Source organism: Rhodococcus sp. C-2 (assembly GCF_027854095.1).
Taxonomy (GTDB): domain Bacteria; phylum Actinomycetota; class Actinomycetes; order Mycobacteriales; family Mycobacteriaceae; genus Rhodococcus_F; species Rhodococcus_F qingshengii.
Map to the genome: position 1 here is coordinate 115,343 of NZ_JAQGFI010000007.1, position 57,671 is coordinate 173,013.

The 57,671-nt window shown below is 63.3% G+C and carries 49 protein-coding genes (2 of these 49 running past the window's edge); 32 read left to right on the plus strand and 17 right to left on the minus strand.

Features of this window, described 5'->3' with window-relative positions; all coding sequences use genetic code 11:
• From PCS43_RS16660 to clpX, 3 genes are all read left to right on the plus strand, one after another.
• Positions 1–292: the end of an ATP-dependent Clp protease proteolytic subunit gene (locus tag PCS43_RS16660; RefSeq protein WP_007730960.1), read on the plus strand. Its footprint begins 296 nt before the window's first position; 292 of the gene's 588 nt are visible here — the last part of the coding sequence; the start codon falls outside the window, past its left edge; it ends in the stop codon at positions 290–292.
• Between the two features lie 48 nt (positions 293–340).
• A complete protein-coding gene (locus PCS43_RS16665) occupies positions 341–1,003 on the plus strand; it encodes an ATP-dependent Clp protease proteolytic subunit (protein WP_003944539.1) in 663 nt (220 codons plus the stop codon).
• A 332-nt stretch (positions 1,004–1,335) separates the two neighbouring features.
• Positions 1,336–2,616: an ATP-dependent Clp protease ATP-binding subunit ClpX gene (gene clpX, locus PCS43_RS16670; RefSeq protein ID WP_003944582.1), complete on the plus strand. Its 1,281-nt coding sequence runs from the start codon at positions 1,336–1,338 to the stop codon at positions 2,614–2,616.
• Between the two features lie 134 nt (positions 2,617–2,750).
• On the opposite strand, the gene PCS43_RS16675 is transcribed toward clpX, so the two are convergent.
• The 3 genes from PCS43_RS16675 to PCS43_RS16685 all read right to left on the minus strand — a co-directional run bounded on the left by PCS43_RS16675 (position 2,751) and on the right by PCS43_RS16685 (position 7,247).
• Positions 2,751–4,088 (minus strand): MFS transporter, encoded by a 1,338-nt coding sequence (locus PCS43_RS16675; protein WP_003944496.1) that lies wholly within the window; start codon positions 4,086–4,088, stop codon positions 2,751–2,753.
• Between the two features lie 190 nt (positions 4,089–4,278).
• Complete coding sequence (locus PCS43_RS16680) at positions 4,279–6,501, minus strand: glycoside hydrolase family 3 C-terminal domain-containing protein (RefSeq protein WP_030536645.1); 2,223 nt, start codon at positions 6,499–6,501, stop codon at positions 4,279–4,281.
• Positions 6,502–6,572: 71 nt separating this feature from the next.
• Positions 6,573–7,247 carry a TetR family transcriptional regulator gene (locus PCS43_RS16685; RefSeq protein WP_019749082.1) on the minus strand — a complete coding sequence of 225 codons (675 nt, stop codon included), beginning with the start codon at positions 7,245–7,247 and terminating at the stop codon, positions 6,573–6,575.
• 127 nt (positions 7,248–7,374) lie between these two features.
• Between PCS43_RS16685 and aroQ the strand changes: the two genes are divergently transcribed.
• The 3 genes from aroQ to PCS43_RS16700 are packed head-to-tail and all read left to right on the plus strand — an operon-like array spanning position 7,375 to position 10,612.
• Positions 7,375–7,824: a type II 3-dehydroquinate dehydratase gene (gene aroQ, locus PCS43_RS16690; RefSeq protein ID WP_030536644.1), complete on the plus strand. Its 450-nt coding sequence runs from the start codon at positions 7,375–7,377 to the stop codon at positions 7,822–7,824.
• Complete coding sequence (locus PCS43_RS16695) at positions 7,824–8,702, plus strand: shikimate dehydrogenase (protein WP_030536643.1); 879 nt, start codon at positions 7,824–7,826, stop codon at positions 8,700–8,702. Before aroQ ends, PCS43_RS16695 begins: the two co-directional genes overlap by 1 nt.
• Positions 8,699–10,612, plus strand: a complete 1,914-nt coding sequence (locus tag PCS43_RS16700) for a sugar phosphate isomerase/epimerase and 4-hydroxyphenylpyruvate domain-containing protein (protein WP_030536642.1) — start codon at positions 8,699–8,701, stop codon at positions 10,610–10,612. The genes PCS43_RS16695 and PCS43_RS16700 overlap by 4 nt, the downstream gene beginning before the upstream one ends.
• Here the strand turns inward: PCS43_RS16700 and fdhD are convergent.
• A complete protein-coding gene (fdhD, locus tag PCS43_RS16705; protein ID WP_030536641.1) occupies positions 10,563–11,432 on the minus strand; it encodes a formate dehydrogenase accessory sulfurtransferase FdhD in 870 nt (289 codons plus the stop codon). The genes PCS43_RS16700 and fdhD overlap by 50 nt on opposite strands.
• Position 11,433: 1 nt before the next feature.
• Complete coding sequence (locus PCS43_RS16710; protein WP_030536640.1) at positions 11,434–13,743, minus strand: FdhF/YdeP family oxidoreductase; 2,310 nt, start codon at positions 13,741–13,743, stop codon at positions 11,434–11,436.
• 120 nt (positions 13,744–13,863) lie between these two features.
• Here PCS43_RS16710 and PCS43_RS16715 point away from each other — a divergent pair, with 120 nt between their 5' ends.
• The 3 genes from PCS43_RS16715 (at position 13,864) to PCS43_RS16725 (ending at position 17,595) form a co-directional block, all read left to right on the plus strand.
• Positions 13,864–14,871, plus strand: a complete 1,008-nt coding sequence (locus tag PCS43_RS16715) for an iron-siderophore ABC transporter substrate-binding protein (RefSeq protein WP_209909144.1) — start codon at positions 13,864–13,866, stop codon at positions 14,869–14,871.
• A 63-nt stretch (positions 14,872–14,934) separates the two neighbouring features.
• A complete protein-coding gene (locus PCS43_RS16720; RefSeq protein ID WP_209909141.1) occupies positions 14,935–15,549 on the plus strand; it encodes a GNAT family N-acetyltransferase in 615 nt (204 codons plus the stop codon).
• 12 nt (positions 15,550–15,561) lie between these two features.
• Positions 15,562–17,595, plus strand: a complete 2,034-nt coding sequence (locus PCS43_RS16725) for a S9 family peptidase (RefSeq protein WP_030536637.1) — start codon at positions 15,562–15,564, stop codon at positions 17,593–17,595.
• Positions 17,596–17,666: 71 nt separating this feature from the next.
• Here PCS43_RS16725 and PCS43_RS16730 read toward each other — a convergent pair whose 3' ends face one another.
• Positions 17,667–18,368 carry a hypothetical protein gene (locus tag PCS43_RS16730; RefSeq protein WP_019749074.1) on the minus strand — a complete coding sequence of 234 codons (702 nt, stop codon included), beginning with the start codon at positions 18,366–18,368 and terminating at the stop codon, positions 17,667–17,669.
• Between the two features lie 172 nt (positions 18,369–18,540).
• Between PCS43_RS16730 and PCS43_RS16735 the strand changes: the two genes are divergently transcribed.
• From PCS43_RS16735 to proB, 9 genes are all read left to right on the plus strand, one after another.
• Positions 18,541–21,222 (plus strand): valine--tRNA ligase, encoded by a 2,682-nt coding sequence (locus PCS43_RS16735; protein ID WP_030536636.1) that lies wholly within the window; start codon positions 18,541–18,543, stop codon positions 21,220–21,222.
• Positions 21,219–22,658 (plus strand): bifunctional tetrahydrofolate synthase/dihydrofolate synthase, encoded by a 1,440-nt coding sequence (gene folC / locus PCS43_RS16740; RefSeq protein WP_030536635.1) that lies wholly within the window; start codon positions 21,219–21,221, stop codon positions 22,656–22,658. Before PCS43_RS16735 ends, folC begins: the two co-directional genes overlap by 4 nt.
• The gene (locus PCS43_RS16745) at positions 22,655–23,095 is read left to right on the plus strand and encodes a DUF4233 domain-containing protein (RefSeq protein ID WP_003944448.1); all 441 of its coding nucleotides are present in this window, start codon (positions 22,655–22,657) and stop codon (positions 23,093–23,095) included. The genes folC and PCS43_RS16745 overlap by 4 nt, the downstream gene beginning before the upstream one ends.
• An 18-nt stretch (positions 23,096–23,113) precedes the next feature.
• Positions 23,114–23,533 carry a nucleoside-diphosphate kinase gene (gene ndk / locus PCS43_RS16750; protein WP_003944527.1) on the plus strand — a complete coding sequence of 140 codons (420 nt, stop codon included), beginning with the start codon at positions 23,114–23,116 and terminating at the stop codon, positions 23,531–23,533.
• A gap of 448 nt (positions 23,534–23,981) precedes the next feature.
• On the plus strand, positions 23,982–27,230 hold the full coding sequence (locus tag PCS43_RS16755) for a translation initiation factor IF-2 N-terminal domain-containing protein (RefSeq protein ID WP_030536634.1): 3,249 nt from the start codon (positions 23,982–23,984) through the stop codon (positions 27,228–27,230).
• A 319-nt stretch (positions 27,231–27,549) separates the two neighbouring features.
• A complete protein-coding gene (gene rplU, locus PCS43_RS16760; RefSeq protein ID WP_003944533.1) occupies positions 27,550–27,861 on the plus strand; it encodes a 50S ribosomal protein L21 in 312 nt (103 codons plus the stop codon).
• 42 nt (positions 27,862–27,903) lie between these two features.
• Entirely contained in the window at positions 27,904–28,173 is a 270-nt protein-coding gene (rpmA, locus tag PCS43_RS16765) for a 50S ribosomal protein L27 (protein ID WP_003944532.1), read from the plus strand.
• Between the two features lie 231 nt (positions 28,174–28,404).
• Positions 28,405–29,856, plus strand: coding sequence for a GTPase ObgE (obgE, locus tag PCS43_RS16770; RefSeq protein WP_003944579.1), 1,452 nt, complete (start codon positions 28,405–28,407; stop codon positions 29,854–29,856).
• A 44-nt stretch (positions 29,857–29,900) separates the two neighbouring features.
• Complete coding sequence (gene proB / locus PCS43_RS16775) at positions 29,901–31,004, plus strand: glutamate 5-kinase (protein WP_125051445.1); 1,104 nt, start codon at positions 29,901–29,903, stop codon at positions 31,002–31,004.
• Here proB and PCS43_RS16780 read toward each other — a convergent pair.
• The gene (locus PCS43_RS16780; protein WP_270923070.1) at positions 30,977–31,834 is read right to left on the minus strand and encodes an NAD-dependent protein deacetylase; all 858 of its coding nucleotides are present in this window, start codon (positions 31,832–31,834) and stop codon (positions 30,977–30,979) included. The two genes, proB and PCS43_RS16780, sit on opposite strands and share 28 nt — an antisense overlap.
• A gap of 50 nt (positions 31,835–31,884) precedes the next feature.
• Here PCS43_RS16780 and PCS43_RS16785 point away from each other — a divergent pair, with 50 nt between their 5' ends.
• The gene (locus PCS43_RS16785) at positions 31,885–32,406 is read left to right on the plus strand and encodes a VOC family protein (protein ID WP_083059232.1); all 522 of its coding nucleotides are present in this window, start codon (positions 31,885–31,887) and stop codon (positions 32,404–32,406) included.
• 44 nt (positions 32,407–32,450) lie between these two features.
• Here PCS43_RS16785 and PCS43_RS16790 read toward each other — a convergent pair whose 3' ends face one another.
• The 9 genes from PCS43_RS16790 to PCS43_RS16830 form a co-directional block, all read right to left on the minus strand.
• On the minus strand, positions 32,451–33,383 hold the full coding sequence (locus PCS43_RS16790) for a D-isomer specific 2-hydroxyacid dehydrogenase family protein (RefSeq protein ID WP_030536631.1): 933 nt from the start codon (positions 33,381–33,383) through the stop codon (positions 32,451–32,453).
• Between the two features lie 9 nt (positions 33,384–33,392).
• The gene (locus PCS43_RS16795) at positions 33,393–33,791 is read right to left on the minus strand and encodes an ectoine synthase (protein WP_003944463.1); all 399 of its coding nucleotides are present in this window, start codon (positions 33,789–33,791) and stop codon (positions 33,393–33,395) included.
• Positions 33,792–33,806: 15 nt separating this feature from the next.
• On the minus strand, positions 33,807–35,069 hold the full coding sequence (ectB, locus tag PCS43_RS16800; RefSeq protein WP_007731008.1) for a diaminobutyrate--2-oxoglutarate transaminase: 1,263 nt from the start codon (positions 35,067–35,069) through the stop codon (positions 33,807–33,809).
• A 48-nt stretch (positions 35,070–35,117) separates the two neighbouring features.
• Positions 35,118–35,633 carry a diaminobutyrate acetyltransferase gene (gene ectA / locus PCS43_RS16805; protein ID WP_003944572.1) on the minus strand — a complete coding sequence of 172 codons (516 nt, stop codon included), beginning with the start codon at positions 35,631–35,633 and terminating at the stop codon, positions 35,118–35,120.
• A 160-nt stretch (positions 35,634–35,793) separates the two neighbouring features.
• Positions 35,794–37,893 carry a RecQ family ATP-dependent DNA helicase gene (locus PCS43_RS16810; RefSeq protein ID WP_030536630.1) on the minus strand — a complete coding sequence of 700 codons (2,100 nt, stop codon included), beginning with the start codon at positions 37,891–37,893 and terminating at the stop codon, positions 35,794–35,796.
• Between the two features lie 39 nt (positions 37,894–37,932).
• A complete protein-coding gene (locus tag PCS43_RS16815) occupies positions 37,933–38,754 on the minus strand; it encodes a MerR family transcriptional regulator (RefSeq protein WP_064113179.1) in 822 nt (273 codons plus the stop codon).
• A gap of 53 nt (positions 38,755–38,807) precedes the next feature.
• Complete coding sequence (locus tag PCS43_RS16820) at positions 38,808–39,689, minus strand: ribokinase (RefSeq protein ID WP_064689239.1); 882 nt, start codon at positions 39,687–39,689, stop codon at positions 38,808–38,810.
• Positions 39,686–41,128, minus strand: a complete 1,443-nt coding sequence (locus PCS43_RS16825) for an MFS transporter (protein WP_003944479.1) — start codon at positions 41,126–41,128, stop codon at positions 39,686–39,688. Before PCS43_RS16825 ends, PCS43_RS16820 begins: the two co-directional genes overlap by 4 nt.
• Before the next feature lie 243 nt (positions 41,129–41,371).
• Positions 41,372–42,475 (minus strand): NADH:flavin oxidoreductase/NADH oxidase, encoded by a 1,104-nt coding sequence (locus PCS43_RS16830; RefSeq protein ID WP_070161359.1) that lies wholly within the window; start codon positions 42,473–42,475, stop codon positions 41,372–41,374.
• A 195-nt stretch (positions 42,476–42,670) separates the two neighbouring features.
• Here PCS43_RS16830 and PCS43_RS16835 point away from each other — a divergent pair, with 195 nt between their 5' ends.
• From PCS43_RS16835 to holA, 11 genes are all read left to right on the plus strand, one after another.
• Positions 42,671–43,957: a glutamate-5-semialdehyde dehydrogenase gene (locus tag PCS43_RS16835; protein ID WP_209909106.1), complete on the plus strand. Its 1,287-nt coding sequence runs from the start codon at positions 42,671–42,673 to the stop codon at positions 43,955–43,957.
• Positions 43,958–43,997: 40 nt separating this feature from the next.
• Complete coding sequence (locus PCS43_RS16840; RefSeq protein ID WP_003944506.1) at positions 43,998–44,909, plus strand: AAA family ATPase; 912 nt, start codon at positions 43,998–44,000, stop codon at positions 44,907–44,909.
• Positions 44,910–44,917: 8 nt separating this feature from the next.
• Positions 44,918–46,381 carry a vWA domain-containing protein gene (locus PCS43_RS16845; RefSeq protein WP_007731020.1) on the plus strand — a complete coding sequence of 488 codons (1,464 nt, stop codon included), beginning with the start codon at positions 44,918–44,920 and terminating at the stop codon, positions 46,379–46,381.
• Between the two features lie 18 nt (positions 46,382–46,399).
• A complete protein-coding gene (gene nadD / locus PCS43_RS16850) occupies positions 46,400–47,116 on the plus strand; it encodes a nicotinate-nucleotide adenylyltransferase (RefSeq protein WP_003944462.1) in 717 nt (238 codons plus the stop codon).
• Positions 47,117–47,162: 46 nt separating this feature from the next.
• Entirely contained in the window at positions 47,163–47,609 is a 447-nt protein-coding gene (gene rsfS, locus PCS43_RS16855; RefSeq protein WP_003944502.1) for a ribosome silencing factor, read from the plus strand.
• On the plus strand, positions 47,606–48,280 hold the full coding sequence (locus PCS43_RS16860; protein ID WP_050654641.1) for a histidine phosphatase family protein: 675 nt from the start codon (positions 47,606–47,608) through the stop codon (positions 48,278–48,280). Before rsfS ends, PCS43_RS16860 begins: the two co-directional genes overlap by 4 nt.
• Positions 48,267–49,049, plus strand: coding sequence for a diglucosylglycerate octanoyltransferase (octT, locus tag PCS43_RS16865; protein ID WP_019749052.1), 783 nt, complete (start codon positions 48,267–48,269; stop codon positions 49,047–49,049). The genes PCS43_RS16860 and octT overlap by 14 nt, the downstream gene beginning before the upstream one ends.
• Positions 49,050–49,053: 4 nt before the next feature.
• On the plus strand, positions 49,054–49,896 hold the full coding sequence (locus PCS43_RS16870; protein WP_003944515.1) for a DegV family protein: 843 nt from the start codon (positions 49,054–49,056) through the stop codon (positions 49,894–49,896).
• A gap of 81 nt (positions 49,897–49,977) precedes the next feature.
• Positions 49,978–50,859 carry a helix-hairpin-helix domain-containing protein gene (locus tag PCS43_RS16875; protein ID WP_042450208.1) on the plus strand — a complete coding sequence of 294 codons (882 nt, stop codon included), beginning with the start codon at positions 49,978–49,980 and terminating at the stop codon, positions 50,857–50,859.
• Positions 50,856–53,216 (plus strand): ComEC/Rec2 family competence protein, encoded by a 2,361-nt coding sequence (locus tag PCS43_RS16880; RefSeq protein WP_209909103.1) that lies wholly within the window; start codon positions 50,856–50,858, stop codon positions 53,214–53,216. Before PCS43_RS16875 ends, PCS43_RS16880 begins: the two co-directional genes overlap by 4 nt.
• Positions 53,213–54,190, plus strand: coding sequence for a DNA polymerase III subunit delta (holA, locus tag PCS43_RS16885; protein ID WP_063316229.1), 978 nt, complete (start codon positions 53,213–53,215; stop codon positions 54,188–54,190). Before PCS43_RS16880 ends, holA begins: the two co-directional genes overlap by 4 nt.
• 672 nt (positions 54,191–54,862) lie before the next feature.
• On the opposite strand, the gene rpsT is transcribed toward holA, so the two are convergent.
• The gene (gene rpsT / locus PCS43_RS16890) at positions 54,863–55,123 is read right to left on the minus strand and encodes a 30S ribosomal protein S20 (protein ID WP_003944567.1); all 261 of its coding nucleotides are present in this window, start codon (positions 55,121–55,123) and stop codon (positions 54,863–54,865) included.
• A gap of 197 nt (positions 55,124–55,320) precedes the next feature.
• Here rpsT and PCS43_RS16895 point away from each other — a divergent pair, with 197 nt between their 5' ends.
• Positions 55,321–56,946, plus strand: coding sequence for a circularly permuted type 2 ATP-grasp protein (locus tag PCS43_RS16895; RefSeq protein WP_003944471.1), 1,626 nt, complete (start codon positions 55,321–55,323; stop codon positions 56,944–56,946).
• Between the two features lie 56 nt (positions 56,947–57,002).
• On the plus strand, positions 57,003–57,671 hold the 5' portion of the coding sequence (locus tag PCS43_RS16900) for an alpha-E domain-containing protein (protein ID WP_003944483.1). It continues 303 nt past the right edge of the window; the window shows 669 of its 972 coding nt (coding positions 1–669); its start codon is at positions 57,003–57,005; its stop codon lies beyond the right edge, outside the window.

Sequence of the window (57,671 nt, forward strand, 5' to 3'; positions counted from 1 at the left end):
GGCAGGCACCAAGGGCAAGCGCTACGCACTGCCTCACGCCCGCATCATGATGCACCAGCCGTCCGCCGGCATCGGTGGTTCCGCCAGTGACATCGCGATCATGGCCGAGCAGTTCAAGCACACCAAGCGCGAAATGGCCGAGCTGATTGCTCAGCACACCGGCCAGACGGTCGAGCAGATCACCGCGGACTCCGATCGTGACCGTTGGTTCACGGCGAAGGAAGCTCTCGAGTACGGCTTCGTCGACCACGTCGTCTCCCGTGCGAATCAGGCCGGCGGCACCGGCAACTGAGCCGGTTCGCCCGTCCTTTCGCTGCCCAATTCATACTTTGGAGAACTGATGACCAATCTTTTCGGAGCTAACTCGCTGGGCGGCCAGGCGCCGTCGGGCCCCCAATCGCGTTACATCCTGCCCCAGTTCACGGAGCAGACCAGCTACGGCGTCAAGACGTCCGACCCGTACAACAAGCTGTTCGAGGAGCGCATCATCTTCCTCGGCTCGCAGGTCGACGACGTGTCCGCCAACGACCTCATGGCGCAGTTGCTGGTTCTCGAATCGCAGGATCCGGACCGCGACATCACGATGTACATCAACTCGCCCGGTGGTTCTTTCACCGCGCTGATGGCGATCTACGACACGATGCAGTACGTCCGTGCCGACATTTCCACCGTCTGCCTCGGTCAGGCTGCTTCGGCAGCTGCCGTGCTTCTGGCCGGCGGTACGCCGGGCAAGCGCTTCGCGCTCCCCAACTCGCGCATTCTGATCCACCAGCCGGCTACGGGCGGCATCCAGGGTCAGGTTTCCGATCTGGAGATCCAGGCTGCGGAGATCGAGCGTATGCGTCGGCTCATGGAGAGCACGCTGTCGCTGCACACGGGTAAGGATCCGGAGACCATCCGCGTCGACACCGATCGCGACAAGATCCTCACGGCCGAGCAGGCCAAGGAGTACGGCATCATCGACGACGTGCTGGCTTACCGGAAGCTCAGCGCACAGAAGTAGTCGATTTCCGCCTCGTGTCGAGGATCTGTTACCCGATTCCCGACACGAGGCGGACACGTCGAGAAGTGCCTGGTGGAGCGCTTGCCAGGCTGAAATCTCGACTCTTTTCTTTTTTATCCGCAGACGAAACGCCGAGAACAGGTCGACCCCGTTCGGGATCTGCGGGTACCGTCACTTCACGGGCTGGTTCTCGACCGGCGTTCTGCGATTGTTCGACCAGATTTGTTCGATCAGTTTGTCTGATCTGACAACTACCGAAGTACTGCGGAGCGTCTCGACCGATCGAGTGGCGGCGAGTGCACGTACATGATGGAAAGTAGGGACCTCACGAGATGGCACGCATCGGCGACGGCGGGGATCTGCTCAAGTGCTCTTTCTGCGGTAAGAGTCAGAAGCAGGTCAAAAAGCTCATTGCAGGACCCGGGGTGTACATCTGCGACGAGTGCATCGACCTCTGCAACGAGATCATCGAAGAGGAATTGGCCGAATCGAGCGAGGTCAAGCTCGACGAGCTTCCCAAGCCTGCGGAGATCCGAGAATTCCTCGAGAACTACGTCATCGGTCAGGACTCCGCCAAGCGGACGTTGGCCGTGGCCGTCTACAACCACTACAAGCGCATTCAGGCCGGCGACAAGGGCCGTGACGCGCGGGGTGAGACGGTTGAGCTCGCGAAATCCAACATCTTGATGCTCGGCCCCACCGGCTGCGGCAAGACGTATCTCGCTCAGACTCTCGCGAAGATGCTCAACGTCCCGTTCGCCATCGCTGACGCGACGGCGTTGACCGAGGCCGGTTACGTCGGTGAGGACGTCGAGAACATTCTGCTCAAGCTGATTCAGGCTGCCGACTACGACGTCAAGCGCGCCGAGACCGGAATCATCTACATCGACGAGGTCGACAAGATCGCCCGTAAGAGCGAGAACCCGTCGATCACGCGTGACGTCTCCGGCGAAGGCGTTCAGCAGGCGTTGCTGAAGATCCTCGAAGGTACGCAGGCAAGCGTCCCGCCGCAGGGTGGCCGTAAGCATCCGCACCAGGAATTCATTCAGATCGACACCACGAACGTGCTGTTCATCGTCGCGGGCGCTTTCGCAGGTCTCGAGCGGATCGTCTCCGATCGTGTCGGCAAGCGCGGTATCGGATTCGGTGCCGAGGTTCGGTCGAAGGCCGAACTGGATACGGTCGATCGTTTCGCCGAGGTCATGCCGGAGGATTTGATCAAGTTCGGTCTGATTCCGGAGTTCATCGGCCGACTGCCGATGATCGCGTCGGTGACCAACCTCGACAAGGAATCGCTCGTTCAGATCCTGTCGGAGCCCAAGAACGCTCTCGTCAAGCAGTATCGTCGCCTGTTCGACATGGACGGCGTCGAACTCGAGTTCACCGAAGAAGCGCTCGACGCTATCGCCGATCAGGCGATCTTGCGTGGAACCGGTGCGCGTGGCCTGCGCGCCATCATGGAAGAGGTTCTTCTTCCCGTGATGTACGACATTCCCAGCCGTGACGACGTCGAAAAGGTGGTCGTCACCGCGGAGACCGTCAACGACAACGTACTTCCGACCATCGTTCCGCGTAAGCCGGAACGTGGCGAGCGTCGCGACAAGACGGCGTAGAACTTCAAAACGACTGTGGCCCGGTATCTCTCGCGAGATGCCGGGCCACAGTCGTTCGCGCAACACAGTGGTTCGCGCAACACAGTGGTTCGTGCAACACAGTGGTTCGTGCAGGGTGTCTGTGGGGTGGTCGGCTAGATCGGGTTGCCGAGCTCCTTGAGGGGGGTGCGGAACGTCTCCTTAGCGGTGAACGCCGAGATCGCGCAGATGACGCAGGCCACCGAAGTCAGAATGGCAACGGGCATCCAGTGTGTCTTGTCGCCGCCCATGAGGGCGTTGCCGATGGCGGGGGCAAAGCCTGCGAGGGCGAAGCCGACCTGGGTGCCGATCGCAATGCCCGAGTAGCGGACCTTGGTGTTGAACATCTCGGAGTAGAACGACGGCCAGATGGCATTCGGGGCAGCGTAGAAGACGGACATCAATCCGATTGCGGCGAGGAAGATCAGGGGAACGTTGCCGCTGGCGATTGCGCCGAAGTACACGTAGATGAACACCGCGCTACCGAGGGCGCCACCGATGAACAACGGCCTGCGACCGATCCGGTCGGAGAGCATCGCCCAGGCGGGCTGACTGAGCAGGGCTACGGCGTTGGCTGCGATGGCAACCCAGAGCATGGTCGACTTCGGAATCCCCACTTCTTCGGTGGTGGCGAAAGCGAGACCGAAGACGGAGAAGATGGTCGAGACGACGGCGATGAAAGCGCAGCAGATCACGCGAATCAGATTTGCGCTGTGGGTGCGAAGAAGATCGGCAACAGGCAATTTGGCGACGGTCTTGGATTCCTGCTGCTCGGTGAACTCTTCGGGCTCTTCGAGCTTGAGACGCATGATGTATGCCGCGACCAGAACGATCAGGCTGCCCCAGAACGGGATTCGCCAACCCCACGTGTAAAGGATGTCGTCGGGGAGCGCGGCGATGGGCAGGAATACGAGGCTGGCGAGGATGAAGCCGGCCTGGGTGCCGTTGAGGGTCCAACTGCAGAAGAACGCGCGTCGGCCTTCGGGGGCGTGTTCGAGCGTCAGTGAGCTGGCACCGCTCTGTTCACCCGCGGCGGAGATGCCCTGGGCGATTCTCATCAGGACAAGAAGGATCGGTGCAAGAACTCCGATCGAATCTGCGCTGGGAATACATCCGATGAGGAAGGTGGCTGCGCCCATCAGAATGAGCGTGAGCAGCATGATCTTCTTGCGGCCGACGCGGTCACCGAAATGGCCGAGGACTACAGCGCCGAGGGGACGCGCGACGTACGCGACACCGAAGGTGGCCAGCGAAAGTAGAGCCGCATGCCCGCTGTCCGGGAAGAACACCGTGGGGAAGATGAGCGCAGCGGCGGAGGCGTAGATGTAGAAGTCGTAGTACTCGAGCATGCTGCCGAGAAACGACGACGTTGCGGCGCGCTTGACCTTGGTCGTATCCGGCCTTGCCAAGGATCCCGCCTCGGGCCCGGACGGTGTAACCGTGCTAGCTGACATGCTCATCTCCTGGGTGGAAGCGTCGTGGAGGCTCTACATCCGCCGATTGTGTTCGTATCAAGAACGTCTGTGCGGAGAGCGATACAAGGAATGTAACCGACGCCACAGCAACTACACAAGATTATTAACCAAATAGTTCATAAAAATCTACTGGCGGTCACGCTGCTCGTCGAAACCGCAGTTCAGAGAGTTAGGAGGCCGGCTGTGCTGCGGCCGCCACCAACTGCTCCACCTGTTCCTCGGTGATCCCGAGGCCGAAGGTGGCGAGTTTTCCGAGCGGCATCGAGCCTGCGAGTGCCATCATCTCGGGGCTGACCGCCTGTGCACCGTCGCCCGCTGCGGCAGCCATGGCGGCGCCGAGAACTGCGCTGCCGACCGGATGGGCGAGCCATTCGCCGATGGTCGACATGGCGTCGAGCGTGCCGACGCCGACGTTCCCGGCCAGGGTGATCGTGTCGGTGGTTGCGATGTCCCGAGACGAGAAGCCGACGCGGATCTCGTAGTCGCCGGCCTCGATCGCCCAGTCCTTTTCCGTGACAGACCAATAGGCAAATGCCCTGCTGTCGAGCGTGATGGTCACAGTCGCGGATTCGTCGGGGTCGAGGTGGACCTTGGCAAAGCCTTTCAATTCCTGCGCGGGTCGATCGATGCTTGCCGAGGCGTCGTGGACGTAGACCTGAACGACGCTGCTGCCCGATCGGTCGCCGCTGTTGCGCACGGTGACGGTCACTTCGGCGGAGTTCTCACCGGCCTCGACGGAGGTATCGGTGATGTCGAAGGTGGTGTAGCTCAGCCCGAACCCGAACGGGTACGCCACTTCGCGCAGCGCGGAGTCGTAGTAGCGGTATCCCACGTACAGGCCTTCGCCGTAGCGGACGTGCTGCTGTGATCCCGGGAAATGCAGATACGACGGATTGTCTTGGAGGCGAAGCGGAATGGTCTCCGTCAGGCGGCCGGACGGACTCGTGATGCCGAACAGAAGATCGGCAATCGCCGAGCCGCCCGCCTGGCCGAGTAGCCAGCCCTCGAGGATTGCGGCGGCATGATCCTTCCAAGGCTCGATCGAAACCACACCGCCGTTGGCGAGCACGACGACCGTGTTCGGGTTCGCGCCGTGGACCGCTTCCAGCAGGGCGATCTGGTCAGCCGGCAGTTCGATGTCGGTTCGGTCGAATCCTTCGGATTCCGTGGCGGACGGTAGTCCGAGGAACAGCACCGCGACGTCGGCGCGGCGTGCGGCGTCGACAGCCTCGGTGACCATGTCGTCGTCCGGAGTGCCGTCGAAGGTGAAGCCCGGTGCGAAAGTGACGCGGTCGGCGCCTTCGAGGTCGAGGATCGCGTCCAAGGCATTGTCGAGCTTGGTCGGGACCACCTGTGAACTGCCGGCTCCCTGGTACCGCGGGCTGCACGCGAATTCGCCGATCACCGCGACGGTTTGCCCGCCGGGGGTCAGCGGCAGTAGTTCTCCGTCGTTGGCCAGCAAGACAGCGGACTCCGCTGCAGCGGTCCGTGCCAGTTCGTGGTGACGCTCGACGTCGTACGTGTGGCCTTCGGTGCGCGCGGCGGCGGTGCGTGCCACCAGCGTCGCCAGGCGCTCGGCGGCAGTGGTGAGCACTGATTCGTCCAGGTCGCCGCCGCGCACGGCGTCGACGATCTGGGTATCGGTTCCGGTCGGCGGCATTTCCAGGTCGAGGCCCGCGGCGAGTGCCGCCACGCGGTCGTTGACCGCTCCCCAGTCCGAAACGACGAGGCCGTCGAAGCCCCACTGTTCGCGGAGTACCTCGGTGAGCAGCCAATGGTTCTGGCTCGAGTACACACCGTTGATCTTGTTGTACGAGCACATGACCGTCGTCGGGGCCGCGGTCTTGACGGCGTATTCGAAGCCGGCCAGATAGATCTCGCGCAGTGTCCGTTCGTCGACGTCGGCACTGACTCTCATCCGGTCGTGTTCTTGGTTGTTGGCAGCGAAGTGCTTGAGCGAGGTTCCGACGCCGCGAGACTGGATGCCGGTGATCAGGGCTGCCGCGACGCGGCCGGAGAGGAATGGGTCCTCGGAGACGTATTCGAAATTCCTGCCACACAAGGGTGATCGTTTGATGTTGATGCCTGGGCCGAGGAGGACCGAGACCTGTTCAGCTTTGGCCTCGTCGCCCAGAGCCTCACCGACCTGGCGGATGAGGTCGAGGTTCCACGACGAGCCCAACCCGACCGCCGGTGGGAAACATGTCGCTGGAACGCTGTGGCCGAGTCCGAGTGCATCGCCGCCCTCGGGTTGTTTCCGGACTCCGTGCGGACCGTCGGTCAGGAGTATCGATTCGATTCCGGGAACGGACTGGCTGTGCCAGAAATCCGAGCCCGACGTCAACGACGCCTTCTCCTCGAGTGAAAGCCCGTCTACGTAATTCTCGGTCACGTCATTCCTCCCGGTGGCAGCTGTGAGTTCCACTCACCACCGTAGGGGGATTTTTCGGACTTCGGGGTGGGTCAGGACGGCGCCTTCGAGGTCAAGAACGCAACAACCATGTCGCCGAGCATTGTTCGAAGATGCTCACGATGCGTCGAGTCGGTCAGATCGCGGTCGAAGAGCGCTTTGAAGGTGTAACGATTGGCGATACGAAAGACGCAGTAACTGCTGATCAACATGTGAATATCGAGAGCATCTACGTCGGAGCGGAATGCTCCCGACTGCTGTCCGTCGTGGAGGATCTGCGAGACCAGGTCGGCGGCGGGGGCGCCGAGACCGCTGAGTAGCTCGGATTTCTCGATGTGCTCACCGCGGAGCATGTTCTCGTTGGCTACCAGCCGAATGAAGTTCGGGTGTTGTTCGTGGTGGTCGAAGGTGAGTTCGGCCAAGGCGCGGACCGCTGCGGTGGGGTTCAACCCCTCGAGGTCGAGTTCGCGTTCCTGTGCGCGAATGACGCTGTACGCATGCTCGAGGACGGACTTGTACAGCCCTTCCTTGTCGGTGAAGTAGTAGTAGATCATGCGCTTGGTGGTGTGAGTCTTGGTTGCGATCTCGTCCACTCGGGCGCCGGCAAAGCCTTTGTCGGCAAACTCCTCGGTGGCGACGGCGATGATGTTCACCCTGGTCAGATCGCTGTTTCGGCGTCGTTTCTCCGGCTTCGACACCACGGAGTTCACTGACTGCTCGGAAACCATGTGCTCACTCTATCTGTCAGCAGTTTGTCGACTTTGCTTGTCGAGTCCGCGTCGGGGGAGTAACGTCCAGTGAACTAACTCACTAGTTCGTACATTAGTTTCGAGCGTCAACCCCGAGGTGCCCCTGATGACTTCATCTCTACCGGTTCTGGTCCTCAACGGGCCCAACTTGAATTTGTTGGGCCAGCGCCAACCGGAGTTCTACGGGAGAGACACGCTGGACGACGTGGTTTCCCGCTGTGTAGCGGCGGCCGAGAAGTTCGGGGCGATGGTCGAGGCAAAGCAGTCGAACCACGAGGGCCAACTGATCGATTGGATCCACGAGGCCAGGGGAAACGTTGCGGGCATCGTCATCAATCCCGGTGGGTACTCGCACACCTCCATTGCGTTGAGTGACGCTCTGGTCACACTCGATGCCCCTGTCGTGGAGGTGCACATCAGCAACATCCATGGCCGCGAAGAATTCCGTCACCACTCCTACGTGTCCGGGATCGCCGACGCTGTCATCTGCGGATTGGGAATCGACGGTTACAGCGCCGCAGTCGAATTCGTCTGCGTCCGAGAAGGGAAGAACTGATGAGTGATTCGATCCTCTGCGGTCTGATCGGCACCGGCATCGGAGCCTCCTTGACTCCGATCATGCACGAGGAGGAAGGGCGCAGGCAGGGCCTGCCGTACGTTTACCGCATCCTCGATCTCGATGCGATGGGGATGGCGCCGTCGGACATCGGTGAACTTCTCACCTATGCACGACGTTTCGGGTTCCGCGGCCTCAACATCACTCACCCTTGCAAGCAGTTGGTGATCGAGCACCTCGACGAGCTCTCGCCGGATGCGAGCCGGCTCGGAGCGGTGAACACGGTCCTCTTCGACTCCGGCAAGGCGATCGGACACAACACCGATTGGTCGGGCTTCGGCCGAAATTTCGACGACGGACTTCCCGGAGCACAGCTCGATCGTGTCGTGCAGCTCGGTGCCGGCGGAGCTGGTGCGGCGGTTGCCTATGCCGCGCTCAACCGTGGCGTCGGGACACTGACGTTGGTCGATTCGAGCCTGCCTCGCGCGCAGGAACTTGCACAAACCTTCGCGCAGCAGTTTCCGGCGCAGGTTGTCGAGGCGCGGCACACGAGCGACCTCGCCGAAGTGCTCGGCAAGGCAAACGGATTGATCCACGCGACGCCGATGGGAATGGCGGCTCATCCCGGAATGGCATTCTCGCCAGATCTGCTTCGCCCTGATCTGTGGGTGGCCGAAATCGTCTACCGTCCACTCGAAACCGAACTGTTGCGTCAGGCAAGGTTGATCGGAGCCCCGACGCTCAGCGGAGGCGGAATGACTGTCTTCCAGGCCGTCGACGCGTTCCGGATCTTCACGGGCATCGAGCCCGACAGTAAGCGCATGCTCGCGCACATGACGGAACTCGTACGCGGCGAACAGACTGCGGCAGCGCTGTGAGTGCCCCGGTCCGGACGTCGATCGCGACGGTATCGCTCAGTGGCACTCTCGAGGAGAAGCTCGACGCCATCGCTGCTGCCGGCTTCGACGGCTTCGAGGTGTTCGAGCCGGATTTTGTTGCTTCGCCGTGGTCCCCGAAGGAATTACGAACGAGGGCTGCGGATCTGGGCTTGACCCTCGATCTGTATCAGCCGTTCCGTGACTTCGACACGGTGGACGAGGCCCAATTTGCTCGGAATCTTGTTCGAGTGCAACGCAAATTCGAGCTCATGGATCAACTGGGGTGCGAGACGCTCCTGGTGTGCTCCTCGCCCCTGCCGACCGCAAGTCACGATGACGGTCAGTTGACAGAGCAATTCGGAGCTCTCGCCGAACTGGCGTCCGAGCACGGCAAGAAGGTTGCCTATGAGGCGCTCGCGTGGGGTGCCCACGTCAACACGTACGGCCATGCGTGGCAGATCGTCGAGGGCGTCGACCATCCTTCGCTCGGTACCTGTCTGGACAGCTTTCACATCCTCTCGCGCGGTGACGATCCCGCCGGAATTCGCGAGATTCCCGGCGAGAAGATCTTCTTCCTCCAGTTGGCGGACGCTCCGTTCTTGGCGATGGACATCCTCCAGTGGAGCCGGCATCACCGAAACTTCCCGGGGCAGGGCAGCTTCGATCTCAATGCGTTCGCTCAGCATGTCTACGCCACTGGTTACGACGGACCGTGGTCGCTCGAGATCTTCAACGACGTATTCCGCCGCGCCGACACCCAGCGGACGGCAATCGACGCTCATCGGTCGCTCCTGCATCTGGAAGAACAGGTCGCCGCCGCGAACCCTGCCGCCGGTGGACCCACGCTGTTCACCGCCCCGGAGCGCACGCCGCTCGAAGGAATCGTGTCTCTGCGAATCGCGGCGGGTCCGGCGAAACAGGACCAGGTGCACTCGATGCTCTCCCGCGTCGGTTTTCATCTTGTCGGACGGCACCACGATCACGATTTGCAGTTGTGGCGGCACGGACCGCTCACCGTTGCCGTGGATGCGACTGCGGGCACGGTGTGGACGGCGCCCGGGCTGCCTGCGGATCTACCGGTTCTCACTCAGATCGGCATCCGGGCAACCGAACCCGAGGTGTGGGGAGAGCGCGCTCTGGCTCTCGAAGTGCCGGCGACGCGCGTGCAGTTGCCGGGGTCGAGCGACGAGAACTCCGAGGTACCGGACGTCGTACGCCTGAAGGTCACCGATGCGACATCGATCGACCTTCGTGGCCCCGGCAGCGCTGCAGCGTGGGAATCGGCATTCGAGATCTACCCGCTGCCCGCCGAGCGCAATCGTGAACAGGGCGCAGTGTTCACCGGGATCGACCACGTGGCACTGGCGGTTCCGGCCGAGAGCTGGGACGGCATCATGCTGCTCCTGCGGTCCGTGTTCGAGATGCAACCACACGAGGGGCAGGACGTCACCGATTCTGTCGGCCTCATGCGAAGCCAGGCGCTCACGCTCGTTCAAGGCGGTGACGGACATACCCTGCGCATCTCGCTGAACATGGTGGAGGGAAGTCGAAGTGGGCTGCCGACGGTCCGTCGCGGCGGCGTCAGCCACGTCGCCTTCGCGTGTGAGAACATCTTCGGTGCCGCTGCGTCCATGCAGGACTGGGGATTTGCTCCGCTACCCATTTCCCCGAACTACTACGACGATCTGGACGCGCGTTTCGGACTGAATCCGGAACTGCTCGACCGGATGCGCAGCACCGGAATTCTTTACGACGCGGACGCTCACGGCGAGTTCTTCCACCTGTTCACCCCGACCGTCGGGGGAGACCTGTTCTTCGAGGTCGTGCAGCGGGTGGGTGGATACGAGGGCTACGGGGAAGTCAACTCCGCTGTGCGACTGTCGGCTCAGTTGCGTGCGAGTTCGACGTGACCTCGACTCGGTGCGGGTGCGAGTAGACGTTCATCGAATCGCCGCGGATGAAACCGGCGAGAGTCAGCCCGGACTCCTGCGCTAGTTCCACGGCCAGCGACGACGGCGCGGAGACAGCACCGAGGATCGGAATGCCGGCCATGACGGCCTTCTGGACGAGTTCGAACGACGCCCGCCCGCTGACGATCAAGATCGTGTCGTAGAGGGGCACTCGGCCGTCGGTGATGGCCCAACCGATCACCTTGTCGACGGCGTTGTGACGGCCGACATCCTCGCGCAGTGCCAGGAGTTCGCCGGTGGCGGTGAACAATCCGGCCGCGTGCAGGCCACCGGTGCGCTCGAAGATCCGTTGGCTCTCCCGCAGTGTGACCGGCATGGCCGACAGGATGGTCGAGGTGACGGAAGTCGTGTCACCGACCAGCGGATGTCGCGTCGTGGTTCGGACGGCGTCGAGCGAGGTCTTGCCGCACACGCCACACGCGGAACTGACGACGGTGTTCCGATCGGTGGTGTGGTCGGGCAACGGCACTCCGGGAGCGAGAGCGATGTCGAGGACGTTGTACGTGTTCGCACCGGATTCGTCGACGCCGTCGCAGTAGCGGACGACGCTCACGTCGTCGCGGGTGGCGACGACACCTTCGCTGAGAAGGAATCCGTGCACGAGGTCGACGTCGTTGCCGGGGGTCCGCATCGTCACTGCCAGCACCTGACCGCCCACTCTCATTTCGAGTGGTTCCTCGACGGCCAGCGTGTCGGGGCGCGTGACGACCCGATCACCCGAGATTCGAACGACCGGTGTTCGTGCGGTGACTCGTCCCATCTCAGGCGCCCGATGCTTCGAGTCGAACGGTGACGGCCTTCGACACCGGCGTGTTCGACTTGGCCGCAACGTGTTCGAGGGGAACGAGCGGATTTGTCTCCGGGTAGTACGCCGCAGCATTGCCGCGCGGGGTGTCGTAGGAGACGATGCGGAATTCCGTGACCCGACGCTCTTCGAGTGTGCCGTCGGGTGTTGTCCACTCGGACACGATGTCGACGAGATCGCCGTCACGGAATCCGAGCGCGGTGATGTCTTCGGCGTTGACGAGGATGACTTTGCGTCCGCCCTTGATGCCGCGGTATCTGTCGTCGAGGCCGTAGATCGTGGTGTTGTACTGGTCGTGGCTGCGCATCGTCTGCAGAATCAGGCGCCCACTCGGAGTGGGTATCCAGTGCAGGTCGTTCACGCCGAAGTTGGCTTTGCCGGTGTGCGTGCGGAACTCACGCGAGTCACGCGGCGGGTGGGGGAGTTGGAATCCGTCTGGCTCTCGAACGCGGGAGTTGTAGTTTTCGCAGCCTGGCACTACCCGTGAGATGGAATCGCGGATCAGGTCGTAGTTGCCCTCGAAGGCCGACCAGCGGACGGAGTGATCGTTGCCGAGTAGTTCGCGGGCGAGTTGGCAGATGATGGCGACTTCGCTACGCAGGTAGGGGCTGACCGGTGTGAGGCGTCCGCGCGACAGGTGCACCATGGACATCGAATCCTCCACGGAGACAAGCTGCTTTCCGCCGGCTTGGACGTCGAGGTCGGTGCGTCCGAGGGTGGGGAGGATGATCGCGGTCTGCCCGTGGACCACGTGACTGCGGTTCAGCTTGGTGGACACCTGCACGGTGAGTTCGCATTGACGCAACGCTGTTTCGGTCGCTGCGGTGTCCGGGCTTGCCTGGATGAAGTTGCCGCCCATCGCCATGAAGAAGCTTGCCTTGCCTGCGTTCATGGCGCGGATTGCGTCGACGGTGTCCCATCCGTGCTTGCGGGGACTCGAGATCGAGAACTCGGTGTCGAGCGCGGCCAGGAACTCTTCCGGCATCTTTTCCCAGATGCCCATCGTGCGGTCACCCTGGACATTGGAGTGTCCTCGCACCGGACAAACGCCGGCACCGGGTTTGCCCATCATTCCACGCATGAGCAGCAGGTTGACTGCTTCTTCGATGGTGGCGACTCCGTGTGTGTGCTGAGTGATCCCCATGGCCCAGCAGGTGACGGTTCGCTCGGATCGGGCAAGTGCGGCCGCCGTTTCCTCGAGCTGTGCCATCGACAGACCCGTTGCCTCGAGTACCGTGTCGAGATCGACCGCGCGGATGTGCTTCTCGTATTCGTCCCAACCGGCGCAGTACCGGTCGACGAAGGCACGGTCGACGACCGTCCCGGGAGCGCGATCTTCCTGCTCGAGCAGCAGCTTCCCCAGGCCTTGGAACAGCGCCATGTCGCCGCCCAGCCGGATCTGCAGGAACTCGTCCGCGATGTCGACTCCGTGCCCGATCACGCCGGACACCTTCTGTGGATCCTTGAACCTGCGCAATCCCGCCTCGGGCAGAGGATTGATGGCAATGATCTTGGCGCCGTTGCTCTTTGCCTTCTCCAGCGTCGAGAGCATTCGAGGGTGGTTGGTGCCGGGGTTCTGTCCGGCGATGAGGATGAGATCGGCGTTCTCGAGGTCGGGAACTGTCACCGAGCCTTTGCCGATGCCGATGGATTCGGTCAGTGCGCTTCCGGACGACTCGTGACACATGTTGGAACAGTCGGGCATGTTGTTGGTGCCGTAGCTGCGAATCATCAACTGGTAGAGAAACGCGGCTTCGTTGGACGTGCGACCGGAGGTGTAGAACACCGCTTCGTCCGGCGATGCGAGGCCGTTCAGATGTTCGGCGATCAGTGCGTACGCGCCGTCCCAGTCGATCGGCCGGTAATGGGTTGCTCCCGGCGTCAGGACCATCGGGTGCGTCAGTCGCCCCTGCTGTCCGAGCCAGTAGTCGGTCTTGCCTTCGAGATCGGCGATCGAGTGCTCCGCGAAGAATTCGGGTGTGACGGTGCGAAGCGTTGCTTCCTCGGCAACAGCCTTCGCTCCGTTCTCGCAGAATTCGGCGGGCTTGCGATGTCCGGGAGTCTCCGGCCACGCACACCCCGGGCAGTCGAAGCCGTGTCGCTGGTTGAGTCTGGTGAGCGTTCGGGCGGTCCGCAAGGCTCCCATCTGCTCGATTCCTCGTTGCAGCGACACCAGAACGGCCGGAACTCCGGCGGCGTAGTCCTTGGGGTGCGTGACTTCGAGATCCGATTCGTCGATGTCCTTCGAGGGGCCCTGGCGCGTCATGTCTCCATAGTGGCCCGAACGGCGCGGTACTGCCATCGAATGGGCCGGTCGAACTAGCCGGAATGAAGCTTTCATCGGCTAGCCTTACCTACCGAACCAGCAGACTTAAGGGGTAGGAACATGGATCGAACGGACGCAGGTCGGCTGACCCGGCGCGGATTTCTGATCGGCACGTCGGGAGCGTTGCTGGCATTCGCCGCAGCCTGCTCCAGTTCGAACGACGAGGACACACCTCCCAGCGGTGACTCTGCGGAATCGATCACCCACAAGTTCGGGGCTACGGAGTTGCCCAAGGATCCGCAGCGGATCGTCAGTGTCGGATACAACGATCAAGATGCGATCCTGGCGCTCGGTGGGACCTTGGTCGGAACCTTCGACTGGTACGGCGATTACCCCTACGGCGTGTGGCCCTGGGCGCAGCCGCTGCTGAACGGGGCGACTCCCGAGATCATCGGAACCGCGGGCACCACCATTCAGATGGAGAAGGTCGCTGCCACGACACCCGACCTCATTGTCGGCACCTACTCCGGGCTCACTCAGGCGCAATACGACAAACTCAGTGCCATTGCGCCGACGGTGGCGCAGCCCAAGGAGTTCGCGGATTACGGAATCCCCTGGCAGAACCAGACGACCATCATCGGCGAAGCGTTGGGGCAGCAGGGTAAGGCCACCGAGCTGATCGCCGGCGTCGACCAGAAGTTCGCCGACGTGAAGACGGCCAATCCGGCGTTTGCCGGCAAGACCGTTCTGGTCGGCGCGTTGAAGGGGCCGGGGCAGTTCGGGGTCTACGGACCGGAAGACCCGAAGGTGCGGTTCTTCACCGAACTCGGATTCGTGAATCCGCCTGTCACCGATCAGATCACGGGTAACTTCGCCGAGATCAGCACCGAGCAACTCTCGCTCGCGGACGTCGACGTACTCGTCTGGTACGCCGGTGGCGGCTACGGCGACAAGCTTCGCGCGGAGCTGGACAAGAACCCGATCTACCAGGAACTCGACGTCGTGAAGGACGGCCGCGCGATCATTCTGGAAGACGCTGCTGCCGAAGCCATGACGTGGAGCACCGTACTGAGCTTGCCGTACGCGCTCGAACAGATTCCGCCGCGGATTGCGGGCTTGCTCGTCTGATCGGTTCAAGGACAGCGCTGTTCAAAGTCCAGTGATTCGGACAGTCGGCGGTACTCTCGCCTCATGGGTGTACACGTACGGCCGGCTGTCCGATCCGATATTCCGGCACTGTCGGCAGTGTTGGCCGAGGCGTTCGAAGATGATCCCTTGATGGCGTGGATGTTGCCGGACGAGGCAACCAGGGCTGATCGCTTGACGAAACTGTTTGCCGCAGAAGCTCGTTACCACCACCTCGCCGGGGGCGGCGTCGAGGTGGCCACCGACGACAACGGCCTGATCGGCGGGGCAACTCTGTGGGATCCGCCGGGGCGGTGGAAGCAGTCGTGGATTTCCGGGCTCGTGAGCCTGCCCGCAATGGTGCGTGTCTTCGGCAGGGGGCTACGACACGCGGCCGAGGTCAGCTCCGTTCTCGAAGGAGCACACCCGAATTCGCCGCACTGGTATCTCGCGACCGTCGGGACCGGCAGCGCGGCGCGCGGTGGGGGATACGGCAAAGCGCTGCTGAACTCTCGGTTGGAGCGTTGTGACCGTGAACATGTCGACGCTTACCTCGAGAGCAGCAAGGAATCGAACATCCCGTACTACAACCGCTTCGGTTTCGAAGTGACCTGTGACATCGTCATGCCAGGCGGCGGGCCGACGATCTACGCAATGATGCGTCAACCGCGGGGCGCGTGATACGAACTAGTGGTGACCCAGATTCCCGAGCTCCACGCAGGCACACCGTTCGACGAACTCGACGACTACATCGCTCTGGCCAGGTTGTCCGGCCTGGTGTTGTCACCTGACGGCTCGCTGCTGATCTGCGCGCGCGCCGTTCTCGACGACAAGAGCGCCGAATACGTGTCCTCGTTGTGGGAGATCGACCCGGAAGGCCGGCGTCCTGCGCGTCGGTTGACCTGGGGTTCGACCAGCGAGTCCGGTGCTGCCTTCGCGTTCGACGGCGACGTGCTCTTCACTGCCACGCGAGCCGTGCCGGGCGAGAGTGATCCGCAACCAGCACTCTGGCGCCTACCAGCGGCGGGCGGAGAAGCTCAGCTGCTGATCTCGCGTCCCGGTGGTGTCTCGTCGGTATCAGCGGCGAAGGCGGCGCCGACGTTCGTGGCCCAGACGTCGGTCATGGCTTCGGCGATCAGCCTCGACCAGGACGATCAGGTGCGATCGGCGCGCAAGGACAAGAAAGTCACGGCGATGCTGCACACCGGTTATCCGGTGCGCCACTGGGACCACGACCTGGGCCCCGATCATCCGCATCTGGTTGTGGCCGAGACGGATTCGAAGGAATCCGTCGAGTTGCGGGACATCACACCGACGGCAGGCGCAGCGCTGCGGGAGACGTCGACCACGATTTCCGACGACGGTCTCTTCGTCGTGACCACGTGGACTGTCGGCGATGCGAGTGCCGCCCGCCGATCGACGTTGGTTCGGATCGACACGGTGACCGGTGACCGAGTCACGCTTGTCGACGAGGCCGACGCGGACGTCTACAACCCGGTGCTCTCGCCGGACGGAACCAAGCTCGCGTTCATCCGGGAGACACTCACCACACCGGAGTCCGCACCACGAATGACTCTGCAGCTCTACGACTTCGGATCCGGTGCCGTGACCGGCGTCGCCGACGGCTGGGATCGCTGGCCTACCTCACTTGCCTGGCTACCCGACGGATCCGGCCTGGTCGTCACCGCTGACGACGGCGGCCGCGGTCCGATCTTCACCATCGACCTGTGGGGCCAACCAGTGCGCCTGACAGCCGACGACGCGGCGTACACCGACGTTCGAGTGGCGCCGGACGGTGAGTCGATCTACGCGTTGCGAGCCTCGTACGAAGCGCCCCCGCACGTGGTGCGGGTCGATCTGCGATCAGGTGAGATCACCGCACTTCGTGGGCCCGACACTTTGCCGGAGCTGCCGGGAACACTGACCGAGATCACCGCGCGTGCCGAGGACGGTTCGACGGTGCGTAGCTGGTTGGCGCTGCCGACGGGCGCCGCGCCGCATGCACCGGTGCCATTGCTTCTCTGGGTCCACGGCGGCCCACTCGGTTCGTGGAACACCTGGTCCTGGCGGTGGAATCCGTGGCTGCTCGTCGCCAAGGGCTATGCAGTACTGCTACCCGATCCCGCGCTCTCGACCGGATACGGCCAGGACTTCGTCCAGCGGGGGTGGGGTCAGTGGGGCAAGGCGCCCTTCACCGATCTGATGGCGATCACCGATGCTGCTGTTGCCCAGCCCGAGATCGACCCCAAGCGAACAGGCGCGATGGGTGGTTCGTTCGGCGGTTACATGGCCAACTGGATTGCCGGACATACCAACCGTTTCGACGCCATCGTCACCCACGCGAGTCTGTGGGCACTCGATCAATTCGGCCCGACGACGGACGCTGCCTGGTACTGGCAGCGCGAGATGTCGCCTGAGATGGCCGTCGAGAATTCGCCGCATCTGTACGTCGCGGACATCACGACTCCGATGCTGGTCATCCATGGCGACAAGGACTACCGGGTTCCGATCGGTGAGGGCTTGCGACTCTGGTACGAACTGCTTGCCGAGTCAGGTCTGCCCGCCGACGACGACGGGAAAACGGACCATCGCTTCCTCTACTTCCCCGACGAGAATCATTGGGTGCTCAAGCCGCAGCACACCAAGATCTGGTACGAGGTGGTCACCGCGTTCCTCTCCGAGCACGTTCTCGGCGAAGATGTCGCGCTACCGGAGATTCTGGGCTGAACCCGCGCGTGCCTCGTTCGGATGAAACACCGAACGAGGCACGAGCGTCTTCGCGTGGATCCGGACCGGAATCAGGCGCCGGGGCAACGAACGGTGTACGACCACTCGGTGTGGTCAGGGCCCGTGACGCGAACCAGAACGGACGACGCCCCACCGGCGGGCACGTTGACGACAGCTGAACCAGTTCCCTCGTTGATGTTGTCGCCGATGTATCCGGTGCTGTGGATCAACCGACCTTCGTAGTACACCTCGATCAGGTCCGGGACGTTTTCGGTCTCGTAGCCGAGCACGAACGAGGTCGGGCCACCGCGGCCGAGTTCGTGCTTGGTGCTGGTGATTCCTGCGCCGCCCGAGACGGTCGAGGCGTCGCAGCGCTGCGTGGGCGCAAACGATCCGCCGCCGCCGCTGCCGCTGGCCAGGCCACTGAGAATGTCCCTGACGTTGCCACTGGCCAGGCCGTTGACGATGTCCGTCGCGCTGGTCGAGCCGGCGTTCAGGCCGCCGAGGACGTCGTTGAGGTTCCCGGTGGCGATCCCGCCGACGATGTCACCCACGCTGCCGCTGGCGATGCCGTTTGCGATGTCGTTCCCGATATCGCCGACGCTTCCGTTGATCGTGGCGCTGCCACTGTCGATGCTTCCTTGCACACTTTCTTCGATGCCGGGGGCAGCGGACGCAGTCGCCGGAAGCACGAGGGCAACCGCCGCTCCGATCGTCGCGGCCGCCGCCAAGGTTCGAACGCCGGGACGGCGAGAACTCCAGTTGTTCAACATATTTGCTCCACGGGTAGTTGGTCGGTCGTCCTTCAGAGCGATCCTGTCAGCCGAGCGGATCGGTGAATATCGTTTGTTCGGCTGACCCCGGACCGCGGGGCAGTCGTTCGTGTGCGCCGCGGCGGCCGACGGGCGAATTCGTTCACGACGGGGGAGTCATTAGGATCAAGTGGTGACCAGTGCAGCTCCAGAGAACCCCCAGACCCCCGCCGACGCCCTACCCAAGAGCTGGGACCCCAGCGCGGTAGAGGCCGATCTGTATCAAGGCTGGGTAGACGCCGGGTACTTCCAGGCCGACGCGACCAGCGACAAGCCCGGCTACTCCATCGTGCTGCCGCCCCCGAACGTCACCGGCAGCCTGCACATGGGCCATGCCCTGGATCACACCCTCATGGACGTGCTCAGCCGTCGCAAGCGGATGCAGGGCTACGAGGTGCTGTGGCTGCCAGGCATGGACCACGCCGGTATCGCCACGCAGTCCGTCGTCGAGAAGCAACTCGCTGCCGACGGAAAGACCAAGGAAGATTTCGGCCGCGAGCTGTTCATCGACAAGGTCTGGGACTGGAAGCGCGAATCCGGTGGAACCATCGGTGGCCAGATGCGGCGCATCGGTGACGGCGTCGACTGGAGTCGTGATCGTTTCACGATGGACGAGGGCCTCTCCCGCGCCGTCCAGACCGTCTTCAAGCGCATGTTCGACGAGGGCCTGATCTACCGCGCCGAGCGTCTCGTGAACTGGTCGCCGGTGCTGCAGACCGCGATCTCCGACATCGAGGTGAAGTTCGAGGACGTCGAGGGTGAGCTGGTTTCCCTGCGCTACGGCTCGCTCGACGACAACGAGCCGCACGTCATCGTCGCGACCACTCGCGTCGAGACGATGCTCGGTGACACCGCAGTAGCGGTCCATCCCGAGGACGAGCGCTACAAGCACCTCATCGGCACCACTCTCGATCATCCGTTCACCGGGCGTCAGATCCCGATCATCGCCGACGACTACGTCGACCCCGAGTTCGGAACCGGCGCTGTGAAGATCACGCCGGCTCACGATCCCAACGACTTCGAGATGGGCCTGCGGCACAACCTGCCGATGCCCACCATCATGGACAAGACCGGCAAGATTGCCGACACCGGAACCGAATTCGACGGAATGGACCGCTTCGAGGCTCGCGTCAAGGTTCGCGAAGCTCTCGACGAGCAGGGACGCGTCGTCGCCGAGAAGCGCCCGTACCTGCACAGCGTCGGGCACTCCGAGCGCAGTGGCGAGGCCATCGAGCCTCGTCTCTCGTTGCAGTGGTGGGTCAAGGTCGAGACGCTCGCCAAGGCTGCGGGTGACGCGGTTCGCAACGGGGACACCGTCATTCACCCGGCGAGCCAGGAGCCACGCTGGTTCGACTGGGTCGACAACATGCATGACTGGTGCATTTCCCGTCAGCTCTGGTGGGGTCACCGCATTCCGGTCTGGTACGGCCCCGAGGGTGAAGTTGCGTGCTTCGGTCCTGACGAAACGGCGCCGGAAGGCTGGGTCCAGGATCCCGACGTCCTCGATACCTGGTTCTCCTCCGGACTGTGGCCCTTCTCGACGATGGGCTGGCCGGACAACACGCCCGAACTCGAAAAGTTCTATCCCACCAGTGTTCTCGTCACCGGCTACGACATCCTGTTCTTCTGGGTCGCCCGCATGATGATGTTCGGCACTTACGTGTCCGAGGACGAGTCGATCACCGCCGGTCCGGGTAAGTCCGGCGCGCAGATGCCGTTCAAGGACGTGTTCCTGCACGGACTGGTCCGCGATCAGTACGGCAAGAAGATGTCGAAGTCTCGCGGCAACGGTATCGACCCACTCGACTGGGTCGATCGTTTCGGCGCCGACGCCCTGCGATTCACACTTGCACGCGGCGCCAACCCGGGCAGCGACCTGTCCGTCGGTGAGGATTCGGCGCAGTCCTCGCGCAACTTCGCGACCAAGTTGTTCAACGCGACCAAGTTCGCTCTGATGAACGGCGCTGCTCCCGCGCCGCTGCCCGCTCGAAGCGAACTGACCGACGCCGATCGTTGGATCCTCGACCGTCTCGACACGGTCCAGGCCGAGGCGGACGCCGCATTCGATCGCTACGAGTTCAGCAAGGCGTGCGAAGGCCTGTTCCACTTCGCGTGGGACGAGGTCTGTGACTGGTACCTCGAACTCGCCAAGGTGCAGTTCGCCGCCGACGAGGCCGTCGCCGCGAACACCCGCGCCGTGCTCGGCAACGTTCTCGATGCACTGCTCCGCCTCCTGCACCCGGTCATTCCGTTCGTGACCGAAACCCTGTGGAAGGTGCTCACCGGCGGCGAGTCCGTGGTCGTCGCCGAATGGCCCGTGTTGTCCGGTGAGGCAGTCGACGCCCAGGCCGCAACCAGGATCGAAGACACGCAGAAGCTGATCACCGAGGTGCGACGATTCCGAAACGATCAGGGACTCAAGCCTTCCCAGAAGGTCCCGGCTCGTGCGTCCGGGCTCTCGGAGGCCGGCATGGACGGCCAGTTCGCCTACGTGGCGGCGCTGGCCAAGCTGACCGAACCCGAAGAGGGATTCACCGCGTCGATCTCCGTCGAGGTGCGCCTGAGCCAGGGCACCGTCACTGTCGACATCGACACCTCGGGCACCATCGACCTCGGCGCGGAGAAGAAGCGGCTCGAAAAGGACCTCGCGGCAGCGCAGAAGGAGCTCGTCACCGCTGACAACAAGCTGGCGAACGAGGCCTTCCTGGCGAAGGCGCCCGACGCCGTCGTCGACAAGATCAAGACACGTCGCCAGATCGCCGTCGAAGAGATCGAGCGCATCACGGGACGTCTGAAGGAGCTGGCCGACAAGTGAGTTCGTACGAGCCGTCCCAATTCGACGCTCAGAGTTCGGTTCCGACTCCGGTCGACATCGCCGAACTGGCGCTGGTGGAAGCAGAACTCGACAAGCGTTGGCCCGAGACCAAGATCGAGCCGTCACTGACTCGTATCGAGGCGCTCATGGATGTCCTGGGCTCGCCTCAGCACAACTATCCGTCGGTGCACGTCACGGGAACCAACGGTAAGACGTCGGTGACGCGCATGATCGATTCGTTGATGACGGCTCTGCATCGTCGCACCGGGCGAACCACCAGCCCTCATCTGCAGATCGCGACCGAGCGGATCAGCATCGACGGTCATCCGATCTCGCCGCGGCTCTACGTGGACACGTTCCGCGAGATCGAGCCGTACGTGCAGATGATCGACGCACAGTCGGAGGAAGCCGGGGGACCGGCGATGAGCAAGTTCGAAGTGCTCACCGCCATGGCCTATGCGGCCTTCGCGGAGGCGCCGGTCGACGTCGCCGTGGTCGAGGTCGGCCTCGGCGGACGCTGGGACGCCACCAACGTGATCGACGGGCAGGTTGCGGTGATCACCCCGATCAGCCTCGATCACGCCGAGTACCTGGGCACCGACCTGGCCGGGATCGCGGAGGAGAAGGCCGGGATCATCAAGAAGGGCCGCGAGGACCTGGTTCCGGTGGACACCGTCGCGATCATCGCCGAGCAGACTCCCGAAGTCATGGAGGTATTGCTGCGGCGTGCTGTCGAGGTGGAGGCCGCGGTCGCTCGTGAAGGCTCGGAGTTCAAGGTGCTTGCTCGCCAGATCGCGGTGGGCGGACAGCAGCTCGAACTTCAAGGCTTGAGCGGTGTGTACACCGACATCTTCCTCCCCCTTCACGGTGAGCATCAGGCGCGCAACGCCGCGCTCGCGCTCGCTGCCGTAGAAGCGTTCTTCGGTGCCGGTCCGGATCGACAACTGGATCAGGATGCAATCCGCAACGGGTTCGCCTCGGTCGTCAATCCCGGTCGCCTCGAACGTGTTCGGAGTGCGCCGACGGTCTTTCTCGACGCCGCCCACAATCCAGACGGTGCTCGCGCTCTCGCGGCCGCACTGTCCGCCGAGTTCGACTTCCGCAAGCTCGTGGGAGTGGTCAGCGTCATGGCGGACAAGGACGTCGACGCCATCTTGACTGCATTCGAATCCGTCTTCGACGAGATCGTCGTCACCCACAACGGGTCACCCCGGGCGATGGACGTCGAAGAACTGGCGAACATCGCCGTCGCGAAGTTCGGCGACGAGCGCGTCGTCGTTGCGCCGGTGCTTGCCGACGCCTTGGAAGTCGCGATCGAAATCGCCGAGCAGGTCGCCGAACCCGGTGAGGCCGTATCAGGGGCGGGTGTGGTGGTGACGGGATCCGTCGTGACCGCAGGCGCCGCCCGCACGCTGTTCGGAAAGGACCCCGCGTGAGTACCCCGTCAGATGCCAATCCCGAGTCCGGAGACCACGAGCCCGGAGACACTGCCGGCGAGTTCGGGCCGCCGACCAAGGACCCGTGGAAAAGCTTCCGCGGAGTGATGGCCGGAACCCTGATCCTCGAGGCGATCGTCGTGCTGCTGGCTTTGCCGGTTGTCGCGGTCGTCGGCGGAGGCCTCACCGCGGCCTCCGCGGGATTCATCATCGGGTTGGCGGTACTGATGATTCTGGGTGCGGGCATCCAGGGCAAGCCGTGGGCGATGGGGTTCAACGTCGCGCTGCAGGTGATTCTTCTGTTCGGTTTCTTCGTCCACCCGTCGATCGCCGGTGTGGCGATCACCTTCGGGATCGTCTGGGGATACCTCGTCTACCTGCAGAGAGACATCAAGCGCCGGATGGACAAGGGCCTGCTTCCCGGTCAGCGGGACTGACCATTTAGGCTGTCCGCTGTGACTGAGCGCACCCTCGTACTTATCAAGCCCGACGCCGTTGCCCGTGGATACGTAGGAGAAATCCTCAGCCGTATCGAGCGCAAAGGCCTGACAATTGCAGCACTCGACCTCCGCGTAGCTTCCGAAGAGGTGGCTGGTAGCCACTACGCAGAACACGCCGAGCGTCCGTTCTACCCGAGCTTGTTGGAGTTCATCACCTCCGGTCCGCTGGTGGCCGCAGTGCTCGAAGGCCCCCGAGCCATCGCTGCTTTCCGTCAGTTGGCCGGCGGAACCGACCCGGTCGACAAGGCTCTTCCGGGTACGATCCGCGGCGACTTCGGACTCGAAGCGCAGCAGAACCTCGTTCACGGCAGCGACTCCGTGGAGTCGGCAGAGCGTGAAATCGCTCTGTGGTTCCCCGCGCTGTCGTCCATCTGAATCTCCGATCGGGCCTCTGGCCCACATGAACGGGCCTTCGGCCCACATCTCCACAGCGAATTCTCGGCACGTATCCCACATCGGTGCGCCCTTTGCAGTTGCAGGCGCGTTGGTGTGGGATACTGCTTTCAGTTGAACCGCAATTTGTTTTACGCACGTTCAACCGGATGACACCTAGGTTCGATGCCCTTTCATCGCTGCTCCAGGTCAACAGGAAATCCCTGGACCTCTGCACGCTGGATGATCAGGCGCTCGCGCACAGGACAACGGCCATCCAGCCAGGCACTTCATGTGCTCGCAGTGAATAACGGGCATTGCGGACCATGCGGAGCGAGACCTTACAATCTCGTACTCACTTCTGAGTGCGAGTACACACAGCACGCTCCCGCGTGGCCGCGTGACAACTCGACTTCTGGGTTGGACGCGCCCGGGGGCTGAGGAGACTTACGTGGCCGATCAATCCCCAACCGAATCAGATTCCAGCACCACCCCGGAATTTCCCGACAAGATGCGCGTACACGCGCTGGCGAAGTTGCTCGGCGTCACCAGCAAGCAGGTCCTTGCCGAAGCCGCAGCGCTCGGTACCGAATTGCGCAGCGCGCAGTCGAGTCTCCACCGTGACGTCGCTCAGCGGATTCATGCCTCGTTGACTTCCGCGGCCGAGGCCATCGAGCCCGTCGTCGCCGAGCTCGACACCCTCATCGACCCGGTTGTCGAGGCGCCGGTTGCCGAGGAGCCTGCTGCAGAAGCTCCCGTGGAGGCTGCTCCTGTTGCAGAGGCTCCGGCCGAGAAGCCTGTCAGGGCTCGTCGCACTCGCAAAAAGGTCGTCGTCGAAGAACCTGCAGCAGAAGAAACAGTGGATCCGGCTGTCGCCGAGATCAGCGCTGGACTCGACGCCGCAGCTGCGCTGCAGAGCAAGGAAGCCGAGCAGTCCGATCTGTTCACTTCCTTCGAAGCACCGCAGACCCATCAGCCCGAGGTGGCTCCCGCCGCGCCGCAGGTCCCGCTGTTCCTGCAGCCGGATCTCGAAGCCGCCGAGGTAGCTCCGCGTCGCCGTCGCGCACGCCGCGAGCCTGCTGCACCGGCGGTCGTCGAAGAGAAGCAGACAACCGCGGAAGCCGAAACCGTCGTTCCCGAGGCAGCGCCGGTTGCAGTTCCTGCCGTCGAAGAGCCGGCTGTGACCGCACCGCAAACCGAGGGCGAGAGCGCCGAGTCCGAGGACGAGGACGACGATCAGCCGCGTCGCCGTCGTCGTGGACGCCGTGGACGTGGACGTGGTCGCGGTGAACAGGGTGGCGAGCAGGGTTCGGACGAAGAGTCGGATACCGCTACCGAGTCGGAGCAGGAATCTGCCCCTGCGGCAGTCGAGAAGCAAACCGACGACGCTGCCGGCGAAGAATCCGGTGATAAGTCCGAGTCCACCGCTGATGCGGATTCCGAGAATGCCGACGATTCCGATCTCGATGCCGACGGATCGAGCCGCCGTCGCCGCCGTCGTCGTCGTCGCAAGACCGGCACCGACGGCGCCACCGACGCGACTGCGACGTCCGAGGACGATCCGCCGAACACCGTCGTTCACGAGCGCGAACCTCGCAACAAGACCCGCGTCAAGGACGAGGTCCAGGGCATCAGTGGTTCGACACGTCTGGAAGCGAAGCGTCAGCGTCGCCGCGACGGTCGTGACGCCGGCCGACGTCGCCCACCGATCCTGACCGAGTCGGAGTTCCTCGCGCGTCGTGAGGCCGTCGATCGCGTCATGGTTGTGCGCGATCGGGCAGACAGCGGTCAGCCGCATGCGACTACACAGGTAGCAGTCCTCGAAGACGGAGTGCTGGTCGAGCACTTCGTCACCAACTCGGCGTCGGCGTCGATGGTCGGCAACGTGTACCTCGGACGTGTCCAGAACGTGCTCCCCAGCATGGAAGCTGCGTTCATCGACATCGGACGTGGCCGCAACGGTGTTCTCTACGCCGGTGAGGTCAACTGGGAGGCTGCCGGTCTCGGTGGCAACTCGCGCAAGATCGAGCAGGCTCTCAAGCCTGGCGATCAGGTGCTCGTTCAGGTCAGCAAGGATCCGGTCGGCCACAAGGGTGCTCGACTGACGACACAGATTTCGCTTGCCGGTCGTTTCCTCGTCTACGTGCCCGGTGGTACGTCCACGGGTATCAGCCGCAAGCTTCCGGACACCGAGCGCAAGCGTCTCAAGGAAATCTTGCGCGACATCGTGCCCGCCGACGCGGGCGTGATCATTCGCACGGCGTCCGAGGGCGTCAGCGAAGAAGAGTTGGCGCGCGACGTGACTCGTCTGCAGGCTCAGTGGGCCGGCATCGAGGAGCAGGCTGCGGCTGCGGACACCGGTAAGTCCGGCAACCCGCAGGCGCTGTACGAAGAGCCTGACATGCTGGTCAAGGTCATTCGTGATCTGTTCAACGAGGACTTCTCCAAGCTGGTCATCGAGGGCGAGAAGGCGCACACGACGGTCGAGAACTACATCAACTCCGTTGCGCCCGACCTGCTTCCGCGGCTCGAGAAGTACACGCCGAACAACGGTATCGACGTCTTCGCGGCTCGCCGTATCGACGAGCAGTTGGCCAAGGCACTCGATCGCAAGGTGTGGCTGCCGTCCGGCGGCACCCTGGTGATCGACCGCACCGAGGCCATGACCGTCGTCGACGTCAACACCGGCAAGTTCACCGGAGCCGGCGGAAACCTCGAAGAGACCGTCACCCGTAACAACCTCGAAGCGGCCGAGGAGATCGTTCGCCAGATGCGCCTGCGGGACATCGGCGGAATGATCGTCGTCGACTTCATCGACATGGTTCTCGAATCGAACCGGGACCTGGTCCTGCGTCGGCTCACCGAATGCCTGGGTCGCGATCGCACGCGCCATCAGGTGTCGGAGGTCACGTCACTCGGGCTCGTGCAGATGACGCGCAAGAAGTTGGGCACCGGATTGGTCGAGGCCTTCTCGACCACCTGTGAGCACTGCCACGGCCGCGGCATCATCGTCCATTCCGAGCCCGTCGAGGTGAAGTCCTCGGACGACGGAGGATCGCGTTCGGGCTCGCAGCGCAGTGATTCCGGTACCTCGCGCAAGAACAAGCGTGGCCGCGGAGACAAGTCGGCTTCGACCGAGTCCAACGGACAGGAAGCTCCGGCGCCGGAGGTTCCGGCCGTCGACGCGACGGTCAAGCGGGCTCATCCGGTGGCATTGGCGATGGCCTCGCATCACCACGACGACGACGAGACCGTCGCGGCCGACTCGACCGAGTCTGATTCCGCCGGTGTGTCTTCGGGGGACGATGCATCCAAAAGTGCCGATCGGCAACAAGATCGGCCGATCGATACTCCTGCTGCTGCTGAGCACCATGACGTTCCTGTTGTGGACTCTGCTGCGGAAGAAGTATCCGCAGTGGACAACGAGTCGGCCGCAGCTTCGACCGAAGCAGCTCCGCGCGGTCGTCGGCGTAGTCGCCGGGCGTCGCGGGCAGCGTCGGCACCGGTTGCCGAGGCAGCTCCCGAGGTGGGCACGGTCTTCGTGATTCCGACTCCGGAACCCGTGGTGGACGCGGTCGCGGAAAACGTTCCGGCTCCGGCCACCGAAGTTCCGGCTGAGGAAGAAGTTGTCGTCGTCAAGAGACCCCGTCGCAGGCGTGCAGCAGCACGTCCCGCAGGGCCTCCGGTAGACGGAGAGTAAGAACTACTGGCTTTCGGTCGGTTGGATGATTTCGCGATGAGCGAGGACATCCAACCGTTATCCGAAGTTTCAGCTGGTAGAAGCAGTACAGAGTAGTGAGCACCACCCCTCGGCGGGGCGGTTTGACCCTGACGGTTGCTTTCCCGTAACCTTGGAGGGTCGCCACCCGGCGGTAGAGATTCCGTGTGCCTAGAGTGTGCGTGAATGTCCCGGTACGTCAGTGCCGAGCCGAGGTGACATAAACCAGACCAGTCGCGATGCATTTGAAGCCTCAGGCAGCAGCGCGAGCAAGTTCGAAGAAGCAAGGGGTAGCCCTCCGATGGCAACGTACGCGATCGTCAAGACCGGCGGAAAGCAGTACAAGGTCGCTGTTGGTGACCTCGTCAAGGTCGAGAAGATCGAGGGTGAGCCCGGCACTGCTGTCTCGCTTGCTCCCGTTCTCGTGGTCGACGGATCCGACCTGACCACCGACGCGGCCAAGCTGGCCAAGGTCGCAGTCACCAGTGAGATCGTCGAGCACACCAAGGGCCCGAAGATCCGCATCCACAAGTTCAAGAACAAGACCGGTTACCACAAGCGTCAGGGCCACAGGCAGCCGATCACGGTGCTCAAGGTCACGGGCATCAAGTAACCAGTTCTTTCTAGCTAATTTCACCCGAGGAGGGTCAATAGCATGGCACATAAGAAGGGTGCATCCAGCTCCCGTAACGGTCGCGATTCAAACGCCCAGCGCCTCGGCGTGAAGCGCTTCGGCGGCCAGTCGGTCAGCGCAGGCGAAATCCTGGTTCGCCAGCGCGGCACGCACTTCCACCCCGGCGTCAACGTCGGCCGTGGCGGCGACGACACCCTATTCGCTCTCGCTGCCGGTGCAGTCGAGTTCGGCCAGAAGCGTGGACGCAAGACCGTGAACATCGTTCCGGCCGTCGTTGCGGCTGAGGTCTAGTCTTTCTCGCTAGTTGTGCGTCATCGGTTCTACTTCGGTAAGCCGGTTCTGCTTTCGGTAAGAGAGTGACGCGTTCCAAGCTCCCGATAGGGGCGGACCAGGGTTGAAATAACCCGGTCCGCCCCTATCGTTTGTTTAAGCAGTACCCGTTTTGCCCCGAGCAACCCTGCTCACCAGAAGTTCAGCTCATCGCGTGAGACCCGCAATTGACTGAGGAAGGATCCGGCAGTCATGTCCCGATTCATTGACCGTGTTGTGCTGCACGTCAGCGCTGGAAAAGGCGGCAATGGTTGCGCCTCCGTACACCGCGAGAAGTTCAAACCGCTCGGCGGTCCGGACGGTGCCAACGGAGGTCGCGGTGGCGACGTCATCCTCGTGGTCGACGAGAACATCCACACCCTCCTCGACTTTCACTTCCATCCCAACGCGAAGGCGACCAACGGCAAGCAGGGCGCCGGCAGTAACCGCGAGGGTGCAAACGGTGAAGACCTCATCCTCAAGGTTCCGGATGGAACTGTGGTTCTCGATACCGACGGCAACGTGCTTGCCGACCTCGTGGGAGTCGGTTCACGCTTCGACGCCGCTCAGGGCGGCCGCGGCGGACTCGGCAACGCAGCACTCGCCTCGAAAGCCCGCAAAGCTCCCGGTTTCGCACTCCTCGGTGAGGACGGTGTCGAGCGTGACCTGGTTCTCGAACTCAAGTCGGTAGCTGACGTCGGTCTGCTCGGATTCCCCTCCGCCGGTAAGTCCTCGCTTGTGTCCGTTCTCTCTGCGGCCAAGCCGAAGATCGCCGACTACCCCTTCACAACTCTGGTCCCCAACCTCGGCGTCGTCTCGAGCGGTGACACCACCTTCACCGTCGCCGACGTGCCCGGGCTGATCCCCGGTGCAAGCGAAGGCCGCGGTTTGGGCCTGGACTTCCTGCGCCACATCGAACGCTGCGCCGTATTGGCGCACGTGATCGACTGCGCCACCCTCGATCCGGGACGTGACCCGATCTCCGACATCGACGCCCTGGAAGCAGAGCTGGCCGCGTACACGCCCGCGCTCTCCGGCGACTCGGGACTCGGTGACCTCGACAAGCGCCCGCGCGTCGTCATCCTCAACAAGACCGACGTTCCCGAGGCCGCCGAATTGGCCGAAATGGTCACGCCTGAGATCGAAGCTCGCGGATGGCCGGTCTTCACCATCTCGGCGGTGAGCCGAGAAGGATTGCGACCGTTGACATTCGCGCTGGCGAAGATGGTCCGCGACTACCGCGAAGCTCATCCGAAGCCCGAGCCGAAGCGCCAGGTCATTCGCCCGGTCAAGGTCAAGGATTCCAGCTTCACCATCGAGAAGGATCCCGATATTCCCGGTGGGTTCGTCGTCCGAGGCACCCGCCCGGAGCGGTGGATTCGTCAGACCGCCTTCGACAACGACGAGGCCGTTGGTTACCTCGCCGACCGTCTTGCTCGATTGGGCGTCGAGGACGCATTGGTCAAGAAGGGCGCTCAGCCAGGAGCTTCCGTCACCATCGGCGACGTCAGCTTCGAGTGGGAGCCGATGACGCCGGCCGGTATCGATCTGACCCGCACGGGCCGTGGAACCGACCCGCGTCTCGATCAGGTGGAGCGCATCGGCGCCGACGAGCGCAAGCACGCGCGTCGTGTCCGCCGCGGCTTGCTCGACGAAGACGCCTGACCCACGCGATTTCAGGACGAAAACCGAAGAGAGGGAACGGGACTGTGCTCGGGTCCACCAGGGAGTCGATAGCGTCGGCTCACAGTATCGTCGTGAAGATCGGGTCGTCTGCGCTCACCAGTCTGGTGGCGGGACTCGATACTCACCGACTCGACCTGTTGGCCGATGCCATCGAGTCTCGCATGCGTGCGGGTTCCGATGTCGTCGTCGTCTCGTCCGGTGCCGTCGGCGCCGGACTGGCGCCGCTGGGACTGACCAAGCGGCCTCGCGATCTCGCGACCAAGCAGGCTGCGGCCAGCGTCGGTCAGTTGGCTCTGGCTCACGCCTGGGGTACGTCGTTCGCCCGTTACGGCCGTACCGTCGGGCAGGTTCTACTCACGGCTGACGACATCGCTCGACGGACGCAGCACCGCAACGCCCAACGGACACTCGATCGTCTACGGGCATTGCACGCGGTGGCGATCGTGAACGAGAACGACACCGTTGCCACCACCGAACTTCGATTCGGTGACAACGATCGGCTGGCTGCTCTGGTTGCTCATCTGGTCGGCGCCGACGCGTTGATCCTGTTGTCGGATGTGGACGGACTGTACGACGGGGATCCCCGAAAGGGCGATGCCACACTGATTCCCGAGGTCAACAGTCCCGAGGATCTCGACGGTGTGGTTGCCGGTTCGGGTGGCGCCCTCGGTACCGGAGGCATGGCGTCGAAGCTCTCAGCAGCACGCCTGGCCGCGGATTCCGGCGTGCCAGTTCTGCTCGCGGCAGCATCGGACGCTGCGCAGGCACTCAGTGGTGCCGATGTCGGAACGGCATTTGCGCCCCGGCCGACGCGATTGTCGGCCCGCCGATTCTGGGTTCGTCACGCCGCTGACACATCGGGTGACCTCCACCTCGACGAAGGCGCCGTCCGCGCGGTCGTGTCCAAGCGTCGAAGCCTTCTGTCCGCTGGCATCGTCGGTGTATCCGGTGACTTCCACGCCGGCGACGTCGTGTCCCTGATGGGGCCGGGGGAGAAGCCCGTCGCCCGGGGTGTCGTTGCGTTCGACGCTGCGGAGATCGAGGAGATCCTGGGGCGCTCCACCACCGATCTACCGGCTGACATGCAGCGTCCTGTGGTTCACGCGGACGACTTGGTGGCGCTGTAGCTTTCGTGTTCGACGAGGGCGGAAAGTGCTTCAGCGCAACCGACTTCGAGCTTGCGGTCGGCGAATTCGTCGCCGCGAGTCGTGCCTCGATTGACGATGGCGATCGGCTTCCCGGTCTTGGCGGCATGCCGGACGAAACGTAGGCCGGACATCACGGTCAACGACGACCCGGCTACCAACAGTGCGTCGGATTGGTCGACGAGGCTGTACGCACGGGCGACGCGTTCCTTGGGGACGGATTCGCCGAAGTAGACGATGTCCGGTTTGAGTAAGCCACCGCACACGGCGCAATCCACGACGCGAAAGTGTGCGGTGGATTCGATCACGGCATCTGCGTCGGGTGCGATTTCGACTCCTGTTGCAGCAGCGACTGTTTCGGCGAATCCAGGATTGGCTTCTTCCAGTCTCTCCGCGAGAGTGGTGCGGGAGATCAGCCGCTGGCAGCTCAGGCATCGAACCTGCGCGTAGGTGCCGTGGAGGTCGATGACGTTTCGCGCGCCGGCCTTGGTGTGCAGGAGGTCGACGTTCTGGGTGATCACGCCGACGGCTCGCCCTGTTCGTTCCAGCGCCGCGACGGCCCGGTGGCCCTGGTTGGGGCGGGAGCTGTCCATGTATCGCCAGCCGATGTGGTTGCGCGCCCAGTAGTGCCGCCGAAACGCCGGATCGCCGATGAACTGCTGGAACGTCATCGGATTGCGCGGGGGTGAATCAGGTCCGCGGTAGTCCGGGATTCCGGAGTCGGTGGAGATGCCGGCGCCCGTCAGAACTGCCAGGCGACGGCCGGCCAGGAGTTCGGGAAGGGCATCGAGGCGGCTGTTGTCGGTGGGCACTGCTCCAGGATAGGCGCGTGTGCGAGACGGAGGCGCGGAGGAAGTCCGAAATGTTCAATAGAACACGTGTGCGATCGCCGATACTCGTAGACATGAACACAGTGAACCCAATCCCCGCTGGTTACCGCACGATCACTCCCTACCTCGCGGTGCCGGACGGTCATGCCGCACTCGACTACTACAAACGAGCACTTGGAGCTGAGATAGTCGATGCGATGAACGCACCTGACGGCTCCCTCATGCATGCGGAGATCCGGATCGGCGATTCGATGCTGCAGCTTTCGCAGGAGATGCCGGACTTCGGACTCAAATCACCACAGGGCGGCTGGGTGCATTCGTCGATCGTCGTCTACACCGAGGACACGGACGGGTTTGTCGCTCGGGCAGTCGCCGAGGGAGGCACGCTGGTCACGGCTGTGGCCGATACATTTTCGGGCGACCGGCATGGGGTGTTTCTCGATCCGTTCGGCCACAGGTGGGCAGTATGCACGAAGGTCGAGGATGTACCTGCCGAAGAGGTCGCTCGCCGGGCGCGGGCGCTCTTCTTTCCGGAGACGCAGTCGCCACAGTAATTTGTGGCAACCGTGGTCCGAGCATTCGAGCTTCGGCGGCGTACTCAGTATCCGGCTACTGGGTCCACGAGGGCAGCCAGCGCCTCACCCTTCGCGAAGCGGGTCACGTTCTTGGAGACGTGATCCGCGAACGCGGCGGGGCGAACGCCTGGCGGATTGGAATCGTGGGGTGTGATGATCGCATTCGTCAGATCCCACAGTGGGTGACCGTCCGGGAGGGGTTCGGGATCGGTGACGTCGAGACCGGCGCCGCCGATCTGTTCCGACTCGATGGCCTCGACCAGTGCGTCGGTGTCGACCAGTGATCCGCGCGCGACATTGATCACCCAGGAATGGGGTTGCATCGCCGCCAACTGCGCACGGCCCACGAGGTGACGGGTGGCCGGGGTGGCGGGTGCAGCAATCACGAAGTGATCTGCGCGAGAATAGATTTCATCCATCCTGGATGCGGGGTACGTCGAGATCGCCCCGGGGACCGGGCTACCGGAACGATTGACTGCGATGCTGTCCGCCCCCTGCGCGGCCAGCATCGGAATCAGCGCGCGGCCGATACCGCCTGCGCCGATGATCGCAACCGTCGAGCCACGAAGGGTGCCGATCTTGGGAAAGAACTCGAACTGACGCCACGTTCGAGCCTCGATGTGTGCAGGCAAGTGACGAACTCCGGCCAAGAGAAGCATGAGTGCATGCTCGGCCACCGACGCCGAAAATGCACCGGCCGCCGAGGTCCACGTGATTTCTGTGTCCCTCGGAATCACACCGGAGTCGAACCAATCCTCGATTCCCGCCGACGGAAGCTGCACCCACCTGACCGACGCCGGTAACTCCGACGGAAAGGTCTCGGGTGAGCCCGCCCAGATCAGGGCGTCCGCAGTGTCGATCGGACTGATCAGACCGCCGCCCCGAAGCACCGCGCTGTCGAGCAGTGCATCGGGGACGGGGCCGATCGCTACGCGTGGAGAGGTGTCAGTCGCCATGACTAGACGCTACGCGGGGACCTCCACCAGTGGGTAGACACCGTTCTCGTCGTGCACCTCACGCCCGGTGACCGGCGGATTGAACACGCACAGCATGCGCATCTGCGTGTCCGGCTCGACGCGGTGACGCTCGTGGCCGTTGAGCAGGTACATCGACCCCGGTGCGAGATCGTATTCCTTGTTGTTGTCGAGGTCGATCAGCTTGCCGGTGCCCTCGACGAGCCAGACAGCCTCGACGTGGTTGGCGTAATGGAACTCGTTGACCGAACCCGCCTTGATGGTGGTCTCGTGGAACGAGAACCCGACGCGGTCGCCGCCGAGGACGATGCGCTTGCTGCGCCAGTTTCCGTCCTCACTCGTGATGTCGCGGTCGGTGTCGGTGATCTCGGTGGTGGTGCGAACGATCATGGGAGAGTCCTTCCTCTAGCTGCAGACCTTGAGTGTCGCCTCGGCCAGAATGGAGAGGCCGTGCTCGAGCTCGTCGTCGGTAATCGTCAGTGCGGGAAGCAGTTTCACAACCTGGTCGGAGGGTCCGGAGGTCTCGGCGAGCAATCCCTCGTCGAATGCCAACTGGCAGACCTTGCCGGCGCGCTCGGGCTGTTCGAAGACGAGGCCCTGAACCAAGCCACGCCCGCGGTGCGAGACCTCGCCGGGGAACTGATCGGAGAGGTTGGCGAAGCATTCGCTGATGCGTGCGCCCTTCTTCAACGTCGTCTTGGTGAGGGCGTCGTCGGACCAGTAGTGGTCGAGTGCCACCTTGGAGGTGACGAACGCCGGGTTGTTGCCGCGGAATGTGCCGTTGTGCTCGCCCGGTCCCCAGACGTCGAGTTCACGCTTGAACAGCGTGAGCGCCATCGGCATTCCGTAGCCGCTGATCGACTTGGACAACGTGACGATGTCGGGAACGATTCCGGCCTCTTCGAAGGAGAAGAACGGGCCGGTACGGCCGCAACCCATCTGGACGTCGTCGACGATCAACAGGATTCCGCGATCCGAGCACAGTGTTGCCAGCGCCCGAAGCCATTCGGGGCGAGCGACATTGACGCCACCTTCACCCTGCACGGTTTCGACGATCACTGCCGCGGGGCGGTTGATTCCACTGCCGGAATCATCGAGAACGCGGGAGAACCACTGGAAGTCCTCGGTGACGCCGTCGAAGTAGTTGTCGAAGGGCATCGGTGTCGTGTGCACGAGGGGGACACCGGCGCCCGCGCGCTTCATCGAGTTGCCGGTCACGGAGAGTGCACCAAGTGTCATTCCGTGAAATGCGTTGGTGAAGTTGATGACTGCCGAACGTCCGGTGACCTTGCGGGCCAGCTTCAGTGCAGCCTCGACGGTGTTCGATCCGGTCGGGCCGGGGAACTGGACCTTGTAGTCCAGGCCGCGTGGCTCGAGGATGTTGCGCTGAAAGGTCTCGAGGAATTCGCGTTTGGCGACTGTCGACATGTCGAGGCCGTGCGTGATGCCGTCGCTCATGATGTAGTCGACCAGTGCGGATTTGAGCACCGGGTTGTTGTGGCCGTAGTTGAGGGCGCCGGCACCGGCGAAGAAATCGAGGTAGTCGCGCCCGTTCTCGTCACGAATCCAGGATCCGGATGCGCTGGTGAACACTGCGGGCCAGTCACGGCAGTAGCTGCGAACCTCGGACTCGAGGGTTTCGAAAATGCTTGCTTCGTTGATATTCATATCTTCTTTGTTCCTCCGGGGCATGCTGTATGCCGAGCGCGAAGTGCGCTAGGCGCCGATCGTGTAAAGATCTTCGGCTTCGTGTCCATCGGGAAAATCGTTGGGCGAGAACAAGGTCTGCCTGGTTATCGGTACTTCGCGTCGACGTGCGAGCGCGGTGAAGAGTGCGATCGAAGCCTCGTTGTCGGGGCTGATCGTCGTCTCCAGATGTGTAACACCCAGCGGGGCAGTGCGATCCATCAAGTCGGACAGCATGCGGGCAGCAATTGCCTTGCCGCGCTGGTCTTCGTCGACCGCCACTTGCCACACGAACAGGGTTTCCTGAGCGCTGGGACGGGTATAACCGGAAACGAATCCGACTACGCGGCCGTCTACCTCCGCGACGATGGACGTCGCGCTGAAATCCCTGCACCACAACAGGTATGCATAACTCGAATTGAGGTCGAGCACCTTCGAATCACGTGCGATCTCCCAGAGCCGGACTCCGTCATCGATCTGTGGGCTTCTGAACAACACCGCGTCCGGCGCGGTGGTCGGGATAGCTCTCGTATCAACAGGCTTCATCGGTCATCTGAACGTAACAATCATTGCTGTCGAAGTCATGCAGATGTCCGTTTCGGGCCGTGTGGAACCCGTTGCGCCCCAGGTGAGGACATGAATGTGATGGTGCTCACATTATGTAACTTTTGCCGTTGTCGGAGCGACTATTTCGGGCAAAAACTCGCTATTTCGGGCTTGCGAGCGCCAACGGAAGTACAGAGTGAGCACCAGCCTGTCGAAGTGCGCGCGCGGCCATCGTGAAAGTCCAACCGGTATCGGCGATTGCGTCGACAAGAAGTATTGGTCCCTGATGGATACTCATGTCCGGGACTTCCCAAACATCGACCAGTCCGGACACGCGGTAGGCGGAGTTCGCTGCCGACACCGGAGGGTGGTCGGGTCGCAAGCGAAGGGTGCCCAGGTCGGTCAATCGCCCGACCTCGGCCAACTTGGCAGCCAGGCTCGACACCAACAAAGGATGCGTCGTGGATTCGAGGGCCATGACACCGGTGGGTCGCTCGGCCCAATTCCAGGCGGCCAGAACGCTGATACACGCGCTGACCACCGCATCGGGTACCTCCGCGTCGGGACCGTCGAAAAGCGCGCGGAGACGTTGACCCCAGCCCAGGTCCGACATCCGTCCGAGAATGCGCCCGGTTTCCGGCCCCTCGGTGATCTTCCCGGACAGCTTGACGCCCAGCTTGCTCAGGCCGGTCGGCCACATCTTGCGCGGCTCCAGGTCGAATCCGGGGCGCTGCAAGCGCGCCCGAGTCTCGTCGAGGGCGGCGGTGTCGACAGTGGTGTCGTAGCGATTGCCTGTGCAGTTGTCACAGCGACCGCACTGTGAGTTCTCCGAGGTCAGACCAGGATCGTCGAGTTGTTCACGCAGGAAGGTCATTCGACACGTCGTGATGCTCTGGTACTCGACCATTGCGGCCTGCTCGGCCTGGCGAGCGTCGTCGAGTCGGCCGTAGCGCTCGGCGTCGTACACCCAGGGTTCGCCGGTGCTGATCCACCCGCCCTTGACGCGTTTGACCGCGCCGTCGACGTCGAGGACTTTGAGGACCATCTCGAGACGCGTGCGATTGAGCTCCACCAGAGGTTCGAGTGCCGGTGTCGACGTGGCCTTTTCGGTGTCGAGGTGTTCGATGACGCTGCGGACCAGGTGCTCGCGGGGGAAGGCGACCGAGGCGAAGTAACTCCAGATCTGCTTGTCCTCGGCGCCAGGCAGGAGGATCACGTCTGCCCTGTCGGTGGAACGACCGGCGCGGCCCACCTGCTGGTAGTACGAGATCGGCGACGACGGTGCGCCGAGGTGGACGACGAACCCGAGATCAGGCTTGTCGAAGCCCATCCCGAGTGCCGAGGTGGCCACCAGAGCCTTGACGCGATTACCCAACAAGTCCTGCTCGAGAGATTCACGTTCAGTGGGATCGGTCTGGCCCGTGTAGGCGGCGACGGTATGGCCGCGCTCGGAGAGCAGGCTTGCGAGGTCGCGCGCGGCCGAAACCGTCAGCGTGTAGATGATGCCCGAACCCGGCAGCGTCTCGAGCATGTCGGCAAGCCAGGCAGCGCGCGCCGTCGCCTCCGGAATGTGGACTACAGAGAGGTGAAGCGATTCGCGTTCGAGCCCGCCGCGAAGGACGAGGGTTTCCTCACCGCCGACGCCGAGTTGGGCGGACACGTCCTCGACGACGCGGTTGTTGGCCGTCGCCGTGGTTGCGAGGACGGGAATGCCCTCGCCGAGTTCGGCGATCAAGGTCCTGATGCGGCGGTAGTCGGGACGGAAGTCGTGGCCCCAGTCGGAAACGCAGTGAGCCTCGTCGACTACGACCAGGCCGGCATCAGCTGCCAGGGCCGGGAGCACCTGATCGCGGAAGTCAGGGTTGTTCAGGCGCTCGGGGCTGACCAGAAGGACGTCGAGATCATTGGCTGCGACGCGGGCATGGATGTCGTCCCATTCGGTGACGTTGCCCGAATTGATGGTTGCGGCGCGCACTCCGGCACGTTCGGCAGAACTGACCTGGTTTCGCATCAGGGCCAACAACGGAGAGACGATGACGGTGGGGCCGTGGCCCGTTGCCCGGAGCAGCTTCGCCGAGATGAAGTAGACCGCAGATTTGCCCCAGCCGGTCCGCTGTACGACGAGCGCGCGTTTGCGCTGCACCACCAGCGCCTCGATGGCCGTCCACTGGTCCTCGCGTAGGCGGGCATCCGGCCCCGCGAGTTCGCGGAGCAGCCGCTCGGCTTCGTCGCGCATGGCTGGGGCAGTGGCGGTGGTCATGGACCCCATGGTGCACGACCCTGCCGACACGTGCGGGCTTCAGGCCTTGGCAACAGGTTCCTGCAGTTCGGTGACCCAGCCGTCGACATCCTCCGGGCACGCCAGCGTCACCTCACGGCTGGGGCCGGCATTGAGGTATCCCGCTGCGTCGATCCATTGGGCCAACGCCTGATAAGCGGGCAGGCAGTTGTCCATCGAACCCTTGTGCAGCAGCGAGGCCACGTGCTCTTCGGCCCGCAGGTCCACCACAGCGAACTCGTAGTCGCCATCGGGATTCGCGTCTACCGGTAGCGCCGCATGGACGACGACGTTCTCGTCGTCACCGGCATCCTCGTAGTAAGCGACAGCGGGTCCGATCGCGGCGATACCGGCACGATCCAAACCGGTACAAAGGCGCTCGTACAACCCGCGAACCACCGGGCCGATCGACGACGGATCCATCGTCTTGGCGGTACCGGTCAACTCCGCGACCCGCAGCGCCGGAACTGACTTGATCACAACCTCGTATGCGGACATCTGTCCCTCACTTTCGATGATCCGTAGGCGCGCCTGTACATGCGCCAGTCGCGCGGTGTCTTCCTGGATTCGGGTTTCGAGTTCTGCTCGGCGAAGCGTGAGCATCCCGCGGATCTCGTCGACGGTGACCGCCGACTCCACCACTTGCTGGACCTGGGCCAGAGTCAGGCCCAACTCCTTGAGAGCGACGATGCGGTTGAGCAGCGCCAACTGGCCCGCGGTGTACGAGCGATACCCGGTGGATGCGTCGACCCTCGCGGGTCTGAGCAGACCGATGGCGTCGTAGTGGCGGAGCATGCGCACCGACACACGACCTGCTCTCGCGAAGTCTCCGATGCTCAACATCCTTGCTCGCCCCGTTTCTCTCTCACAAACCCGATACCTACAGGTTTACGACCTCACACGGTGTCAGAGTCAAGCTGTCGGTTCAGGACTTTTTCGATCGCAGCGCGAGTGGGTGACGACACAGACGCGCCGCGGACCGTCGTCGCCAGACTTCCCGCCGTGGCAGCGAACTGCAGGGCGCGGTCCTGGCCCTGCACCCACTCCACGGCGAAGGCGCCGGTGAAAGCATCGCCTGCGCCAGTTGTATCCACGGGTGTCACGGCCGGGGAGTCGGCGTGGATTGTCTCCTCGCCCGACCGGAGATCCGCGCCGCCGGCCCCGAGCGTCGTGACGAGGTATCGGACGCGACCGGTGACCGCGGACAACTGCTCCGACTCGGTCTGGTTGACGATCAGGATGTCGACAGACTCGATCAGGGCGCCCGGAAGGTCTTGTACCGGTGAAGGATTGAGGATGACAGTTGTTCCGTTGGCGCGCGCGTGCCGGGCCGCTGTGGTGACCGTGTCGAGGGGTATTTCGAGTTGGCACAGGAGAACGTCGGCGTGTGCGATCGCGTCGAGGTCTACTTCGGACAACGAGGTGACCGAGGAATTGGCGCCCGGGACGACGATGATGTTGTTCTCCGCGTCCTCGCTCACGGTGATGGCGGCAACGCCGCTCGGGCCGTCGACACTACGAAGCAACGCGGTGTCGACCCCGGCGTCTTGCAGGGTCTCGCGCAATTGGGTGCCGAAACCGTCGTCGCCGACCGCGCCGACGAACGACACGTCCCCACCGGCCTTCGCGGCGGCGATGGCCTGGTTGCTGCCTTTGCCTCCCGCCGCGGTGGCAAAGGCAGTGCCGAGCAGCGTTTCTCCCGGAGCTGGGAATCTGGACACTGACGTGGTCAGATCCATGTTGATACTGCCGACGACGACGATTCGAGGCGTGCTCATACCTCGAGGTTATCGGCCTTCATTCTCTTTCGACGAACCTTGCGGATGATCCGACGTGCTTCCTCGTCGGTGGCGACGGAGGGCGGAGAGCCGTCGAGTGGCTTGCGTGCGGTCTCGGGGATCATCAGGACTGCGATACCGCCGATCACGGCGGCGATCATCATGTACATCGGTGCGACCAAGTTGCTGCCCGTTGCACTTTCGAGGGCGGTGAGCACCAGGGGAGTGGTCCCGCCGAAGATGGAGACCGCGAGGTTGTATCCGATTGCCAAGCCGCCGTACCTGATTCCGGTCGGAAAGAGTGCGGGAAGCACGGACGGGAACACACCGACGAACAGCAGGAGCAAGCCGCCGAGAATTGCGAGTCCCAGGAAGACCGTCACGTAGTTGCCGACGCCGATCAGAAGGTAGGCAGGCAGGGACAGGACGAAGAATCCGATGAAACCGCTGAGCAGCAAGGGTTTACGCCCGACGCGGTCCGAGAACTTTCCGACGTAGCTGATTCCCATCATCATCACGATCATGACGATGATCATCAGAACGAGTCCGTGGGATTCGTCGTAACCCAACGTGTTGGTCAGATACGTCGGCATGTAGCTGAGCAGGCCGTAGTGAGCGATGTTGTACGTGGCCACCAGGACGATGCACAGAACAAGCGGACGCCAGTTGTCGACGAGAGTTTCGCGTAGTTTCTTGCCTGTGGATTCATCTGCGAGGGAGCGCTCTTCGGCCTGCTCCATCATCTGGAATGCGGGAGTTTCCTCCAAACGTAGACGGAGGTACAGGCCGATGAGACCCAGAGGTCCGGCAATGAGAAAGGGGATGCGCCAGCCCCACTGGAGTAGGTCCTCGGCACTGACGACGGTCTGGATGATCGTCACGATGCCCGCTGCCGCCACATATCCTGCCAGAGTCCCGAATTCGAGGAAGCTGGCGAAGAAACCGCGGCGCTTGTCCGGTGCGTATTCGGCGACGAACGTACTGGCTCCGCCGTATTCGCCGCCGGTGGAAAAGCCCTGCAGTAGGCGTAGGAGTACCAGCAGGATCGGGGCGGCGATACCGATGGATTCGTAGCTCGGGATGAGGCCGATGGCGAAGGTGCTGCCCGCCATCAGAATGATGGTGGTGGCCAGGACTTTCTTGCGTCCGATGCGGTCACCGAGTGGACCGAAGAACAATCCGCCGAGAGGGCGGACGATGAAGGCTGCCGCAAAAATTGCAAAGGTAGAGAGGAGTTGAGCGCTGCCGCTCGCGTCCGGGAAGAACACTTTTCCTATAGTGGTAGCTAGATATGCGTAAACGCCGAAATCGAACCACTCCATGGCATTTCCGAGCATCGTTGCCTTGACAGCGCGCTTGACGGACGCATTGTCGGTGACGCAGACATCGGGTGATTCGGCCACTTCGAGAGCGCTGATCGAGTTCTCTGGTGTAGTCATGACATGCGCTCCCCAGCGCAATCATCGAACCGAGCGGGGCACGTACCTGATGCACGCATCTTTTCGTTGCCCACTCGCCGATGAGCCGGTCGGGAAATCGAGCGTCCGCGTGCCCTGTGGCTCGTTGCGACCCCCGTCGCACGGCTCTGGCCCGCGGCAGTGTCCGGAGCCCTCAGGGCTCCGGACTACCGGCAAGTAAGACGCTTACGCTATCAAAGTTGTGCGCGGGAGCCGATTTTCGGGCTAGAAGGCGCGGGCGTACTGCGACGGTATATGCGGTCCTACCTCGGCGTTCAGTTCACGGGCCGCCCGGCGCGCCCAGTAGGGATCACGCAACAGTTCGCGGCCGAGGAGCACCGCCACTGCGCTTCCGTCTTCGACGATCTTCTCGGCCTGTTCGGGTTCGGTGATGAGGCCGACGGCGGCGGCCGGTAGCAGGCTCTCGTTCTGCAGGCGACGGGCGAACGGAACCTGGTATCCCGGCTCCACCGGAATCTTGGCTGCCGGTGAATTACCGCCGGTGGACACGTCGACGAGATCGACGCCGTAGTCGGAGAGGATGTTGGCGAGGGCTACGGTCTGATCCGCGGTCCAGCTGTCGACGTCGAGCCCACGTTCTTCCGTGAGCCAATCGGTCGCCGAGACCCGGACGAAGAGCGGTAGCTCGGCCGGCCACACCTCGCGGACTGCGCTCAGGATTTCGAGGAGCAACCGGATGCGGTTCTCGAAGCTGCCGCCGTAGCGGTCGGTCCGCTTGTTGCTCTCGGGGGAGAGGAACTGATGGATCAGGTATCCGTGGGCCGCGTGAATTTCCACGACCTTGAATTCGGCCTTCAGTGCGCGGGTGGCCGCCGCTGCAAAGTCTGCGACGACCTTCTCGATGCCTTCCGTGGTGAGCTCGACCGGATCGGCAAGGTGACCGAACGGAACCGCGCTCGGGGCAACCGTCTGCCACGAGAGTCGGTCGTCGGCGGGCAGGCTCTTGCCTCCGCGCCACGGAACCTGCGTCGACGCTTTGCGTCCGGCGTGGGCCAGCTGAATTCCGGGCACTGCGCCGAAGTACGCGAGTTGCGCGTTGATCTCGGCGAAGGCTTGCGCCTGCGTGTCGTTCCAGATCCCCAGATCAGCTGCCGATATGCGGCCTTCGGGATTGACGGCCGTCGCCTCGGTGAGAATCAGGCCGGTGCCGCCGATTGCACGGCTCACCAGATGCGTGCGATGCCACTCGTTGGGCACTCCGACCTGGTCGCCGATGACGTCAGCGGAGTACTGGCACATCGGTGCCATCCAGACGCGGTTCGGGATGGTGACGCCGCGCAGGGTCAAAGGCTCGAACAACACACTCACGGATGGCTCCTGACTCGAAGAAGAAGGTCGGTGGGTGCAACAGTGTCGTGCGCCGGAATTGTTCCCAGGCGGTCCGCCTAAATGTTCGCAGGCGGTCCGCCGAAATGTTCGCAGGCGGTCCGCCGGAATGGTCCCGGGTGGTCACAGCCTCGTTCCGCCGAGCAGGCCGTCACGGTGGGTGGTTAATGTGTATTCATGACCGCTGTGACTTCCAACGCAGAAACCGTCGACTCGGACGCGTCGGACACCAAGTCCGTCGTGCACGACGCCGCACGCCGAGCCCGTAAGGCTTCGCGCGTCCTGGCTCTGCTGACCACCGCGCAGAAGGATGCCGCGCTCAACGCCGCAGCCGACGCGGTACTCGCGGCAAGTGATCGGATTCTCGCGGCCAACGCTCTCGATATCGACACCGCGAAGGCGGGCGGCACCGAGGAATCGCTGCTCGACCGTCTTCGCCTGACCGCTAAGCGGATCGAGGGCATCGCGTCGGGTTTGCGTCAGGTTGCCGGACTACCCGATCCGATCGGTGAAGTGCTTCGTGGATCCACTTTGCCGAACGGTTTGGAGCTACGCCAGCAGCGCGTTCCGCTCGGTGTCGTCGGCATGGTCTACGAGGCTCGCCCCAACGTGACCGTCGATGCCTTCGGGCTCACCCTCAAATCGGGAAATGCTGCGCTGCTTCGTGGTTCGTCCTCGGCGGTCAAGTCCAACGAAGCGTTGGTGGCGGCTCTGCGTGCGTCGTTGGTTGATCAGGGACTGCCCGAGGATTCCGTTCAACTACTGCCGAGTGCGGATCGCTCCACGGTCACTCATTTGATTCAGGCCCGTGGCCTCGTCGACGTCGTCATCCCGCGCGGCGGTGCCGGCTTGATCAGCGCCGTCGTGCGTGATGCCACCGTGCCCACCATCGAGACCGGTGTCGGTAACTGCCACGTCTATGTTCACTCGGCCGCCGATCTACTGATGGCCGAGAAGATTCTTCTCAACTCCAAAACCCGTCGGCCCAGTGTGTGCAACACGGCAGAGACGGTGCTGGTCGACGCCGCTATTGCCGAGACGGCCGTGCCGAAGCTGCTCCAAGCGCTCCAGATGCACGACGTCGTCGTGCACGGTGATCTGCCGGGACTGGTTCCCGCGACCGAGGACGACTGGTCGAAGGAATACCTCACCCTCGACGTCGCCCTCAAGGTCGTCAAGGACTTGGACGCTGCCGTCGAGCACATCGACCAGTACGGAACCGGCCACACCGAAGCCATCGTGACGTCCGATCTCTCGGCTGCCCGCGAGTTCACCGCTCGAGTCGACGCCGCGGCAGTGATGGTCAATGCGTCGACTGCCTTCACCGACGGTGAGCAGTTCGGATTCGGCGCCGAGATCGGCATCTCCACCCAGAAACTGCATGCGCGTGGCCCCATGGGGTTGCCGGAACTGACGTCCACCAAGTGGATCGTCTGGGGCGACGGGCACACCCGACCCGCCTGAAAAGTTCACCAGACTTGCCCCACCTCTCAAGGAGTTAACCGTGGACCGAGCACTTCCCGACACGACGCCGTTCTTCTCGACCGTCGACGACGTGATCGAACGGCTGGCCGAAACCGGCTATCTGTCCGACAAGGCCACCGCGACGGCAGTCTTCCTGGCCGATCGTCTGGGCAAGCCGCTGCTCATCGAGGGCCCGGCCGGTGTCGGAAAGACGGAACTCGCCCGCGCAGTCGCCCAGACCACGGGCGCAGAACTGGTGCGTCTGCAGTGCTACGAGGGCGTCGACGAGGCTCGTGCACTCTACGAGTGGAACCACGCGAAGCAGATTCTTCGGATTCAGTCGGGCGGGGCGAGCGGAGCGAGGGGTGATGTCGCGGTCGACCACAGCTGGGATTCGACGAAGGCGGATGTCTTCTCGGAGGAGTTCCTGCTCGCACGTCCACTGCTCAAGGCCATTCGCCGCGAGGACCCGACGGTGCTGTTGATCGACGAGACGGACAAGGCAGACGTCGAGATCGAAGGTCTGCTCCTCGAAGTGCTCAGCGACTTCGCGGTCACGATCCCCGAGCTCGGAACCATTACCGCCACCCGCAAGCCGTTCACGGTGTTGACCTCGAATGCCACTCGCGAACTCTCGGAGGCTCTGAAGCGTCGTTGCCTCTTCCTGCATCTCGACTTCCCGGACGCCGACCTCGAGCGTCGCATCCTCGCAAGCCGTGTGCCGGAGCTTCCTGAAGCGATTGCCGAGCAGCTGGTCAACACCATTCGTGTTCTTCGCGGAATGCAGCTCAAGAAGGTCCCTTCGGTATCCGAGACCATCGACTGGGGACGCACCCTTCTTGCTCTGGGCATGGACACTCTCGACGACGATGCCGTTCGCGCCACGCTCGGCGTGATCCTCAAGCACCAGTCGGACCAGGTGCGTGCCGCCGCTGAACTTCGGCTGAACTGAGGTCTGACATGGCTCCCGCAGCATCGACGTCGCCGCTCTCACCTGGCGGCCTGGCAGCGCCGCACGGGATTCCCGGTCACCTCGTCGATTTTGTCGAGGCTTTGCGACGACGCGGAATCATGGTCGGCCCGTCCGAGACAGTCGACGCCGGTCAGGTCATGTCTGTTCTCGACCTGCTCGATCGTGAAGCGCTTCGTGAAGGGCTGGCATGCTCGCTCCTGCGCAGGCCGACCCACCGGGCGACGTTCGACGCCGTCTTCGACCTGTGGTTCCCCAAGGCGATCGGTGACCGTGCGGTCGGCGACGTCGACGTCACACTGCCGCGCAAGCCAGACGGCTCGATCGACCTGCAGGCCTTGCGTGAGCTCATTGCCGAACTGCTGACAGACGGCAGTGACGAGGCGATGGAGATGACCGAACTCCTGACCGCCGCGATGGTCGAGGAACTCGGGCAGTACCAGTCGAGTAACGGCCCGTCGTTCTCCGCCTATCAGGCGCTGCGTGACGTCGCCCCGGAGACGTTGCTCAACAAGATCCTGCAGGGCCTGCTCGGCAACCAGGAGGGTTCCGGGTCAGAGGGCAAGGACAACTCCGACTATCAGTCCGAGGTCGCCAAGCGCACGGCAGCGCAGCGCATCGCGGACTTCCGCAAGATGGTCGAGAAGGAAACGCGTCGACGCACAGCCGAGAATTTGGGCAAGGAGCGGGTCGCCACGTACGGCGTTCCGAAACTCGCCGAGGAAGTCGACTTCTTGCGAGCGTCCGATGCCGAACTCACCACGCTGAAGAAGAACGTCGCACCCCTGGCTCGCTTGTTGGCCAGTCGTCTCGCCGTGCGTCGCAGCCGCTCTCGCGCGGGTTCGATCGACCTACGTCGTACGTTGCGCAAGTCCATGTCGACGGGCGGAGTGCCGATCGATCTGGTGCAGCGCAAGCCGAAGCGGGCGCGGCCCGAACTTGTGGTGATGTGTGACGTATCCGGCTCGGTGGCGGGGTTCAGCCATTTCACTCTGCTGCTCGTGAACGCTTTGCGTGAGCAGTTCTCGCGCGTGCGGGTGTTCGCGTTCATCGACACGACCGACGAGGTCACGCGGTTCTTCGACTCGAACGCAGACCTCGGATCAGCGATGTCACGGATGGTGCGTGAGGCCGAACTGATCACCTACGACGGCCACTCAGACTACGGACACGCCTTCGGAGTGTTCCAGGAGAAGTTCGCGCAGTCGATCACCAGTCGCACGTCGCTACTGGTACTCGGCGACGGTCGCAACAACTACCGCGATCCCAACCTTCAGTCGCTGTCGCAGATGGTGGCAGTAGCCAAGCACGCGCACTGGCTCAACCCCGAGCCGAAGGGGCAATGGGGAACGGGTGACTCCGCGGCGAAGGTCTACAACGAGGTCATCAGCATGCACGAGTGCCGCTCGGCCCAGCAGCTTGCCGACGTCGTGTCCCGTCTGCTGCCGGTCTGACCCGTAAGCTCGACACTCGTGCAGAAGGGACTATCGGTGGAACGTGCTCGACGCCTAGGAGTGATGGGTGGCACCTTCGACCCCATTCACCATGGCCACCTCGTTGCGGCCAGTGAGGTCGCCGACCGGTTCGGACTCGACGAAGTGATCTTCGTCCCCACCGGGCGGCCCTGGCAGAAGCAGGGGAAGGGCGTCAGTCCTGCCGAGGACCGGTACCTCATGACGGTCATCGCCACCGCCTCCAACCCGCGGTTTTCCGTCTCTCGGGTCGACGTCGACCGTGAAAAAGTGACGTACACCGTGGACACGCTGCGAGACCTCCGGGCCTACCACCCTGACGCCGAACTCTTCTTCATCACCGGTGCCGATGCGCTGGCCAGCATCCTTTCCTGGCAAGATTGGGAAGAGTTGTTCGCATTGGCGAAGTTCGTCGGGGTATCGCGACCGGGTTTCGATCTCAATGCAGAGCACCTGGCCGGTCACCTCGACACCATGCCCGCCGACGCGGTCACGTTGATAGAGATTCCGGCACTTGCCATTTCGTCGACCGAATGTCGGCGTCGGGCAAGTGAAGACCGCCCCGTCTGGTACCTGGTGCCGGACGGAGTGGTGCAGTACATCTCGAAGCGGAACCTGTATCGACCTGTCGACGCGGAGCGCCGCGACGGAGCTACAACGATGTCAGAGCCCGCACCGGGGAAGTCGGAAGCCGTCCCGGGCGCCGAATCGAGCTAGCCGAGAACAACAAGTACTTTCTGAAGACGAAACTGGAGAACATCGAGTGAGCGCAAACACCGAAGCCATCGACATGGCACGCATCGCGGCCTTGGCAGCCGACGAGAAGCTGGCCACCGAAGTGGTGGTGCTCGATGTGTCCGAACAGCTGGTCATCACGGACTGCTTCGTCATCGCATCTGCGACGAACGAGCGTCAGGTCAACTCGATTGTCGAGAACATCGAAGACCGTCTCCGCGAAGCGGGACACAAGCCGGTCCGCCGGGAAGGCACCCGCGAGGGCCGCTGGGCACTGCTCGACTACGCCGACATCGTCGTCCACGTCCAGCATGACGAGGAGCGCAACTTCTACGCTCTCGATCGTCTGTGGAAGGACTGCCCGACGGTCGAGGTCGAAGGCCTCGGACAGAACCGTCCCGGCCCCGCCGACGCCAACACGGTGTTCGAGACCGACACGGTTTCCGAGCCGGACGCGCAGGATCCCTCGCTGTGACTTCGTCGGCGCCCAGTGCGGCGTCGAACCCTGTCCGCCGGCTCATCCTGCTGCGTCACGGACAGACCGAATACAACGCCGACTCTCGGATGCAGGGGCAACTCGACACCGACCTGTCGGAGTTGGGACGCACGCAGGCCAAGAGTGCAGGTCCGGTGATCGCCGATCGCAGGCCGTTGACGATCGTGTCCTCGGATCTGCGTCGGGCGTACTTCACGGCCGTCGCAGTCGGTGATGCCGCCGGACTTCCGGTACTCACCGACACGCGTCTGCGTGAGACACACCTGGGCGAATGGCAAGGCCTGACTCATCACGACGTCGACGAGCGCACTCCCGGTGTGCGATCTGCCTGGCGGGCGGATGCCACGTTGGCGCCGCCCGGCGGCGAAAGCCGAATCGACGTCGCGAATCGCAGCCTCCCCGTAGTTCACGAATTGCTCGAGACGCACCCGGACTGGGCCGAACGGCCCGTGGTTCTGGTGGCGCACGGAGGCTTGATCGCGGCACTGACAGCGGCATTGCTCGACCTACCCGTCGATCGCTGGGCCGTCCTCGGCGGATTGGGAAACACCAGTTGGGTGCAACTCAGTGGACATGGTGACGTCAAGTCGATCGAGTGGCGACTCGACGTATGGAATGCTTCTGCGAGTGTCGCAAATGACGTCCTCTGAAAGTGCCGACGGGCAGCGCCCCGTCCTCCTCGTACTCGCGGATTCGCTGTCGTATTTCGGCCCCAAAGGCGGCCTCGCGGCAGATCATCCACGCATCTGGCCCAACATCGTGGCCGACGAACTCGGCTGGGACGTCGAGTTGGTCGCCCGTATCGGATGGACGTGTCGCGACGCGTGGTGGGCACTGACTCAGGATCCTCGTGTGTGGGCGGCGGTGCCGCGGGCCGGCGCCGTCGTGTTCGCGGTCGGCGGGATGGACTCGCTGCCGTCCCCATTGCCTACCGCGCTCCGCGAGACCATCCGCTACGTTCGGCCACCCGCGCTTCGACGCGTGGTGCGCGAGGGTTATCAATGGCTGCAGCCGCGGCTTGCACCTCTGGGCCGCCCGGTCGCACTTCCGCCCAAGCTGAGCGTCGAGTATCTGGAAAGCTCGCGAAATGCGTTGGAGTACATGCGGCCGGAACTGCCGATGATCGCGACCCTGCCGTCAGTGCACCGCAGCGATGCCTACGCGAGCGTGCACGCCGGCCGGCCTGCCGCGGTGTCCGCGATCACCGAGTGGGCTACGGAGAAAGACGTTCCCGTAGTCGATCTCGCGGATGCAGTGCGTGACAACGTCTTTTCCGAGAACGGCAACCCCGACGGTATTCACTGGGGTTGGGACGGTCATGTCGGTGTAGCCCGCGCGATGATCGCTGCGATTCGCGGGGTGGAGTCGAAGAAAGTGGTTTCGCCGCAACTGGTATCACCGCCGAGCGAAGTCGGGTAGCAGAATGCCGGTCGTCGTCGTCACGGATTCCTCCGCCTGCATCCCGCAGGAGTCGGCCGACGCATGTGGGATTCAGGTGGTTCCGCTCCATGTGCTCCGTGACGGCTGCGACTTGCGTGAGGGTGTCGACGCAATGCCGAGCGACCTGTCAGGAGTGACAACGGCCGGAGCGTCGCCCGCCGAGTTGTCCGAAGCGTATGCACGCGCCCTGGACATGAGCGACGGTGACGGCGTTCTCGCCGTGCACATTTCACGGCAACTCTCGGGAACGTGGGAAGCCGGACGAGTCGCAGCCCAGGAATTCGGTGGCGCCGTCCGGATCGTCGATTCACAGTCCGCCGGTATGGGTTTGGGCTATCCGGCTCTCGAAGCTGCACGCTTGGCCGAGAAGGGCGCTTCACTCGAAGAGGCGTACGGCCGGGCGGTCGACGTAGCGAGCCGTGGGCGCTGCTACATCGTCGTCGACAAACTTGATCAATTGCGTAGGGGCGGACGAATCGGAACCGCGGCCGCACTGCTGGGCACTGCATTGGCGATGAAACCGATTCTGCATCTGGTGGACGGCAAGCTCGTGCTCGGCGAGAAGACACGTACCACCACCAAAGCTCTTGCAAGGTTGGTGGATTCGGCAGTCGAACGCGCCGGTCTCGGTCGTGTGGCGATAGCCGTGCATCACATGCGCGCGCGAGAGCGTGCGGACGGGATAGCCGAACAGTTGGCCGAGCGCATTCCCGATGTAGCGGAATCCGTCGTCACCGACTTCAGTGCGGTTATCGGAGCGCACGTCGGTGTCGGCGCGATCGGTGTTGTGGTGTGCCCGTTGCCGGAGATCGACACGAGCGCCTGATCACTTCTCCACAATCCGCGAGTTCTCCACAGATACAAATTGTTCGTCGTTGGCGGCGAGGTCTCTCGTTAGCGTCCAGTCATGAGGATCAGCGAGGAGCGCGAGCGGGCGCGTGATCGCCTCGCGGCGATGGACGGCAACTACCGGCGGCGACACGAGGACGTCGACGAATTCGAGGATTCAGGGTCTTTCGAGAGGTCCCCCGAGTGGCTTCGGGACTTCGACGAGGACGACTACGACGCTCAGCCCGACTCGTCACGGTTCGACCGATTGCCCGAACATTGGCGCGGTACACGTTGGCGCCCGAGTCGGTCGGCGACCTGGGTGTTGGCGATCGTTGCAGTTCTGGCTACGGCAATCGGCTTGTTCGCCGTGTGGTGGGATTCTCCGAGCCTGCAGGCGGTCCCACCGTTGCCCTCGCCCCAGAATGTCACGGAGAAGAATGTGACTGCCGGCGATGGTGAATCAGCCAGTCCTGTACCGACCGGCGTCGTGGCAGAGCAGCCGCCCGAGGCTGTGGTGGTCAGTGTCGTCGGGCTCGTGCGCACGCCTGGGCTTGTCAATCTTCATTCGGGCTCGCGCATCGCCGACGCGCTTGCTGCGGCAGGTGGCGTGCTCGACGGAGCGGAGACGGTGGGCCTGAATCTGGCTCAGAAACTTGTCGACGGCGATCAGATCGTGGTTGGTGCGGCCGATCAGTCCGGTGGTGTTTCTTCGAGTACCACTGCAGGAGGGACCAGCCCCGCAGCTACAGGGGAATCCGGCGGGGCTGGGCTGGTGAACCTCAATACCGCCACCGAGGCCGAACTGGACGAGCTTCCCGGGGTAGGGCCGGTAACGGCTGCGGCGATCATCTCCTGGCGCACATCCAACGGAAAATTCACGGACATAGAACAATTGGGGGAAGTCGACGGGATCGGCCCGGCAAGGTTGGCCAAATTGCGAGTGCTGGTGTCGGTGTGAACGAACCGGAAGCCTCGCCGGTCCTCGACGCTCGACTGCTTCTGTCGGCGGTCGCGGTGTGGGGGAGCAGTGCGGTGGGGATCCTGTTAGGCCCGGTCGCCGCGTGGGTACTGGCGGTGGCGTGTGCGGTTCCAGCGGCACTCCTCACTTACGTGGTTGTGCGCCGGACATCAGCGGGGTGGGTACGAATCATGTTGGTTGCATTGCTGTTCGGTGCCGGGTGTAGTGCCGTCGGCGGGTGGCGGGCGTCCGAGGCGGAGAGGCACCCACTGACCCGAGCCTCTCTCGAGGGAGCTTGGGTGAGTGTCGAAGTGGAACCCTCGGAGGATCCGCACGCGGTCTCCGGCGCGGTGGGTCAAGGTCAGGTCGTCTTCAGGGCAACCGTCAATTCGGTGACTGCCCAGAACCGCAGGTACTCCGGAGGCGGCTTGGTCACCATCCGGGCGCCCAGTTCGTCGTGGCTCGAAGTTGTTCCAGGGCAGAGCCTCACGGTTCGTGGCCGGGCGAGTCAGCCATGGCGTAGCGATTCCACGCTCGCCGTGATCACGTCCGAAGGGCCTCCCGTCGCGGTGGGAGAAGTGCCCTGGTATCAGCGATGGGCAAGTGTGGTGCGCATTCGTTTCGCGGCTGCGTGCTCGGCTGCACTCCCGCCGGATCAGGCGGGTCTGCTGCCTGGCCTCGTCGTCGGAGACACGTCGGCGCTGTCGCCGGTGGTGAAGGACAACTTCACCGTTGCCGGACTTTCCCATCTCACCGCGGTGTCCGGCGCCAACATCAGCATTCTGCTCGGGGCCGTTCTGCTGTTGGTCAGAGCCGCGGCGCTCAGTCCACGGGTCGGCGCCGCTTTGGCGGTGGTAGCCCTCGTTGCCTTTGTTGTCGTCGCGAGGCCGTCGCCGAGTGTTCTACGCGCGTCGGTGATGGGCTTGGTAGGCCTGCTCAGTCTGGTCACTGGTCGGCGCAAACAGGCGCTGCCTGCGCTTGCCGCCGCCGTCATCGTTCTGGTAGTCGTGAGGCCCGAGCTGGCCGTCGACTGGGGATTTGCGCTGTCGACTACTGCGACGGGCGCGCTGGTGATCATTGCTCCGGTGTGGGTGGACGTGCTTCGCCGAAGAGGCTGGCCCCGTTGGTTTTCGGAGATGACAGCTGTCTCGGGTGCTGCGTTTGTCGTGACTGCACCGTTGGTGGGCGCCATGGCGGGAACCTTCAGCGTGGTCACGATTGCCGCGAACATGGCGGTGGCGCCGGTGATCGGAATCATCACGGTGTTCGGTGCGGTGATTGCCTTGTGTGCGCTGATCTGTCCACCGATCGCGGTGTTCGTCGCGCCATTGGTGCGGCCGCCGATGGGGTGGCTGCTGTGCGTGTCCGAGCGGGCGGCGGCGCTTCCCGGAGCGTCGGTGGTAGTGCCGTCAGGACTCATCGGTGCCCTCGTCGTCGTGGGAGTCCTACTGGCGACGACCCTGACGCTGTGGAATCGGATTTCGAGATGGGTGCTCGGCGTTCTCGTTCTGGGAGTTGTTCTGGCCCTGATCTTTCAGCACGTGTTCGGGGGTGGCCGTATTGCTCCGGGGTGGGCACTGGTGATGTGCGACGTCGGTCAGGGGGACGGTCTTGTGCTCTCGACTGGAGACGGCAGGGTGATCGTGATCGATGTCGGTCCTGATCCCACGTCGATGGATCGTTGCCTGAACATGTTGGACGTCAACGACATCGCGTTGCTGATGATCAGTCATTTTCATGCCGATCACATCGGTGGATTGGAAGCAGTCCTGAGTGGGCGTTCGGTCGCTGCGGTCGGAGTCGGGTCGATGTTGTTGCCGGAGTCAGGTTTTCGAGCGGTGAAGGATGCCGCCGACTCGCAGGCCGTTCCGGTTGTCTCGTTGCTCGCAGGTATGGAGTTGACGCTGGGATCGGTGAACGTGGAGGTTCTCGGTCCGTTGCTTCCGGCTCCCCGCGATGCGGGGGACGGCGCGGACGCCGCGAACGATCAGTCGCTGGTGGTGATGGCGCACACGGGCGCGGGTCGAATTCTGTTGACGGGCGACGCCGAAGTTGCGGGGGAGGAGGCGATCCTCCGATCGGGAGCGGACGTGAAGGCCGATGTGTTGAAGCTGCCCCATCACGGTTCTCGGACCACGTCGTCGGCATTTCTGGAAGCGGTGCGTCCGAGGTTGACGATGATCAGCGTCGGCGTCGGCAACAGTTTCGGGCACCCGAATGCGGAGGTTCTCGATGAACTGGATTCATTGGGCGGGGCGGTGGTTCGGACCGACGTCGACGGCACCGTCGCTGTGTACGGCGGGGGCGGCGGGTCTGTGTCCATCGTGTCGGTTCCTCGTGGGACCATCTTCGGGTGAGTAATCCGTCTGGAGTCGATCCGCTGCATCTTGTTCTCGGGGACGACGAGTTCCTGATCGACCGCACGGTATCGCAGCTCATCAGAGCCGTCCGCGGTGACCGCGGCCAGGGTATTTCGGATCTCCCGGTGACCAAGATGCGCGCGGGCGACACCAATGCTCCCGAGTTGGCCGAGTTGCTCAGCCCTTCTCTTTTTGCCGAAGACCGTGTGATCGTCCTGGAATCGGCTGCAGAAGCAGGCAAAGATGCCGTAGCGCTTGTCCTGGAGGCTGCACGCGAGCCGGCAGAAGGTGTGGTTCTGATCGTCGTGCACTCGGGCGGCGGTCGCGCGAAAGCGTTGGCGCCGGCCCTCGAGAAGCTCGGCGCGACGGTTCACAACTGCGGAAAACTGAACAAGAGTCAGCTTGTCGACTTCGTCCGGGGTGAGTTTCGGACCGCAGACGTCAGGGTTGCGCCAGATGCGATCGCCGCGATGATCGAAAGCGTCGGCTCCAACCTCCGCGAACTCGCGTCGGCCTGCTCGCAATTGGCGGCAGATACGGGCGGCAAGATCGACGTGGCTGCAGTCCACAAGTATTACTCGGGCAAGGCCGAGGTTTCCGGATTCGACGTGGCCGACAAAGTCATCGTCGGCGATACCCGGGGTGCGCTCGAGGCGCTCCGATGGGCAGATCAGATCGGAACAGCCCATGTTCTGCTCGCGGATGCCCTCGCCGACGCAGTCCACACCATCGCGAAGGTCGGCCCGTTTGCACGGGGCGGTGACCCGTTCCGGTTGGCGTCGGATCTCGGAATGCCGCCGTGGAAGGTCAAGAAGGCGATCAAGGAGGTCGGCGGCTGGGATCCCACGTCGATCGGCGCTGCGATGCAGATCGTCGCCGCCCTCAATGCCGACGTGAAGGGTGCCGCAGTCGACTCGTCCTTCGCCCTGGAGATGGCAGTGCGGAAAGTGTGCGCGTTGCGGAAGAACTGAGTACAACGTGGCCTACTGCGCGTCCGGCCAGAAGTAGTCCGACGACAGTGGCGGCCGTGGCCTCGCCCGCCCGGTAGTCGAGGCGTTTCACGCAGGCTTGCTCCAACTGAGTATGCGGAATGGCCTGAGGCCGTGTCGTTGGTTCACCTGTTCTGATGTCGGTCACCCGTAGTGAGTCGTGCGACACCGGATTCACCACACTGCCGCAGGCAATGGTTTCTTGGCCGATGCTGTCCACCGGCACCTTCACGGTGGTGAGTACCGCTCGTCCAACGGCGAGAAACGCCAGAATCGCAACGAGTGAACACATCACGCCGAAGAAGATCCGGAATTCGCTACGTTGCCTGCGCCTACACCATCCGTAGCTTGCGGCACCTCCGACGACTGCAACCGTCAATGATTCCCACCAACGAGGGATTCCCAGGGCGGCCACTACGCCGAAAGCGACGACCGCCCAGAAGACAGTCGTGAACAACCAGCTGCGAGGGCGCTTCCCGTGCCCGTTGATCGCCATCATCAGATGGTTGCAGCCCGCTCCACATATTCGCTGCAAGACATGGATGGCGGGTCTTCGCACTGACCCGATTGAATACGCAAAATAGCCGCCTGGTCTTTCGACCTGGCGGCTATCGAGACGAACCAGTGTGACGGCGAACCGTCACAGTGGAAACGTCAGAGCTTGTTGGCAGCCTGCGAGAGTGCAGACTTCTTGTTGGCAGCCTGGTTGGCGTGAATGACGCCCTTGCTGGCTGCCTTGTCGAGCTTGCGGCTGGTGGAGACGAGGAGCTCGTTGGCCTTGTCCTTGTCACCGGCTGCCGCAGCCTCGCGGAATGAACGGATCGCGGTACGCAGCGAGGACTTCACCGACTGATTACGGAGTCGGGCCGCCTCGTTGGTACGGATTCGCTTCACCTGGGACTTGATGTTGGCCACGCGTAAAATCCTTGTCGTCTTTAGCTGGTTACGGTCGAGAAAGCTGTGGGCGCACTGATGCACCGACTGGCAAGATTACCAGCCGAGGGCCCAAGAACCCAAACCGTCGCACGTTGCGTCTGTCGAGAAGGGTACACCGAGCGCCCGATTTCTCGCCGCGCTGCCGAATAGCCCCACTTGTAGCAGCATGTTGCCCTATGACGCCGCCGCCTTCGAAAAGTTCGAGTAAAACAGGTTCGACCACCACCCGAGCGCGTCCTGCCGCAGTGTTCGACGGATATTCAGACATCGGTCGCTACGAGTTGGCTTTCGACGAGATGTTCGAGCCCGACGGCTCGGTGCGTGGTCCGTACAAGGGTGTGTACAAAGCCCTGGCGCCGACGAGCAGCGCCGACCTCGCCGCGCGTGCCGACGCACTCGGACGCGCATTCATCGACCAAGGTGTGACGTTTTCGCTGTCCGGGCAGGAACGACCCTTCCCGTTGGATCTGGTGCCACGCGTCATCGCCGCCCAGGAGTGGTCGCGGCTGGAAAAGGGCATCAAACAGCGGGTGAAGGCGCTCGAGTTGTTTCTCGCGGACATTTACGGAGAGCAGCGAATCCTGCGCGATCACGTGTTGCCGCGCCGCCTGGTCACCTCGTGTGAGCACTTCCACCGTGAAGCAGCCGGCATCGTGCCGCCCAACGGTGTGCGAATTCACGTCGCGGGTATCGACCTGGTCCGAGACGAGGCTGGAGAGTTCCGAGTTCTCGAGGACAATCTGCGATCTCCGTCCGGCGTCTCCTATGTGATGGAAAACCGTCGCACCATGACTCGGGTGTTCCCGGATCTGTTCATGTCCCACAAGGTGCGGGCGGTCGGTGATTACGCAACACACCTGCTGAGGGCGCTGCGTGCGGGTGCTGCACTCAACGAAGCGGACCCGACAGTGGTTGTTCTCACACCGGGTATCGCCAATTCCGCCTATTTCGAGCATTCGTTGCTCGCTCGTCAGATGGGTGTGGAACTCGTCGAAGGTCGCGACCTGTTCTGCCGCGACAACATGGTGTATATGCGCACGACGGAAGGCGAGCGCCAGGTCGACGTAATCTATCGCCGCATCGACGACGAGTATCTCGACCCGATGCACTTCCGTCCGGATTCGATTCTCGGCGTCGCAGGCCTACTGAATGCGGCGCGGGCGGGCAACGTGGTGATCTCGAGCGCCGTCGGCAACGGAGTCGGTGACGACAAACTCGTCTATACCTACGTTCCGCAGATCATCGACTACTACCTCGGTGAGAAGCCGCTCTTGCAGAACGTCGACACGTTCCGCTGTTGGTTGGACGAGGAGTGCGAGCAAGTCCTCGACCGCGTCGCCGAACTGGTCATCAAGCCGGTGGAAGGGTCCGGCGGCTACGGAATCGTCTTCGGACCCGACGCGAGCCCCAAGGAACTGGCCGCGATCACCCGCAAGATCAAGGCAGACCCGCGCGGGTGGATTGCGCAGCCACTCGTGCAGTTGTCCACGGTGCCGACCAAGATCGACGATGTTCTCTCGCCGCGCCACGTGGACTTGCGGCCCTTTGCCGTCAACGACGGTGAGGACGTGTGGGTGTTGCCCGGCGGCCTGACCCGGGTGGCACTTCCGGAAGGTTCGCTGGTGGTCAACTCCAGCCAGGGCGGCGGAAGCAAGGACACGTGGGTGCTTGCGAGTCGCACCTCTGACGAAGACCCAGAGTTGTCAGGCGAGGAACTGGTGTCCGAGCCCCCGGAATCCGCGGAGCCGGTGCAGGGTCCCGAACTGAGCACCTCGCAGCAACAACAGCAGCAGCAACAGTGAACACCTCGGAAGTGCCCAGCTACCAAGAACTATCAGTGAACGGAGCGTGGTGACCGATGCTTGCTCGCAACGCAGAGTCCCTCTACTGGATCGGCCGCTACGTCGAGCGCGCCGACGACACTGCTCGGATCCTCGACGTCGCCGTCCATCAATTGCTCGACGACGCCACCGTCGACCCGGACCGCACGTCGCGTCTGCTCCTGCGTGTCCTCGGCATCGAGGCGCCGGAGGGCAAGCTCGACGTGCGCTCGCTCACCGATCTGGTTGCGTTCAGCCGCAACCAGGTTGGTTCGATCGTGGACTCGCTGGCAAGTGCACGTGAGAATGCTCGCGGGGCGCGTGAGGTCACGTCGAGTGAGATGTGGGAGTGCCTGAACACCACGTACAACGGACTGGCCGAGCGTGAACGTGCCTCACGCAGGCTGGGGCCACACGAGTTCTTCCGCTATGTGGAGGAACGCGCAGCGATGTTCGCGGGCCTGGCGGATTCCACGCTCAGTCGCGACGACGGCTATCGGTTCCTTCTGCTGGGCAGGTCGATCGAACGTGTCGACATGATCGTGCGGATGCTTCTGGCGCGCGCCGGTGACCGCCCGTCGTCGCCGGCATGGGTCAGCGTTCTTCGCTCGGCGGGCGCACATGACACGTATCTGCGTACGTATCGCGGAGCACTCGACGCCAATCGCGTCGTCGAGTTCATCTTGTTGGACAGGCTCTTTCCGCGC

What these genes read in the sequence shown, in the direction of transcription:
- PCS43_RS16665 (WP_003944539.1), top strand. Translation starts at nt 341, where the DNA reads ATGACCAATCTTTTCGGAGCTAACTCGCTGGGCGGCCAGGCGCCGTCG.
- clpX (WP_003944582.1), top strand. Translation starts at nt 1,336, where the DNA reads ATGGCACGCATCGGCGACGGCGGGGATCTGCTCAAGTGCTCTTTCTGC.
- PCS43_RS16675 (WP_003944496.1), bottom strand. Translation starts at nt 4,088, where the DNA reads ATGTCAGCTAGCACGGTTACACCGTCCGGGCCCGAGGCGGGATCCTTG.
- PCS43_RS16685 (WP_019749082.1), bottom strand. Translation starts at nt 7,247, where the DNA reads ATGGTTTCCGAGCAGTCAGTGAACTCCGTGGTGTCGAAGCCGGAGAAA.
- aroQ (WP_030536644.1), top strand. Translation starts at nt 7,375, where the DNA reads ATGACTTCATCTCTACCGGTTCTGGTCCTCAACGGGCCCAACTTGAAT.
- PCS43_RS16695 (WP_030536643.1), top strand. Translation starts at nt 7,824, where the DNA reads ATGAGTGATTCGATCCTCTGCGGTCTGATCGGCACCGGCATCGGAGCC.
- fdhD (WP_030536641.1), bottom strand. Translation starts at nt 11,432, where the DNA reads ATGGGACGAGTCACCGCACGAACACCGGTCGTTCGAATCTCGGGTGAT.
- PCS43_RS16710 (WP_030536640.1), bottom strand. Translation starts at nt 13,743, where the DNA reads ATGACGCGCCAGGGCCCCTCGAAGGACATCGACGAATCGGATCTCGAA.
- PCS43_RS16715 (WP_209909144.1), top strand. Translation starts at nt 13,864, where the DNA reads ATGGATCGAACGGACGCAGGTCGGCTGACCCGGCGCGGATTTCTGATC.
- PCS43_RS16720 (WP_209909141.1), top strand. Translation starts at nt 14,935, where the DNA reads ATGGGTGTACACGTACGGCCGGCTGTCCGATCCGATATTCCGGCACTG.
- PCS43_RS16730 (WP_019749074.1), bottom strand. Translation starts at nt 18,368, where the DNA reads ATGTTGAACAACTGGAGTTCTCGCCGTCCCGGCGTTCGAACCTTGGCG.
- rplU (WP_003944533.1), top strand. Translation starts at nt 27,550, where the DNA reads ATGGCAACGTACGCGATCGTCAAGACCGGCGGAAAGCAGTACAAGGTC.
- rpmA (WP_003944532.1), top strand. Translation starts at nt 27,904, where the DNA reads ATGGCACATAAGAAGGGTGCATCCAGCTCCCGTAACGGTCGCGATTCA.
- obgE (WP_003944579.1), top strand. Translation starts at nt 28,405, where the DNA reads ATGTCCCGATTCATTGACCGTGTTGTGCTGCACGTCAGCGCTGGAAAA.
- PCS43_RS16785 (WP_083059232.1), top strand. Translation starts at nt 31,885, where the DNA reads ATGTTCAATAGAACACGTGTGCGATCGCCGATACTCGTAGACATGAAC.
- PCS43_RS16790 (WP_030536631.1), bottom strand. Translation starts at nt 33,383, where the DNA reads ATGGCGACTGACACCTCTCCACGCGTAGCGATCGGCCCCGTCCCCGAT.
- PCS43_RS16795 (WP_003944463.1), bottom strand. Translation starts at nt 33,791, where the DNA reads ATGATCGTTCGCACCACCACCGAGATCACCGACACCGACCGCGACATC.
- ectB (WP_007731008.1), bottom strand. Translation starts at nt 35,069, where the DNA reads ATGAATATCAACGAAGCAAGCATTTTCGAAACCCTCGAGTCCGAGGTT.
- ectA (WP_003944572.1), bottom strand. Translation starts at nt 35,633, where the DNA reads ATGAAGCCTGTTGATACGAGAGCTATCCCGACCACCGCGCCGGACGCG.
- PCS43_RS16810 (WP_030536630.1), bottom strand. Translation starts at nt 37,893, where the DNA reads ATGACCACCGCCACTGCCCCAGCCATGCGCGACGAAGCCGAGCGGCTG.
- PCS43_RS16815 (WP_064113179.1), bottom strand. Translation starts at nt 38,754, where the DNA reads ATGTTGAGCATCGGAGACTTCGCGAGAGCAGGTCGTGTGTCGGTGCGC.
- PCS43_RS16820 (WP_064689239.1), bottom strand. Translation starts at nt 39,689, where the DNA reads ATGAGCACGCCTCGAATCGTCGTCGTCGGCAGTATCAACATGGATCTG.
- PCS43_RS16825 (WP_003944479.1), bottom strand. Translation starts at nt 41,128, where the DNA reads ATGACTACACCAGAGAACTCGATCAGCGCTCTCGAAGTGGCCGAATCA.
- PCS43_RS16835 (WP_209909106.1), top strand. Translation starts at nt 42,671, where the DNA reads ATGACCGCTGTGACTTCCAACGCAGAAACCGTCGACTCGGACGCGTCG.
- PCS43_RS16845 (WP_007731020.1), top strand. Translation starts at nt 44,918, where the DNA reads ATGGCTCCCGCAGCATCGACGTCGCCGCTCTCACCTGGCGGCCTGGCA.
- octT (WP_019749052.1), top strand. Translation starts at nt 48,267, where the DNA reads ATGACGTCCTCTGAAAGTGCCGACGGGCAGCGCCCCGTCCTCCTCGTA.
- PCS43_RS16870 (WP_003944515.1), top strand. Translation starts at nt 49,054, where the DNA reads ATGCCGGTCGTCGTCGTCACGGATTCCTCCGCCTGCATCCCGCAGGAG.
- PCS43_RS16875 (WP_042450208.1), top strand. Translation starts at nt 49,978, where the DNA reads ATGAGGATCAGCGAGGAGCGCGAGCGGGCGCGTGATCGCCTCGCGGCG.
- PCS43_RS16895 (WP_003944471.1), top strand. Translation starts at nt 55,321, where the DNA reads ATGACGCCGCCGCCTTCGAAAAGTTCGAGTAAAACAGGTTCGACCACC.